The organism is Kerstersia gyiorum, from assembly GCF_048595715.1.
In the GTDB taxonomy this organism is placed as follows: Bacteria; Pseudomonadota; Gammaproteobacteria; order Burkholderiales; family Burkholderiaceae_B; genus Kerstersia; species Kerstersia gyiorum.
In genome coordinates this window covers 2,921,757-2,977,334 of record NZ_CP169556.1, presented here as the reverse complement: position 1 = coordinate 2,977,334, position 55,578 = coordinate 2,921,757, and the positions used below count along the sequence as shown (strand labels likewise).

Annotated in this window: 54 protein-coding genes (2 of these 54 running past the window's edge); 20 read left to right on the top strand and 34 right to left on the bottom strand. The window is 63.4% G+C overall.

Going from position 1 to position 55,578, the window contains the following annotated elements:
* Nucleotides 1–607 carry the 3' portion of an EamA family transporter gene (locus ACEW7X_RS12995; protein ID WP_420177286.1) on the top strand. It extends 230 nt beyond the left edge of the window, so 607 of the gene's 837 nt are visible here — the last part of the coding sequence; its start codon lies beyond the left edge, outside the window; its stop codon occupies nt 605–607.
* 25 nt (nt 608–632) lie between these two features.
* Here the strand turns inward: ACEW7X_RS12995 and ACEW7X_RS12990 are convergent, their stop codons facing one another.
* The 17 genes from ACEW7X_RS12990 to rmuC all read right to left on the bottom strand — a co-directional run bounded on the left by ACEW7X_RS12990 (nt 633) and on the right by rmuC (nt 21,065).
* Nucleotides 633–1,649, bottom strand: coding sequence for a hypothetical protein (locus ACEW7X_RS12990; protein WP_420177285.1), 1,017 nt, complete (start codon nt 1,647–1,649; stop codon nt 633–635).
* 355 nt (nt 1,650–2,004) lie between these two features.
* Complete coding sequence (locus tag ACEW7X_RS12985; RefSeq protein ID WP_068366608.1) at nt 2,005–2,943, bottom strand: Hsp33 family molecular chaperone HslO; 939 nt, start codon at nt 2,941–2,943, stop codon at nt 2,005–2,007.
* Between the two features lie 45 nt (nt 2,944–2,988).
* Nucleotides 2,989–3,510, bottom strand: a complete 522-nt coding sequence (locus tag ACEW7X_RS12980; protein WP_068366607.1) for a gamma carbonic anhydrase family protein — start codon at nt 3,508–3,510, stop codon at nt 2,989–2,991.
* A 60-nt stretch (nt 3,511–3,570) separates the two neighbouring features.
* Nucleotides 3,571–5,010, bottom strand: a complete 1,440-nt coding sequence (locus ACEW7X_RS12975; RefSeq protein ID WP_068366604.1) for an AMP-binding protein — start codon at nt 5,008–5,010, stop codon at nt 3,571–3,573.
* A gap of 150 nt (nt 5,011–5,160) precedes the next feature.
* Nucleotides 5,161–6,180, bottom strand: coding sequence for a UDP-2,3-diacylglucosamine diphosphatase (locus tag ACEW7X_RS12970; protein ID WP_372726434.1), 1,020 nt, complete (start codon nt 6,178–6,180; stop codon nt 5,161–5,163).
* 93 nt (nt 6,181–6,273) lie between these two features.
* Nucleotides 6,274–7,731, bottom strand: a complete 1,458-nt coding sequence (locus ACEW7X_RS12965; RefSeq protein WP_415358552.1) for a THUMP domain-containing protein — start codon at nt 7,729–7,731, stop codon at nt 6,274–6,276.
* 902 nt (nt 7,732–8,633) lie between these two features.
* A complete protein-coding gene (locus ACEW7X_RS12960; RefSeq protein ID WP_130486775.1) occupies nt 8,634–9,899 on the bottom strand; it encodes a glutamate-5-semialdehyde dehydrogenase in 1,266 nt (421 codons plus the stop codon).
* 34 nt (nt 9,900–9,933) lie between these two features.
* Nucleotides 9,934–10,977 (bottom strand): DNA polymerase III subunit delta, encoded by a 1,044-nt coding sequence (gene holA, locus ACEW7X_RS12955; RefSeq protein WP_068366598.1) that lies wholly within the window; start codon nt 10,975–10,977, stop codon nt 9,934–9,936.
* A 15-nt stretch (nt 10,978–10,992) separates the two neighbouring features.
* Nucleotides 10,993–11,580: an LPS assembly lipoprotein LptE gene (gene lptE, locus ACEW7X_RS12950; RefSeq protein WP_068366594.1), complete on the bottom strand. Its 588-nt coding sequence runs from the start codon at nt 11,578–11,580 to the stop codon at nt 10,993–10,995.
* Between the two features lie 19 nt (nt 11,581–11,599).
* Nucleotides 11,600–14,260 (bottom strand): leucine--tRNA ligase, encoded by a 2,661-nt coding sequence (leuS, locus tag ACEW7X_RS12945; RefSeq protein ID WP_130486776.1) that lies wholly within the window; start codon nt 14,258–14,260, stop codon nt 11,600–11,602.
* Nucleotides 14,261–14,347: 87 nt separating this feature from the next.
* Nucleotides 14,348–15,556 (bottom strand): MFS transporter, encoded by a 1,209-nt coding sequence (locus ACEW7X_RS12940; protein ID WP_083969337.1) that lies wholly within the window; start codon nt 15,554–15,556, stop codon nt 14,348–14,350.
* A gap of 76 nt (nt 15,557–15,632) precedes the next feature.
* The gene (locus ACEW7X_RS12935) at nt 15,633–16,172 is read right to left on the bottom strand and encodes a MarR family winged helix-turn-helix transcriptional regulator (protein WP_127774992.1); all 540 of its coding nucleotides are present in this window, start codon (nt 16,170–16,172) and stop codon (nt 15,633–15,635) included.
* A 218-nt stretch (nt 16,173–16,390) separates the two neighbouring features.
* On the bottom strand, nt 16,391–17,002 hold the full coding sequence (locus ACEW7X_RS12930; RefSeq protein WP_068366585.1) for a LysE family translocator: 612 nt from the start codon (nt 17,000–17,002) through the stop codon (nt 16,391–16,393).
* Nucleotides 16,999–17,670 (bottom strand): B3/4 domain-containing protein, encoded by a 672-nt coding sequence (locus ACEW7X_RS12925; RefSeq protein ID WP_130486617.1) that lies wholly within the window; start codon nt 17,668–17,670, stop codon nt 16,999–17,001. The genes ACEW7X_RS12930 and ACEW7X_RS12925 overlap by 4 nt, the downstream gene beginning before the upstream one ends.
* A gap of 138 nt (nt 17,671–17,808) precedes the next feature.
* The gene (locus ACEW7X_RS12920) at nt 17,809–18,657 is read right to left on the bottom strand and encodes an AraC family transcriptional regulator (RefSeq protein WP_420177284.1); all 849 of its coding nucleotides are present in this window, start codon (nt 18,655–18,657) and stop codon (nt 17,809–17,811) included.
* Between the two features lie 22 nt (nt 18,658–18,679).
* Nucleotides 18,680–19,375 (bottom strand): aspartate/glutamate racemase family protein, encoded by a 696-nt coding sequence (locus tag ACEW7X_RS12915; protein WP_130486619.1) that lies wholly within the window; start codon nt 19,373–19,375, stop codon nt 18,680–18,682.
* Between the two features lie 169 nt (nt 19,376–19,544).
* A complete protein-coding gene (rmuC, locus tag ACEW7X_RS12910) occupies nt 19,545–21,065 on the bottom strand; it encodes a DNA recombination protein RmuC (protein WP_130486620.1) in 1,521 nt (506 codons plus the stop codon).
* 298 nt (nt 21,066–21,363) lie between these two features.
* On the opposite strand from rmuC, the gene ACEW7X_RS12905 reads away from it, so the two are divergent.
* On the top strand, nt 21,364–21,699 hold the full coding sequence (locus ACEW7X_RS12905) for a thioredoxin family protein (RefSeq protein WP_068367689.1): 336 nt from the start codon (nt 21,364–21,366) through the stop codon (nt 21,697–21,699).
* Nucleotides 21,700–21,795: 96 nt separating this feature from the next.
* On the opposite strand, the gene ACEW7X_RS12900 is transcribed toward ACEW7X_RS12905, so the two are convergent.
* From ACEW7X_RS12900 to ACEW7X_RS12870, 7 genes are all read right to left on the bottom strand, one after another.
* On the bottom strand, nt 21,796–23,967 hold the full coding sequence (locus ACEW7X_RS12900) for a malate synthase G (RefSeq protein WP_127774989.1): 2,172 nt from the start codon (nt 23,965–23,967) through the stop codon (nt 21,796–21,798).
* Between the two features lie 427 nt (nt 23,968–24,394).
* The gene (locus tag ACEW7X_RS12895) at nt 24,395–25,195 is read right to left on the bottom strand and encodes an ABC transporter ATP-binding protein (protein ID WP_130486621.1); all 801 of its coding nucleotides are present in this window, start codon (nt 25,193–25,195) and stop codon (nt 24,395–24,397) included.
* Nucleotides 25,188–27,104 carry an ABC transporter permease gene (locus ACEW7X_RS12890; protein WP_068366567.1) on the bottom strand — a complete coding sequence of 639 codons (1,917 nt, stop codon included), beginning with the start codon at nt 27,102–27,104 and terminating at the stop codon, nt 25,188–25,190. Before ACEW7X_RS12890 ends, ACEW7X_RS12895 begins: the two co-directional genes overlap by 8 nt.
* Entirely contained in the window at nt 27,101–28,276 is a 1,176-nt protein-coding gene (locus tag ACEW7X_RS12885) for an ABC transporter substrate-binding protein (RefSeq protein ID WP_240733251.1), read from the bottom strand. Before ACEW7X_RS12885 ends, ACEW7X_RS12890 begins: the two co-directional genes overlap by 4 nt.
* Before the next feature lie 213 nt (nt 28,277–28,489).
* The gene (rpmG, locus tag ACEW7X_RS12880; RefSeq protein ID WP_068366564.1) at nt 28,490–28,657 is read right to left on the bottom strand and encodes a 50S ribosomal protein L33; all 168 of its coding nucleotides are present in this window, start codon (nt 28,655–28,657) and stop codon (nt 28,490–28,492) included.
* 32 nt (nt 28,658–28,689) lie between these two features.
* On the bottom strand, nt 28,690–28,926 hold the full coding sequence (gene rpmB, locus ACEW7X_RS12875; protein WP_068366561.1) for a 50S ribosomal protein L28: 237 nt from the start codon (nt 28,924–28,926) through the stop codon (nt 28,690–28,692).
* 325 nt (nt 28,927–29,251) lie between these two features.
* Nucleotides 29,252–30,337, bottom strand: coding sequence for a DUF4272 domain-containing protein (locus tag ACEW7X_RS12870; protein ID WP_420177283.1), 1,086 nt, complete (start codon nt 30,335–30,337; stop codon nt 29,252–29,254).
* Between the two features lie 322 nt (nt 30,338–30,659).
* On the opposite strand from ACEW7X_RS12870, the gene icd reads away from it, so the two are divergent.
* From icd to ACEW7X_RS12845, 5 genes are all read left to right on the top strand, one after another.
* Nucleotides 30,660–31,919 (top strand): NADP-dependent isocitrate dehydrogenase, encoded by a 1,260-nt coding sequence (icd, locus tag ACEW7X_RS12865; RefSeq protein ID WP_420177282.1) that lies wholly within the window; start codon nt 30,660–30,662, stop codon nt 31,917–31,919.
* 292 nt (nt 31,920–32,211) lie between these two features.
* Nucleotides 32,212–33,471: an RNA-guided endonuclease InsQ/TnpB family protein gene (locus ACEW7X_RS12860; protein WP_420177931.1), complete on the top strand. Its 1,260-nt coding sequence runs from the start codon at nt 32,212–32,214 to the stop codon at nt 33,469–33,471.
* 16 nt (nt 33,472–33,487) lie between these two features.
* Nucleotides 33,488–33,796, top strand: a complete 309-nt coding sequence (locus ACEW7X_RS12855; RefSeq protein ID WP_240733250.1) for a ClbS/DfsB family four-helix bundle protein — start codon at nt 33,488–33,490, stop codon at nt 33,794–33,796.
* Between the two features lie 235 nt (nt 33,797–34,031).
* Nucleotides 34,032–34,562 (top strand): ester cyclase, encoded by a 531-nt coding sequence (locus ACEW7X_RS12850; protein WP_415777414.1) that lies wholly within the window; start codon nt 34,032–34,034, stop codon nt 34,560–34,562.
* Between the two features lie 25 nt (nt 34,563–34,587).
* The gene (locus ACEW7X_RS12845; protein WP_068366549.1) at nt 34,588–35,232 is read left to right on the top strand and encodes a DsbA family protein; all 645 of its coding nucleotides are present in this window, start codon (nt 34,588–34,590) and stop codon (nt 35,230–35,232) included.
* A 26-nt stretch (nt 35,233–35,258) separates the two neighbouring features.
* Here ACEW7X_RS12845 and ppk2 read toward each other — a convergent pair whose 3' ends face one another.
* Together ppk2 and ACEW7X_RS12835 are read right to left on the bottom strand one after the other, a co-directional pair.
* On the bottom strand, nt 35,259–36,194 hold the full coding sequence (gene ppk2 / locus ACEW7X_RS12840) for a polyphosphate kinase 2 (protein ID WP_127774982.1): 936 nt from the start codon (nt 36,192–36,194) through the stop codon (nt 35,259–35,261).
* 546 nt (nt 36,195–36,740) lie between these two features.
* Nucleotides 36,741–37,043 (bottom strand): ArsR/SmtB family transcription factor, encoded by a 303-nt coding sequence (locus ACEW7X_RS12835; protein ID WP_202969498.1) that lies wholly within the window; start codon nt 37,041–37,043, stop codon nt 36,741–36,743.
* 228 nt (nt 37,044–37,271) lie between these two features.
* On the opposite strand from ACEW7X_RS12835, the gene ACEW7X_RS12830 reads away from it, so the two are divergent.
* Together ACEW7X_RS12830 and ACEW7X_RS12825 are read left to right on the top strand one after the other, a co-directional pair.
* The gene (locus ACEW7X_RS12830) at nt 37,272–37,796 is read left to right on the top strand and encodes a rhodanese-like domain-containing protein (protein ID WP_068366539.1); all 525 of its coding nucleotides are present in this window, start codon (nt 37,272–37,274) and stop codon (nt 37,794–37,796) included.
* Nucleotides 37,797–37,850: 54 nt separating this feature from the next.
* Nucleotides 37,851–38,057, top strand: a complete 207-nt coding sequence (locus tag ACEW7X_RS12825) for a YgaP family membrane protein (RefSeq protein WP_068366536.1) — start codon at nt 37,851–37,853, stop codon at nt 38,055–38,057.
* Between the two features lie 87 nt (nt 38,058–38,144).
* Here the strand turns inward: ACEW7X_RS12825 and ACEW7X_RS12820 are convergent, their stop codons facing one another.
* Both ACEW7X_RS12820 and trxB read right to left on the bottom strand, forming a co-directional pair.
* On the bottom strand, nt 38,145–38,996 hold the full coding sequence (locus tag ACEW7X_RS12820) for a Smr/MutS family protein (protein ID WP_253596447.1): 852 nt from the start codon (nt 38,994–38,996) through the stop codon (nt 38,145–38,147).
* Complete coding sequence (trxB, locus tag ACEW7X_RS12815; protein ID WP_068366534.1) at nt 38,993–39,955, bottom strand: thioredoxin-disulfide reductase; 963 nt, start codon at nt 39,953–39,955, stop codon at nt 38,993–38,995. The genes ACEW7X_RS12820 and trxB overlap by 4 nt, the downstream gene beginning before the upstream one ends.
* 50 nt (nt 39,956–40,005) lie before the next feature.
* Here trxB and ACEW7X_RS12810 point away from each other — a divergent pair, with 50 nt between their 5' ends.
* The 4 genes from ACEW7X_RS12810 (at nt 40,006) to serS (ending at nt 45,957) form a co-directional block, all read left to right on the top strand.
* Nucleotides 40,006–42,402 (top strand): DNA translocase FtsK, encoded by a 2,397-nt coding sequence (locus ACEW7X_RS12810; RefSeq protein WP_068366532.1) that lies wholly within the window; start codon nt 40,006–40,008, stop codon nt 42,400–42,402.
* Between the two features lie 76 nt (nt 42,403–42,478).
* On the top strand, nt 42,479–43,126 hold the full coding sequence (lolA, locus tag ACEW7X_RS12805; protein WP_240733249.1) for an outer membrane lipoprotein chaperone LolA: 648 nt from the start codon (nt 42,479–42,481) through the stop codon (nt 43,124–43,126).
* Entirely contained in the window at nt 43,126–44,469 is a 1,344-nt protein-coding gene (locus ACEW7X_RS12800; RefSeq protein ID WP_130486624.1) for a replication-associated recombination protein A, read from the top strand. Before lolA ends, ACEW7X_RS12800 begins: the two co-directional genes overlap by 1 nt.
* Before the next feature lie 168 nt (nt 44,470–44,637).
* Nucleotides 44,638–45,957: a serine--tRNA ligase gene (serS, locus tag ACEW7X_RS12795; protein ID WP_127774977.1), complete on the top strand. Its 1,320-nt coding sequence runs from the start codon at nt 44,638–44,640 to the stop codon at nt 45,955–45,957.
* A 225-nt stretch (nt 45,958–46,182) separates the two neighbouring features.
* On the opposite strand, the gene bfr is transcribed toward serS, so the two are convergent.
* Together bfr and ACEW7X_RS12785 are read right to left on the bottom strand one after the other, a co-directional pair.
* On the bottom strand, nt 46,183–46,647 hold the full coding sequence (bfr, locus tag ACEW7X_RS12790; protein WP_068366523.1) for a bacterioferritin: 465 nt from the start codon (nt 46,645–46,647) through the stop codon (nt 46,183–46,185).
* A 97-nt stretch (nt 46,648–46,744) separates the two neighbouring features.
* Nucleotides 46,745–47,650: a LysR substrate-binding domain-containing protein gene (locus ACEW7X_RS12785; protein ID WP_068366520.1), complete on the bottom strand. Its 906-nt coding sequence runs from the start codon at nt 47,648–47,650 to the stop codon at nt 46,745–46,747.
* A 332-nt stretch (nt 47,651–47,982) separates the two neighbouring features.
* On the opposite strand from ACEW7X_RS12785, the gene ACEW7X_RS12780 reads away from it, so the two are divergent.
* The 7 genes from ACEW7X_RS12780 to ACEW7X_RS12750 all read left to right on the top strand — a co-directional run bounded on the left by ACEW7X_RS12780 (nt 47,983) and on the right by ACEW7X_RS12750 (nt 54,112).
* The gene (locus tag ACEW7X_RS12780) at nt 47,983–49,008 is read left to right on the top strand and encodes an amidohydrolase family protein (protein ID WP_068366516.1); all 1,026 of its coding nucleotides are present in this window, start codon (nt 47,983–47,985) and stop codon (nt 49,006–49,008) included.
* Nucleotides 49,009–49,036: 28 nt separating this feature from the next.
* On the top strand, nt 49,037–49,720 hold the full coding sequence (gene ligK / locus ACEW7X_RS12775) for a 4-carboxy-4-hydroxy-2-oxoadipate aldolase/oxaloacetate decarboxylase (protein ID WP_068367678.1): 684 nt from the start codon (nt 49,037–49,039) through the stop codon (nt 49,718–49,720).
* A 13-nt stretch (nt 49,721–49,733) separates the two neighbouring features.
* Nucleotides 49,734–50,657 (top strand): amidohydrolase family protein, encoded by a 924-nt coding sequence (locus ACEW7X_RS12770; protein ID WP_068366514.1) that lies wholly within the window; start codon nt 49,734–49,736, stop codon nt 50,655–50,657.
* The gene (ligA, locus tag ACEW7X_RS12765; protein ID WP_068366511.1) at nt 50,647–51,036 is read left to right on the top strand and encodes a protocatechuate 4,5-dioxygenase subunit alpha; all 390 of its coding nucleotides are present in this window, start codon (nt 50,647–50,649) and stop codon (nt 51,034–51,036) included. The genes ACEW7X_RS12770 and ligA overlap by 11 nt, the downstream gene beginning before the upstream one ends.
* Nucleotides 51,036–51,890, top strand: coding sequence for a class III extradiol dioxygenase subunit beta (locus ACEW7X_RS12760; protein WP_068366508.1), 855 nt, complete (start codon nt 51,036–51,038; stop codon nt 51,888–51,890). The genes ligA and ACEW7X_RS12760 overlap by 1 nt, the downstream gene beginning before the upstream one ends.
* Entirely contained in the window at nt 51,890–52,849 is a 960-nt protein-coding gene (locus ACEW7X_RS12755) for a Gfo/Idh/MocA family oxidoreductase (protein WP_068366505.1), read from the top strand. Before ACEW7X_RS12760 ends, ACEW7X_RS12755 begins: the two co-directional genes overlap by 1 nt.
* A 276-nt stretch (nt 52,850–53,125) precedes the next feature.
* Nucleotides 53,126–54,112, top strand: a complete 987-nt coding sequence (locus ACEW7X_RS12750) for an aldo/keto reductase (protein WP_420177281.1) — start codon at nt 53,126–53,128, stop codon at nt 54,110–54,112.
* 78 nt (nt 54,113–54,190) lie between these two features.
* On the opposite strand, the gene ACEW7X_RS12745 is transcribed toward ACEW7X_RS12750, so the two are convergent.
* The 4 genes from ACEW7X_RS12745 to ACEW7X_RS12730 form a co-directional block, all read right to left on the bottom strand.
* On the bottom strand, nt 54,191–54,706 hold the full coding sequence (locus tag ACEW7X_RS12745; protein WP_068367676.1) for a GAF domain-containing protein: 516 nt from the start codon (nt 54,704–54,706) through the stop codon (nt 54,191–54,193).
* 74 nt (nt 54,707–54,780) lie between these two features.
* A complete protein-coding gene (locus ACEW7X_RS12740; protein ID WP_167731906.1) occupies nt 54,781–54,939 on the bottom strand; it encodes a hypothetical protein in 159 nt (52 codons plus the stop codon).
* A gap of 143 nt (nt 54,940–55,082) precedes the next feature.
* On the bottom strand, nt 55,083–55,544 hold the full coding sequence (gene dtd / locus ACEW7X_RS12735; protein WP_068366499.1) for a D-aminoacyl-tRNA deacylase: 462 nt from the start codon (nt 55,542–55,544) through the stop codon (nt 55,083–55,085).
* A 26-nt stretch (nt 55,545–55,570) separates the two neighbouring features.
* Nucleotides 55,571–55,578: the end of a hypothetical protein gene (locus ACEW7X_RS12730; protein WP_415358499.1), read on the bottom strand. 472 nt of this gene lie beyond the right edge of the window; only the last 8 of its 480 coding nucleotides appear in the window; its start codon lies beyond the right edge, outside the window; it ends in the stop codon at nt 55,571–55,573.

Genomic DNA, 55,578 nt, shown 5'->3' with positions numbered 1-55,578 from the left:
CAATACCTATCGTATTGCGGACATGAGCCAGACCTATCCAGTCATGCGCGGCACGGCACCACTGATCGTGGCCTGCGCGGGCGCCTTGTTCCTGCATGACGCCGTTGCGCCCGCTGGCTGGATCGGCATAGTCGTCATTTGCCTGGGGGTGCTGAGCATGGCCCTGGCGCGTCGCGCCGGGCAGGATAGCCGCGGGGTCAGGCTGGCCATGATCAACGCGGTATTCATTGCCAGCTATACGCTGGTCGATGGCGCAGGTGTCCGGCTGTCGGGCGCACCGGCGGCTTATACGCTGTGGATCTTTCTGCTGACCGGCGTGCCGTTGCTGGTATGGGCGCTGGCTACGCGCTACCGGGCGTTCATCCGTTATCTGCGCGGCAATTGGCCGATGGGCATGGTGGGAGGCGCGGGCACGCTGGTGTCCTATGGCGTAGCACTGTGGGCCATGACGCAGGCGCCGGTGGCCATGGTGTCGGCGTTGCGCGAAACGTCCATCCTGTTTGGCGTATTGATTTCCGGCCTGATCCTGAAAGAGCATATTGGCCGGCAGCGCTTGATCGCCGTGGCTGTGATTGCGCTGGGCGCCGGGGTGCTGCGGCTCGCCTGAGGCGGGTGCCGGCTTGGGGGGTGTGTCAGCCGCTGCAGCAGAACATCAACCCGCAAAGCGGTTCACCGGCTTCGGGCAAGCCGCTTCCGGCGGGGGCGCCGGGGGCTTCCGGTAGGCTGGGAGACGGGCCAAGTCCGTCGGGCAGAGAGACTGCAGGGGTAGTGGGCCAGGTGAGCCAAGGATCGCGATCTGGATCGTGATGGCTATTCTCTGGCGGCGTGGAAGGCGCGCCTGGGACGGGCAGCGGCCATGGCGTGCCGCTGTTTTCTGAACCAATGGACGTGGGCTCATGCGCGTTGCCCGAGGGGATGGGGCTGCCTGCGCCGGCCGGGCCGTCGGTGCTTTGCAGGCGGCGTTGCGGCCATGCCCAGGCTTCGGACGCCATGGGCAGCGCCGCGCGACGATAGATCGGCCAGAGGCCGGCCTGGGCGATGGCAGGGCCATCCGTGTCCCCGGCACTGGCAAATAGCGTGCTTCCCAGGCGCAGCAGCCAGCGGGCCGGCGGGCTGAGAGGACGATGCAGATAGCGCAACTGCAGGGTCAGCACATTGGCTTCGAAGACGTTCTGCCCGGAAGCGATGCCCTGGCCTTGTTGCCAGCCTCTGGCCAGGTTCTCGCGATGGCGCAGGTCCTGGTAGTAGAAGGCCAGCGCAGCGGCACCAGCGTCCGCAGGCTGTGCAGCGGCGATATTGCCGGTGATATCGCGTCCCGGCGCAGCATGGTCGGCCAGGCTGTCGGGGCCAGGGTTGAGGATATCCAGGCGCCAGACGGGCAGTCCGCCGCTGGCCTGCTGACGCCTCTGCCAGGCCTGGTATAGGCGGGAGCCTGGCGTCTGGCTGGGCGCATCAGGCAGGCTGGCCCGCATCGTGTGCTCGAAGGCCTGGCGCATGGCCTGCGGGCGTGCGTGATCACTGGCGCCGGCGCGCAGCGCATCCAGCAGCGCGACTTCGGCGATTTGCGCCATATTGCCGGCATGTTCCAGTTCCAGCGCCGCCAGCGAGATGCTGCCGAGCACGGCAAAGGCCAGGCATGCCTCGGCCATGCTGCTGCCAGCCTGGCGCCAGGGTGAACCGGCGCAGACGGAGGTGAGCGGCGCGGTCGTGCCGGGGCCGTGGCGAAGGCAGGGCGGAAGGCGGCGCATGGAGCAGGCTGGGAGGCAGGCAGAAGAGATATGCATCTGCCAGCAGTCTGCCCGCCCGGCTGGCGTCTGTCAGGTCGCAGAATTCCCCATTTCCCTGTAAGCGAGAGACGGGGGTGGGGCATGCCTAGGGCGCCGGGTGCCGAGCGGAATGCAGGTTTAGTATAGGCTGCGATGGCCGGCCGTATGGTTGCCCACCAGGTGGCCGGCGCTGGCCGGCTTTGTTCGGGCCTGGCACGGTGCGAGCGTGCCAGTCTGGTCAGTGTCGCGTTTCCGCCTGGTCTGCGCTGGGGGCAGGGCTGGGGGCCGTGAAAAGTGCGGCGGCATCGACCGGGTCGAAGACATACGGCTTGCCGCAGAAATCGCACTGCACTTCGATCTTGCCCTGTTCTGCGATGATGGCATCGGTTTCCTGCTGGCCCAGCATGCGCAGCATGCCGGCAACGCGCTCGCGCGTGCACGGACAGAAGTAGCGGATGCTGCGCGGCGGGAGTTCCAGCAGGCTTTCCTCCCAGAACAGACGATGGATCAGGATGTCCGTGTCGTGGGCCAGCAGTTCCTGGTAGCTCAGCGTGCTGGCCAGCGTGACGGCGCGTTCCCAGGAGTCGTCCATCTGGTCGGCCGGCAGTTCGCTGTCGGTGGCCAGCGTGCCGCCGTGATCGGGCAGGCGCTGAATCAGCAGACCGGCTGCCCGCTTGTCGTTGGCGGCAAGCCAAAGACGCGTATCGAGCTGTTCGGACGACTTCATGTAGTGTTCCAGCACTTCGGAAACATTGTTGCCGACGAGAGGGACGACAGCCTGGTAGGCCTGTTGGCCGGGCAGCTTGTTGCGCGGGTCGAGTACCGCGACGAAACGGCCCTGGCCGCCGGGGTTGAGCAGCGCCTGCAAACCCACGCCTTGCGGCCAGGACTGGCCGGAGCGCAGTTTGACGGTAGCGCGGATGGAGAGATCGCTGCGGCATTCCACGACCAGCAGCGCGATGGCGCCGTCGCCCTGGATCTGCAGCAGCAGCGAACCGTCCAGTTTCAGATTCGCCGTCAGCAGCGTTGCGGCGGCAACCAGCTCGCCGAGCAGGTCACGCACGCCTTCGGGATACTGGACGTGCTGCAGGGAATCCTGCCAGGACTGATCCAGCGAAGCCGTGACAACACGGACGCGACGATCGGTAAAAAGGTATTTTTTCAGGGTGTCGGTCATGATGGCTACATCTTAACTCAAGCCCATGGCCGGCTGGCGCCAGGCTCAGGCGAGTCGCCGCAGGCGGTTGCGGTAAAGCTGCGCGCGCGCCACATATCGCTGTGTGTTGGCATGCAGGCCGGCAATTTCTTCGTCGTCCAGCGTGCGCACAACCTTGCCCACGCCGATGACCAGCGAGCGATCGGGAATATGACGGCCTTCAGGGACCAGCGCGCCGGCGCCGATCAGACAATCACGGCCGATCACGGCGCCATTGAGGACGACGGCCTGGATACCGATCAGGCTGCCCGCCCCGATCGTACAGCCGTGCAGCATCGCCTGGTGGCCGACTGTCACGTTTTCAGCGACTGTCATGGGAAAGCCGGGGTCGGCATGCAACACGCAGCCATCCTGGATGTTGCTGTTGGCGCCAACCACGATGGGGGCGCTGTCGCCGCGCAGGATGGTGCCTGGCCAGAGGCTGGCACCGGCATGCAGGGTGACGTCGCCGATGACGGTGGTGTTCTCGAACAGGAAGGCATCCGGGTCGATGTTCGGGGTCAGGTCATCCAGTTGGTAAATGGGCATGGCAAGGCGCGGCTAGGGCAGGAACAGGGAGCAAGGACGTGGCGTGCGGCGCACAGGCGGTCAGGCGGTGGAGCCAGGCGCACGCCGGTTGCGTGGCAAGGGTGTCTTGGGTTTCGGGGCCGGGCGATGGTTGGCGCGGCTGGCTGACGGCCGACTGCTGCGGTGCGAGCCCTGGGCTTTTTCGGCAGCCGGGGGCGGCAGGGGCATGATGCGGCCTTCGCTGTCGAGTGCCGCCTGCAGCCCGGTGCGCATCCAGGTAGCAGGCGCGGGCTGGATTTCGCCTTGTTGCCAGATGCCGACCGGAAACAGTGGGTCGGCATGGCCGTGTCGGTCGTATTGGCGCAAGGCCAACTCGCCCTGTACGCCCGGCGGCAGTTCATTGTCGGCGGGGTCGAGTGCGGCCAGGTAATGGCCAGGATACGGCCGGCCGGGGCTATGGTCGGCAACCGGCCATTTTTCGCCGCTGTCGCCAGCCAGGCCATACATGCCATGCACGCCGTAGACCGCGTTGGGGCGGCGGCCCAGCAACTCCTGGCAGCGTTGCATGTCGGTTTCCCGATAGGCGTCGGTCACGATCGCGGCGATGGCGTTGAGGCTGGCCAGGGGCAGGGGCGGATGGCCTGGTGCGCAGAATTCACGCAGGGTGTCCTGGGTGGCGATCATGTCGCTGATGCGCAGGCGGTAGAGCCGCGACAGCAGCGAAGCGGCATCGGGTGGTTGTGTGATGGCAATGGCCGTGGCGCCGAAGTACAGGGCTGGCAGCACCGCACCCAGCAGGACATCTGCCTGCGACCAGTTGGCGGCCACCCACAGGCGGTCCTTGCCGCGCGGGAACCAGTCCAGCGAGGCGACAAAGGCGGGAAGGTTGCCGATCAGGGCGCTGTGCGGCAGCAGCACACCGCCATGATGCGGGCCGGCTTCCGGCGGAAAGTGCAGCATGGCCGGCGCATCCGGCGGCAGCGGTACGGGTTGCAGGCCGTTGGGCTGGCGGGCCAGCAGGCCTTTCCAGGCGATGCAGTGTTCGCTATCCATGCCCTGGCCCACCAGACGCGTGCCTGCCGGCAGGCGGGCGCGTTCAGCCAGGTAGGCCGCCAGGGCCAGATCATCAAGCACGACGACACGCGGGGCGGCCTGGCGCAGGCGCTGGGCCAGTTGCGTGGGCGACAGGCGTGCGGACAGCGGCATGACGATGGCGCCCAGGGTCCAGGCGGCCAGTGCGGCGATGACCAGGTAGGCCGGGTCGGAGAGCAGCAGTGCGACACGGTCGCCACGCTGTACGCCCATGCGCGCCATGCCGCCGGCCAGCCGGCTGGAGATATTCTGCAATTGGCCGTATTGCCAGGTTGTGGCATCGCCTTCGCTTTTTTCGACGACCAGGGCGACGCGGCGGGCGTCGGATGGGCTGATCGCCCATTGGACACAACAGGGCTGCGCCAGATTGAACTGGGCAGGCAACAACCACCGGAAGGATTCGTAAAGCTGCGAATATTGGTCGTTCATAGGCCCGTGGGTAGGGAGGGCGCAGGGGTGCGACAGGGCCGCACGCGTGCAGTAACAGGCGTGCGAGCGATGCGCGCATGCTTGCGCTGGTATGCTTTCACGCCATAAGCATGAACCAGGGCGAAGGATTGCGCAATATGCCCGACGGTTTTAGCGTGTTTTCCCCGACGTTCGCAGGCCGGCGCTTTTACTTTTCCGGCTCAGGGCGGAAGGCAGCGCGGGCAGGGAAACCGGTTGGTGCGAGGCTGTTGGGTGGCGTGCATGCAGGTTGGCATGCACAGACCAGTCCAGCAAGGCAAGCTTGCCGTCGTGATCCTCGGTCAGCGCCGACAGGCTTTCTACCCAATCCCCGTCGTTACAGTACAGGATGCCGTCGATGTCGCGCATTTCCGGCTTGTGGATATGGCCGCAGATGATGCCGTGCATGCCACGGCGCCGCGCTTCGCCAGCCAGGGCTTCCTCGAAGTCCGTGATGTAGGTGACGGCGTTCTTGACCTTGTGCTTCAGGTATTGCGACAGCGACCAGTAGTGCAGGCCGCGGCGGTGACGGAAACGGTTGTAATGGTTGTTGATCCAGATGGCGCAGGTATAGAGGCGGTCGCCCAGGTAGGCCAGCCATTTGCCGTGCTGGATGACGGCATCGAAGCGGTCGCCGTGCATGACCAGGAAACGGCGCTTGTCCGCCGTGAGATGCTCGATCTCGTCGTGGATCTCTATGTCGCCGAAGGCATAGCCCAGGAACTGACGGGCGAATTCATCATGGTTGCCGGGAATGAAATAGACGCGCGTGCCATTGCGCGACATGCGCAGGATTTTTTGCACGACGTCGTTGTGCGCACGCGGCCAGTGCCAGTGGCGCCGCAATTGCCAGCCGTCGATGATGTCGCCAACCAGGTACAGCGTCTGGGTTTCGTTGTATTCGAGGAAGTCCAGCAGGAAATTGGCCTTGCAGCCCGAAGAACCGAGATGCAGGTCGGATATCCAGAGCGTGCGCCAGCGCCTGACGGTCTTGCCGCCGGAAGCCGTGCTGTCGGCGGCCTGGCCGGCCTGGTCTTCTGGATGAGGCGAGGTGGTCATGGCGGCTCCCGTACGATGGCGTTGCACACATGGAAACACGGCAGGATGACGCGTTTGTGACCAGGGTGCGGCGCCTTGGCGCCTGATATCCATTGATACGGTTTTTCCGCAGCAGGCCCGGATCGTGTTCGATTTTTTCCGGTGCGAATGGCGCCGTTCCCGTTTGCGGAAACGGCGCTTTTTGCTTTAGCTGCGGTTCGAACCTTCGACCAGGTCAAAGGAGAACAGGCGGCATTCCAGCGAGCCGTTGAAAACGGGCTGGCGGCGTGAAGCCTTCAGGCGCAGCGCCTGGGGCAGAGACATGTCATTGGAAATGACGTTCAGGCGCCATCCGGCGTAGCTGTGCTTGAGATGGGTGGCCCATTCCTGCCAGAGCGCGTCTTCGTGTTCATCCAGGCGTTCGCCATAAGGGGGATTGGTCACGATCCAGCCGCTGTCGGCTGGCGGCGCGAAATGACGCGCGTCACCGACTTCGAACCGGATGGCGTCCGGGCTCAGGCGCGCACGTTCTGCGTTGCTGCGAGCCGCAGCGATGACGGCGGGGTCAAGATCTACGCCGACCAGCGGTGCATCCAGCGAGGGCAGGATGGCAGCCTGGGCTTCCTGGCGCAATTGACCCAGCTGGTAGGCGTCGTAATCGCGCAGGCGTTCGAAACCGAAGGGGCGGTTCATGCCGGGTGGCACGCCCAGTGCGATCCATGCCGCTTCGATCAGGATGGTGCCACTGCCGCAGAACGGATCGAGCAGTGCTGCGGCGGGGTCCCAGTCGGATAGCGCAAGCAGGCCGGCAGCGAGGTTTTCGCGCAAGGGGGCGGCACCCTTGTCGTAGCGCCAGCCGCGCTTGAACAGCGATTCGCCTGATGTGTCCAGGTAAAGCGTCGCGGTGTCTTCGGACAGGAACAGGTGCACACGGGCGTCAGGACGGACGGTGTCGATATCCGGACGCGCGCCTTCGCGTGCGCGCAGGCGGTCGCAAATGCCGTCCTTCACGCGCAGGTTGCAGTATTGCAGGCTTTGCATGGGGCTGCGGATGGCCGAGGTATCGACGCGCAGCCGGTGTTCCGGGCCGAACCATTGTTCCCATTCCGTATCTACGGCCAGTGCCAGGATGTCGTCCTCGGTCTGCACCGGCGCCTGGGCCAGCTGGATGAGGATGCGGGTCGCCAGGCGTGAGTACAGATTGGCACGCATGACGCCGCGCCAATCTGATTCAAAGTGGCAGCCGGCACGGCCCTGGCGCACTTCGACGAAGTCCAGGGCCTGCAATTCTGCTTCCAGCGCGGCTTCCAGGCCTTGCGGGCAGGAAGCGAAAATCTTGAACACGGCAGACTCGCGGGCGCTGGCGCCAGCGCCAATGGTGCTGTTGCGCGGCTGGAAACCATGGTCGCGCTGTTCACGGCCCTGGAAACCGCCTTCCCGGCGGTCGCGGGGTTGGGATTCGCCTTCGCGGCGCGGGCGGGACTGGAAGTCAACGTCACGACGCGGGCGCTGGGAGAAATCACCCTCGCGGCGTTCACGCGGCACGAAGCTGCCCTCGCGACGTTCGCGCGGCTGGAATTCGCCTTCGCGGCGCGGGCGGGACTGGAAGTCACCGTCACGACGCGGGCGCTGGGAGAAATCACCCTCGCGGCGTCCACGCGGCACGAAGCTGCCCTCGCGACGTTCGCGCGGCTGGAATTCGCCTTCACGGCGCGGGCGGGACTGGAAGTCACCGTCACGACGCGGGCGCTGGGAGAAATCACCCTCGCGGCGTTCACGCGGCACGAAGCTGCCCTCGCGACGTTCGCGTGGCTGGAATTCGCCTTCGCGGCGCGGGCGGGACTGGAAGTCACCGTCACGACGCGGGCGTTGGGAGAACTCACCCTCGCGGCGTTCACGCGGCACGAATCCGCCTTCGCGACGTTCGCGCGGTTGGAATTCGCCTTCGCGGCGCGGGCGGGACTGGAAGTCACCGTCACGACGCGGGCGTTGGGAGAACTCACCCTCGCGGCGTTCGCGTGGCACGAATCCGCCTTCGCGACGTTCGCGCGGTTGGAATTCGCCTTCGCGGCGCGGGCGGGACTGGAAGTCACCGTCACGGCGCGGGCGTTGGGAGAACTCACCATCCCGGCGTTCACGCGGTGCGCGCTCTCCGGCAGGGCGCTTGTCGCCGTCGTCCTGGGCGCGCAACCTTTCCTTGTGCACGCGCGCCCGGCTGCCGGATCGCATGCTGGGGGTGTCTTTTTTCTGCGCGGAAGGCGCTGCAGGACGGGCCGAGATGGACAGGGTCTTGCGGGGAGGTGCGGAATCGTTGGATGACATGGATGTGGCGGCAGGCCGCGCAATAAGAAGAAAAAAATCCGGCAGGTACCGGGGAACGTCAGTGCCGATCATTCATCGGCGGGATAAGGAGATATCCTTTTTTCCCGTGCAGCAGGCAGGACCAGATATCCTCGCGCCCGGCGTCATGGCATCCGGGCAGGGCAGTTTCATATGCAGTGCGCAGGCAGGTCGCCGCCCGAGCGGCAATGGCTGCCTGCGTTGTCCCTGGCCAGGGCCGCCAGCCTTCAGCCGCGTACCTGGCCTTCGCCGGTCAATACCCACTTTTCGGTGGTCAGGCCTTCGAGGCCGACGGGACCACGCGCATGCAGGCGGTTGGTGGAAATGCCGATCTCCGCACCCAGCCCGTACTCGAAACCGTCGGCAAAGACAGTGGGCAAGTTGACGTAGACCGAACTGGAATCGACTTCGCGCTGGAAGCGTTGGGCTTCGCGCAGCGCTTCCGTCACGATGCTTTCGGTATGGCCGGAGCTCCAGGTGGCGATATGCTCCATGGCATCGTCGATGGAATCAACAACGCGGATGGCAAGGATGGGCGCCAGGTATTCCGTGGCCCAGTCTTCATTGCTGGCTGCATGCGCTTGCGGAACCAGCGCGCGGGTGCGCTCGCAGCCACGCAGTTCTACGCCATGATCCAGCAAGGCACGCGCCAGGCCGGGCAGGAACTGATTGGCCACCGCCTGGTGCACCAGCAGGGTTTCCATCGTGCCACAGACGCCATAGCGGTAGGTCTTGGCATTGAAGGCGACGCGATGCGCAACGGCCAGATCGGCGTGCTGGTCGACGTAGACGTGGCAATTGCCGTCCAGGTGCTTGATCATCGGCACCCGTGCCTCGGCCGACAGGCGAGCCACCAGGCTCTTGCCGCCGCGCGGCACGATGACATCGACATATTCCGTCATGGTGACCAGATGGCCGACGGCGGCGCGATCCGTGGTTTCCACGACCTGCACGGCCTCGGCCGGCAAACCGGCGGCTGACAGACCCTGGCGCACGACGGCACCCAATGCGATATTCGAATGCAGGGCTTCCTTGCCACCGCGCAGGATCGCGGCATTGCCGGATTTCAGGCACAGGGCGGCCGCGTCGATGGTGACGTTGGGGCGGGATTCGTAGATGATGCCGATCACGCCCAGGGGCACACGCATCTTGGCAATCCGCATGCCATTGGGGCGTTGCGTCGTGGGCGACAGGCTGCCGACCGGGTCAGGCATGGCGGCGATCTGTTCCAGGCCGGTGGCCATCAGGCCCAGGGTTTTTTCCGAGATACGCAACCGATCCACCAGTGCCGGCGGCAACTGGTTGTCTACAGCGGCCTGGAGATCCAGGGCATTGGCGGCCAGGATGGCCTTGCGCTGCTCGTGCAGGGCCTGGGCCATACCGCGCAGGGCGTCGTTCTTGGCCTGGCTGCTGGCCCGCATCATGTGGCGCGATGCGGCACGGGCGCGCTGGCCCAGCTCCTGCATGGCGGTGAAAAGCGTATCGGTGGTCATGGGGGCGGAGAAAAAAATAGGGCTATGCGCCATTCTATCCGGCTCTGGACGGCAGTGACAGACGCAAGGCCAGTCGCAGCATTTCTTCCCAGGGATCCTGCATGCGTCCTTCCACCCGTAGCCCCTTGATGAGCCGGTCTATGTCGTGGGCATGCTGCACGGCGGCGGGCCAGATACGTGGTGGAATCCGGCCCAGGGCCTGGCGCGCCAGGCGTTCATGTTCGCCGAAGACACGCATTTTCCGCATCAGGGCATTGAGGTCCTGGCCGGCGGCGCGCGCCTGGGCGAGACGGGCCAGCAGGCGAACCTCTTCGCCGACGGCCCACAATACCAGGGGCAGTGCTTCGCCTTCGGCACGCAGGCCGTCCAGGATGCGTGTCACCCGGGCCGGGTCGCCGACCAGCATCGCGTCGCGCAGCCCGAAAATGTTGTAGCGCGCGACGTTCAGCACGGCAGACTGCACTTGTTCGGCCGACAGTTCGCCTTCGGGAAACAGCAGGCCGAGCTTGAGGATTTCCTGGTGGGCAGCAAGCAGGTTGCCTTCCACCTTCTCTGCCAGCCATTGGCGCGTATCCTTGTCTACGCTCTGGTTCTGCGCCGCCAGCCGCTCGCCTATCCAGGCGGGCAGGCGTGGCAGGTCGATATTGGGAATTTCGATCAGCGTACCGCTGCTGGCCAGCGCCTGCAGCCATTTGCTGTCGCGCAGGGTTTTGTCCAGCCGAGGCAGCGCAAGGATGATCAGGGCATCGGGCAGGGCCTGGCCGCCAGCCTGTTCGGCCATGCGTTGCAGGGCCTCGGCGCCCGGCTTGCCTGGCTTGCCGGTGGGCAGCTTGAGTTCCAGCAGCTGGCGGTCGCCAAACAGGGAAATGCTGCGGGTGGATGCTTCGATCTGCGACCAGTCGCTGCGCGCGTCGACGACCATGGAACTGCGGTCGGTGTAGCCTGCGGCACGGGCGGCCTGGCGTAGCAGATCGACGGTTTCCATGACCAGCAGGGTTTCGTCGCCTGCCACGATATAAATGGGCGACAGGCTGTCAGGCTGGCGGGCCAGTTGCTGGCGCAGGTGGGAAACATCCATGGGTAGGGTGTTGCCTCAGGGTTGCAGCGCGGGCGCCATGCGTCCGCCGCCTTCGGCCGGGGCCGGCGGCAGTTCGGCGTTTTCCTTCTGGTAGGCCTCGAAGGCCTCGGCAACATCCGGGGCCGTCAGGCGCCGCAGCAGGCGCTCGACCAGGCTTTGCTCCATGCTGTTGAAGAGGGTGTCCATTTCGCTTTGCTTGGCCTGGACCAGTTGTTCTTCATAGGGCATGTCGCGGCTGGCGGTGAGCGTGGTGTCCGGCAGCAGGATGTCGCCGCTGGCTGTCGTGAGCCGGAAGACATAGCTCAGGATGAGTTCGTACTCTTCCACGCGGCCCTGCGGCGTCAGGCTGACTTCGCGCTGGGTACGGGAATGGCTGACCTGGATCAGGCTGGCGGCGGCCTGGTCGGCGCTGTCCACCAGGCGGGTGCCGGGCGACGCCGCCTGCAGCGCGCGTCGCAGGCTGGACCCGAAGCGGGTGTTTTCCGGGATGCTGATGTACAGGCTGTCGAAGGGCAGCGGCGACACGCCGCGCAGCGTGAAGCCGCATGCGCCCAATGTGAGCATGAGTGCCAGGGTGGCCAGTATGCGCAGGGAACGGGACATGCTGCTTCTCCTCGGGCTATCAGCCGACGACGTTGACCAGTTTGCCCGGCACGACGATCACGCGCTTGGGCTGGCGGCCTTCCAGGTAGCGGACGACGGCTTCGTGGCTGGTAGCGGTTTGCTCGATGGATTCCTTGCTGGCGCCATTGGGCACGCTCAGGCTGCCGCGCAGCTTGCCGTTGACCTGCAGCATGAGTTCGATCTCGTCTGCGACCAGGGCCTGTTCGTCGACCAGGGGCCAGGGCGCGTCGAGCAGGTCGCCCAGCTTGGCGGCATAGCCCAGTTCGTTCCAGAGGTTCCAGGTAACGTGAGGGACCACCGGGTAGAGCACGCGCACCAGGATACCCAGCACTTCCGCCTGGGCGGCATGCGCTGCCGGGGTATCGGGCAACTCGGCGCTGTCGATGACGTTCAGCATCTTCATGCAGGCCGACACCACGGTGTTGTACTGGATGCGGCTGTAATCGTAGTCTGCCTGCTTGAGCAGGGCGTAGATTTCGCGGCGCAGTTCCTTGACGGGCTTGTCCGCGCCTTGCCAGTCCGGGGCAGCGACGGCCAGACCCTGGGCCACGGAGGCTTGCAGGCGATGGGCCACGGACCACAGGCGGCGCAGGAATCGGTTGGCGCCTTCAACGCCGGCTTCCGACCATTCGAGCGTCTGCTCGGGCGGGCTGGCGAACATCACGAACAGGCGGGCAGTGTCGGCGCCCTGGCTGTCGATCAGCGATTGCGGGTCGACGCCGTTGTTCTTGGACTTGGACATGGTGCCCACGCCGCCATAGTCGATGTGGCTGTCATCCGCCTTCAAGCGAGCGCCGGTGATGGAACCCTTGGCGTCGTAGACGTTTTCGACTTCTTCCGGCCAGAAGTATTCGATGCCGCCGCGTTCATTGCGGCGCGAATAGATGTGGTTCAGCACCATGCCCTGGCACAGCAGGCGGGTGAAGGGTTCGTCGAATTTGACGAGATCCATGTCGCGCATCACGCGGGTCCAGAAGCGCGCATACAGCAGGTGCAGCACAGCGTGCTCGATGCCGCCGATGTATTGATCCATCGGCATCCAGTAGTCATTGCGGGCATCCACCATCGCCTGATCGTTGCCGGGCGAGGTATAGCGCATGAAATACCAGGACGAATCCACGAAGGTGTCCATGGTGTCTGTTTCGCGGCGCGACGCCTTGCCGCATTTGGGGCAGCTGCACTTCAGGAAGGCTTCGTCGCTGGCCAGCGGGTTGCCGCTGCCGTCCGGGATCAGGTGTTCGGGCAGCACCACCGGCAGGTCCTGTTCGGGAACCGGCACCGGGCCGCAATCCGGGCAGTGGATGATGGGGATGGGGGTGCCCCAGTAACGCTGGCGCGAAATGCCCCAGTCGCGCAGGCGGTAGGTGATGCGCTTTTCGCCCAGGCCGAGGGCGGCGAGATCATTGGCGATGGCATCCACGGCAGCGGCAGAACTCAGGTTGTCGTACTTGCCGGAATTGACGGTCAGACCGCTTTGCTTGTCGCCATACCAGTCCTGCCAGGCCTGGTCGGAGAATTCCTTGCCTTCGAGCGCGATGACCTGGCGGATGGGCAACTGGTATTTCAGCGCAAAGGCAAAGTCGCGTTCGTCGTGCGCGGGCACGCCCATGACGGCGCCATCGCCATAGCTCATCAGCACGTAGTTGCCGACCCAGACCGGCACCTGCGCGCCAGTCAGCGGGTGGATGACGCTCAGGCCGGTGGGCAGGCCTTCTTTTTCGCGAGTGGCGATTTCGGCTTCGGTCGTGCCGCCCAGGCGGGTTTTTTCGATGAAGGCGGCCAGTTCCGGGTTGTTGCGGGCCGCATGTTGGGCCAGCGGATGCTCCGGCGCCACGGCGCAGAAGGTCACGCCCATGATGGTGTCGGCACGCGTGGTGAAGACATACATGCGGCCGTCCTGGATCAGTTGGCCGGCATCATCGCGGATGTCATGCGTGAAGGCGAAGCGCACGCCCTGGCTCTTGCCGATCCAGTTGTCCTGCATGATGCGCACGCGCTCGGGCCAGCCAGGCAGGCCGCTTTCCAGCGTTTCGTGCAGTTCTTCGGCGTAGTCGGTGATGCGCAGGTAATAGCCGGGGATTTCACGCTTTTCCACCGGGGCGCCGGAGCGCCAGCCGCGGCCATCGACCACTTGTTCGTTGGCCAGCACGGTCTGGTCCACCGGGTCCCAGTTGACGATCTGGGTCTTGCGGTAGGCGATGCCTTTTTCCAGCATCTTCAGGAACAGCCACTGGTTCCATTTGTAGTAGGACGGATCGCAGGCGCACATTTCGCGCGACCAGTCGATCGCCAGGCCCATCGCCTTCATCTGCTTCTTCATGTAGGCGATGTTGTCGTAGGTCCACTTTGCAGGCGGCACCTTGGACTTGATGGCGGCATTCTCGGCCGGCATGCCGAACGCATCCCAGCCCATCGGCATGAGCACGTTGTAGCCGCGCATGCGCAGCTGGCGCGTCATCATGTCATTGATGGTGTAGTTGCGCACGTGCCCCATGTGCAGCTTGCCGCTGGGGTACGGCAGCATGCTGCAAGCGTAGAATTTCGGCTTTTCCGTGCCGTCGGCGTTCGTGGCGTGTTCGGTGACACGATAGGCGTCGCGGCTCTGCCAGTTTTGCTGGGCCTGGGATTCGACGGCGAGGGGCTGGTAGCGATCCTGCATGATATTCACGTCATTCAGAAAATAATGAGCGCGGCCATCGGGCCGCGCGAGAAGGTATCCATTATAGGGGGATGCGCCGCCAGGCGGCTAACCCTGGCGGCAGCGCTGGTCGAATGCCTTGGCGCTGGCCGGCGATGCCTGCACCACCAGGACCAGGGACAGCAGCACCAAGCCTGCCATCAGGCTCCAGGCAGCCTCGAGACTGCCCAGGCTGTCGCGCAGCTGGCCGGCGGCAAAAGGCAGGACGCCCGCCACGAGATAGCCGATGCCCTGCACGAAGGCGGCGAGGACGCCGGCGTGGCGCGGCTGGCTGGCGTGATCCATGGCCAGGATGAGCGTCAGGGGGAAAAGCGCACCTATGCCCAGGCCCAGCATGGCGATGATGAGCCAGGGGGCGGCCAGCGGCATCCAGGCCAGCATGAGGTAGCCTGCCGTTGCCAGGACGGTGCAGCCGGCCAGCAGGTAGCGGCGGTCCGGGCTGCGCGGGGCCAGCCAGGCCACCAGGAAACCGGCGACGACTTCGAACAGCGTGAGTACGGCCAGCAGGATGCCTGCCCGCTGGGGCGAAGCACCCAGTTCGATGTAGTACGGCGCCAGCCAGGCCAGTGCGAGCGTATAGCAACTGCCCGAGGCGCAGAACAGGCCGGCCAGCAGCCAGGCGCGCCGATAGCGCCAGGGGCGGAAGACCGTGCCGGCGGGGGCCGGCGTTCCGGCAGCGGCTGGCGTGCGGGCCGGGTCACGGAAATTGCGGGTGGCGGACAGCCAGAGCACCAATGCCAGCAGCGCGGGCAGCGCCCACATTGCCAGCGCTGGCTGCCAGTCCATGCTGTGCAACAGGACAGGGGTGCCGGCGGCGGACATGGCGGCGCCGCCCATGATCATGCTCACATAGAGCGCCATCAGCGTGTCTATGCGGGTCGGGAAGTGCAGCTTGATGAAACCGGGGACCAGCGTTTGCGCGATGCCAATGCCGATGCCGGCCAGCAGGGCGCTGCCCAGCAGCCAGGCAGGGTTGGCCGCCATCAGGCGCAGTAGGCAGGCAATGAATACCAGCAGCACGCCGATGGCGATGCCGCGCCGCATGCCCAGCCGGTAGACGGTAGCGCCCGCCAGCGCCAGGATACCCATGGCCATGATGGGCAGCCCGGTTACCCAACCCATGGCCTGGTAGCTCAGGCCGGTCGCGCTGCGTATGGTTTCTATCAGCGGGCTGATGACGGCCAGCGCAGGCCGGAGATTGAGGCCGACGAGCAAAATGGCGGCGATGCAGAACAGTTGGCCAGGACGGAGTTTCATGAAGGGATGCCTGATTGTCTGGGGGAAGGGAAATATCTGAACAGGACGCCGGCCGGGCCGGCATGGCTTGCGTTGACTATGTCCGGTCGTAGGGCAGCAGGAGCTTGCGCAGCAGCGCTGCCAGCATGAGGCTTTCGGCCGTGTCCAGAGGATGCAGCACGCGCTTCATCTCTGCCATATAGGTGTCCAGCGACGCGAGCAAGGTGGCCTGCCCGCTGGCAGTCAGGCTGACGAAGATGCTGCGCCGGTCGTCGGGGTTGGGGGCGCGTACGATCAGTCCGCGTTTTTCCAGGGTGTCCAGGCGGTAGGTCATGGCGCCGGAAGTCAGCAGCAATTGTTGCGTGAGCTGCTGCGGGTGCAGGGAATAGGGCGGGCCGCTGCGGTACAGCGCCGCCAGCACGTCGAAATCGCCCATTTGCAGCGCATGCTCGCGGAAGCGGCGCTGCATGTCCCGGTCCAGCAGGGCCGCCAGGCGCCAGATGCGGCTGGTGACATGCATGGGCGAGGTGTCGGCGTCTGGCGCATGTTGTTGCCATTGGCCCAGGATGCCGTCGACGAAGTCCGTGCCGGTCGCCTCAGCGGGGGTGTCGGGGGCAAGGGAAAGGTCAGGCTGCATTATCTTTAAGTTAAATATCTTTAATTAAAGATATTTTATGGGGCAGATCGCAGCGAGTCAAAGAAGCTGTATCGCATTGCAACGCATGGTGCAGGCTACGGGTGGCGGCGTCGCGCTCGATCCTGCCGAGGCCAGGAGGGACGTGGCAGGCTGGCGCAGGTGCTTCCCGGCCCGCGCTGACGCCGGGAAGAGAGGCCGAGCCCGTACTGGCCGCGGGCTCAGCGCTGCATATAGGCCAGCCGGGCTGCCAGCAGAAGGAAGGCGGCCGCGAAAGTGCGGCGCATCCACAACAGTACCGGCGGACGTTCCAGCACATGGCGGCGCATGGCTGCCGCGAATACGCCATAGAACGCGAATACTGCGAAGGTCATGGCCATGAAGACCAGGCTGAGGGCCAGCATGTGCAGCGTGGCGTCAGGGTCGCCAGGCGCGACGAATTGCGGCAGGAAGGCCAGGAAGAAGATGGACAGCTTCGGGTTCAGCAGGTTGAGCAGAATGCCGGACAGCACCGTGGCGCCATGTGAACGTGGTGCCTGGCCGGGTGCTACCCTGAGCGCGCCCTGGCGCCTGAGGGTATGCCAGGCCATCCATAGCAGGTAGGCCACGCCCAGGTATTTCACGATCTCGAAGGCCAGGGCGCTGGCGTGCAGCAGTGCCGCCAGGCCGGTCATGGCGGCGGCTATGTGCGGCACGATCCCAAGCGTGCAGCCCAGCGCGGCGGCCAGGCTGGCGCGCCCACCCTGCGCCAGGCCGGCAGCTACGGTATAGACGGCACCCGTGCCAGGCGAGGCCACGACAATGAAAGAGGTCAGCAGGAATTCCGGGGTCATGCCGTTTCCACCTGCTGGAGGCGCGCCTGGGGCCATGTTTCGGCCAGCGCGAGTTGCAGGACTTCCGCCAGCCGCGCCAGGTCTGCCGTTGCCCGGGCGTGCAGCGCCTCGGCCACGATCAGGGCGCTGCGGGTCGTGGCGCACACGGCGGACGCCGCGCTCTGCCGGTTGCACCAGCGCCGGGCGTGGGCCAGCCCGGCGTCATCGGCAAAGATGACCTCGCCGGCATCCGGCTGCTCCTGGGTGCCGTCGAAGGTATGGTAGCTTTCCTGCCCGGTGGCAGGGCGCACCTGCAGCGAACCTTGGATGCAGGACAGGTCGAAGACGGCAATGGGAATGGCGTGGGCCAACGATACCGCGTTGCAAAGATCGACCAGCGGATGGATGGCAGGCAGCAGGCGTTCACGGCGAAAGCGGCGCAGCAGGGCTTCGGCGGCGCAACGGTATTGCGAGGGCTTCAGACCCATGCGCGAAAATGCCTGCCGCCATGCGGTAATTTCGGCGAAGCTGCCTTCCTGCCCGGTTTCCAGGCGGCGGGCCGCCTGGGTCCAAAGCAAGGCAATATGCCCCTCAGGCCGGGCCTGGGGGGTAATGCCGTCCAGCATGATGGCGTGAGTGGCCAGGTCGGGAAAATCCGAACGTATTTCGGGGGCGTAGCTGAATCGCACGACTGTTCTCCGGCTGAGGGACCAAGCATCAGTTTGCGGTTCGCGGGGGCTGGCGTCTTGAAGAAAATTGCAGCCATTCGTTGGCCGGGAGCCGCAAGGGTGCAAGAAAGGCTGTCGGCCCTTTGCCTGATGGCCGCTTCAGCCTGCTGCAGTCACGGCCCCGGCTGCTGAGCGCGACTGCAGGGCATAGCTGCCGGGTGAAAATCCGAAGTTGCGGACAAAGCAGCGTGTCATGTGGCTTTGGTCTGCAAAGCCGCAGGCCAATGCAGCATTGGCCAGGGACATGCCCTTGGCAATGAACTGCCGCGCCCTCAGTATGCGTCGCTGCACCAGATAGGCATGAGGCGTGAGCCCGGTCAGGCCGGCGAAGGCACGTACCAGCTGGAAGCGGCTCAAGCCGGCTTCGCGGGCCAGGTCCGCCAGCGAAAGCGGCGCCTGCGGCGCATCGTCTATCATGGCTTTCGCACGGTTGGCCCGGCCGACCAGGGTGTGGGCAGCCACGGGGGCGGGCAGGGGGCGATCCAGCAGGTGCGTCAGCAGCAGGGGCAAGGTTTCGTCTACTGCCAGCGGGTCGCCGCCAATGCTTGCCTCGACCGCCGCCTGGTAGAGCGCCAGGAACCGCCTGCGCGCTTGCGTGTGGCGCAGGACGGGATAGGCGAGCTCTTGCACGGGATTGCCTGTGCTGTCCACCATGTCTGCCAGGGCGGCGGCCATCCGTTCCTGGCTGAAGTAAAGCATGTGCCAACAGCGCGGGCCGTCACCGACAGGCATGCCATCATGCACTTCTCCGGGATTGACCGAAATGAGGTCACCCGCCATGGCTTCCACCTGTCCCCGGCCGCTGGCCGAGCGTTGCGCCCCGCCAAGGATCAGGCCGATGCCGAAATCATCGTGGATATGCCGGCCGAAGTGGCGGCTGGACTGGGCCTCAACCATTTCCATGCCCAACCCGGCCACCCGGCGTACGTTGAAAGCGTGGTCTGTCATGCTGGCTTCCACCTGGAACCGCTTATGGGCGCAGCGCCCATTGCGCTGCATGCAGTGCGTGCAGGCGCGTGGTATCGAATAGCGGCACGTCCACATGCTGAGCCTGCACCAGCAGCGAGATCTCGGTGCAGCCCAGGATGATGGCCTGCGCGCCGTTGCCGACCAGCCGCTGAATGATTTCCAGGTAGGCCGCGAGGGATTCATCACGGATGATGCCCTGGCAGAGCTCTTCGTAGATGATGCGGTGTACGGTGCCGCGGTCGGCATCGTCCGGGGTCAGCACTTGCAGCCGGTAGCGGTTTTCCAGCCTGGCGCGATAGAAGTCCTGTTCCATGGTGAAGCGCGTGCCCAGCAGGCCGACGCTGGTAAAACCCGCCGCCTGTATGGCTTGCGCAGTTGGATCGGCAATGTGCAGCAAGGGAATGTCCGTTGCCTGTTCGATCCGGTCGGCGACTTTATGCATGGTGTTGGTACACAGCACCAGCCCGTCGGCGCCTGCGGTTTGCAGCCGCCGGGCGGCATCGGCCAGCAGCGCGCCTGCCTCGTCCCACCGGCCCGCATGTTGCAGGCGTTCGATATCGTGGAAATCTACGCTGTAGAGCAGGATGCGCGCCGAGTGCAGGCCGCCCAGCTGCGCCTTGATGGTTTCGTTGATCTGGCGATAGTACGGAATGGTGGATTCCCAACTCATGCCGCCGAGCAGGCCCAGGGTTTTCATTGCAATCCTTGCGTAGGAAAAGTGCCTGTGACCACTGGAAAGCATGGCGCGGCAGGCGTGTTTGGGGCGATTCCGGTGTCCAGGCAGGCCTGGCGCCGGCAGACCAGTTTATATCCGTGCCAAAGCCGCGAGGCGGCGTGCGGCCGCCTGTTGCCAGGCACTATGGGGTTCAGGGCGTGGCCTCATCAGGTTCGGGGGCGGGGGCAGTGTCGTCCAGCTCCAGTTCCAGCGCGGCGCGCTGGACCAGGTGCGCGGGCAGGTTGCCCTGTACCGCCACCCCCAGACGCTGGAAGTCGTTGGCTTGCTGGATCAGATTGCCGCGTCCGGTGACCAGCCGGTTCATGGCGGTATTGTGTGCGTCGCGGGCGCGCTCCAGGGCCTTGCCGACTTCTTCCATGCTGCTCAGGAAACCGGCCAGCTTGCGGTACACGCTGGCGGCCCGTTCGGCCAGTTCCATGGTGTGCTTGTTCTGGGCCTCGAAGCGCCATAGCTGGCGCACGATGTTCAGGCTGGACAGCAGCGTGGTGGGAGTAGTCACCAGCACATTGCTTTCGATGGCGCGCTGGAACAGTTCGCTGTCGGCCCGCATGGCTTCAGCAAATGCGGATTCGATGGGAATGAACATGAAGACCATTTCCGGGGTATTGAGCCCCGGCAGCTGGAAGTACGATCGGTCCGAGAGTTCCTTGATGCGGCTGCCTATGGCCGCCACGTGCTCCTTCAGTGCCTGGGCGCGTTCGGCGGGGTCTTCTGCATTGACATAGCGGGTGTAGGCGTTGAGCGAGGCCTTGGCGTCGACGATCAGGTGCTTGCCCTGCGGCAGATAGATGATTGCATCCGGGCGGCGCCGGCCATCCTCGGTCTGGAAGCTGACTTCGCGGCGGTAGTCGCGGCCATCCTGCAGGCCGGAGCGATCCAGCACGTTTTCCAGCACCAGTTCCCCCCAATTGCCCTGTTTCTTGGCTTGCCCCTTGAGCGCAACGGCCAGCCCGTGGGCTTCTTCCGACATTTGCCGGTTCAGCTCCTTGAGCTGGGCCAGTTCGGCTTTCAGGCTGGCATGGCGGGCGATGTCCTGGCCGTGGATTTCTTCGATCTTGCCGCGGAATTCCTGCAGGCGTTCGCGCAGCGGCTGCAGAATCTGGTTCATGCTGTCCCGGTTGGATTGGGTGAAGCGCTGGCTTTTGTCTTCCAGTATGTCGTTGGCCAGGCTGCGGAACTGATCCGTCAGGGATTGGCGGGCATCCTGCAGCAGTGCCAGTTTTTCGGCGTGGCGTTCGCGTTCGGATTCAAGCTGGGCCTGCATGCTGACCAGGCGTTCGCGCAGCGCGGCCGCCAGCGCGTGACTCTGTTGCAGTTCAAGCTGCAGGTGGCTGATTTCTGCGCCCAGGCGGCCCTGCTGGTTCAGGCGTTCCTGCAGCGTGGCGTGTTCGCTGCGCAGCGCTTCCATGGCAGCACGCCAGTATTCCGTCTGTTCGGTCTGGTCTTCCAGGCGCTGGTGCAGGTTGATGATCTCTGCTTCGCGGGATTCCAGGCGGGCCTGCAGGGCAAGCACTTCCGTCTGCAAGCCTTGGCTGGCGCGTTCGACGGCGGTGCGTTGGCGGATGCGCAGCAGCAGCGCGGCAGCGGCAAATCCGGCCAGCGCGGCGAGCACAAGCCAAAGGGCGGGGAAATCATTCAGGGAGGATGGCATGGCGCAGGTGGCGGAAACGAAACAACGGAAACGAAACAACGGAAACGAAACAACGGAAGCAAACTCTAGCAAGCTGTCATTGTCCCATGGCGCCCCGGGACAGGCTACGATGTCGCCCATTGTTCCGGCTGCAACACGGCCGCTGGCTGCCGGGGCAATGCCTGGTAATCAACACTGGAGTGTGGCGCCCTCGCGGATGCGCCGGGAGAGGAAGACGATGGGATGGCGTAGCAGCGAGCGGGGTTCCGAGGAAGCCATGGAACCGGTGCGGGACGAAGACGCATGGGCGCAGGCCGACCTGCCGGAAACCGATTTGAACGACGGCACGGCAGACCGCTTCCTGCTGGATGCGAAAGGCACGACGCTGGTGGTATTCCACAGCAAGACCTGCGCCAATTGCGCGGTGGCGCGGCGCCAGTTGCCCGGCATGCGCCTGCCGGTGGCCAGGCTGGCCTGGGTCGATGCCGGTGACAATGGCGGCCTGGTGGAACGCTACGAGGTGTTTCACCTGCCGGCGCTGTTCGTGGTGCGTGATGGCGTTTTTTATGGCGCGATCCAGGCGCACCTGAGCGCCGTGGATATCGGCCGTCAGATCAGGCTGGCCCTGGACAGCTATCCGGCGGAATTGCCCTGACCGCCCAGGCGCTGTTGCCGTCCTGAGCACACCGCAGGCCAGGGCGTTGGTCGCGGCCCCTGCAGGCGCCGCAACCAGGCTGTCGTCTGCTAGGCGTCAGCCCTGCGCCTTCACTTTCAGTCGGTAGGCGTGCAGCAGGGGCTCGGTGTAGCCGTTGGGCTGGGCCCGGCCCTGGAACACCAGGGCGCGAGCCGCCTGGAAGGCCAGCGATTCATCAAAGCGGCCCGCCATGTTCTGGTAGGCCGGGTCGCCGGCGTTCTGCTGGTCGACGACGGCAGCCATGCGGCGCAGCGTGGCTTCGACCTGTTCCGCGCTGACAATGCCGTGGTGCAGCCAGTTGGCGATATGCTGGCTGGAAATTCGCAGGGTTGCGCGGTCTTCCATGAGGCCGACGTTATTGATGTCGGGCACCTTGGAGCACCCTACGCCCTGGTCCACCCAGCGCACCACGTATCCCAGGATGCCCTGGGCGTTATTGTCCAGTTCGCGCTGTATGTCTTCCGCACTCCAATCGGGTTGGGCGACAACTGGAATTTGCAGCAGGTCGTCCAGCAGGGCATCGCGCACCTGCAGATAGGCGGTCTTGGCCAGTTCGCGCTGCACTTCCTGCACGTTCACCTGGTGGTAGTGGATGGCGTGCAGCACGGCGGCCGTGGGCGAGGGAACCCAGGCGGTATTGGCGCCGGCCTTGGGGTGGGCGATTTTCTGTTCCAGCATGGCCGCCATCAGGTCGGGCATGGCCCACATGCCCTTGCCGATCTGCGCCCGGCCACCCAGGCCGGCATGCAGGCCGGCCAGCACGTTGTTGCGTTCATAGGCCTGGATCCATGCAGAGTGCTTCATGTCGCCCTTGCGCAGCACCGGGCCGGCATTCATGATGCTGTGGATTTCGTCGCCGGTGCGGTCCAGGAAGCCGGTGTTGATGAAGGCCACGCGTGCCGGCGCTGCCGCAATGCTGGCCAGCAGGTTGACGCTGGTGCGGCGCTCTTCGTCCATGATGCCCAGCTTCACGGTATTGCGGGGCAGCCCGAACAGGCTTTCGACACGGCTGAACAGATCATCTGCGTAGCGCACTTCGGCTGGGCCGTGCATCTTCGGCTTGACGATATAGATGGAGCGGCGCCGCGAGTTGCGGCCGCTATTCAGGTCGGGCAAGGCGGCCAGCGTCGTGACCACGGCGTCGAGAATGCCTTCGAAGATTTCAGCGCCCTGGGCGTCGAGTACGGCCGGGTTGCGCATGAGATGGCCGACGTTGCGTATGAACAGCAGGGAGCGGCCGTGCAAGGTGAGCTTGCCGCCCTCGGGGGTGGTGTATTCGCGGTCGGCGTTCAACCTGCGTGTGAAGGTCTGGCCATCCTTGCTGACAGCTTCGGTCAGTGTGCCCAGAATCAGACCCAGCCAGTTGCGGTAGATCTCGGTCTTGTCCGCCGCGTCGACGGCGGCGACGGAATCCTCGCAGTCGATGATGGTGCTGAGCGCAGCTTCGAGCACGATGTCCTTGATATGGGCCGGATCGCTGCGGCCAATGGCGTGCTGGGAGTCGAACTGGATTTCCAGGTGCAGGCCGTGATGCTGCAGCAGGATGGCCTGGGGGGCGTCGGCCTGGCCCTGGTAGCCGCGCAGCTGTCCGGCATCGCGCAGTGCAGTGACGGTATTGCCTAGGCTGACCTGCAATTGGCCGTTGACGATACGGTAGCCGGTGGCGTCAGCATGGGAACCCTGCTGCAGGGGGGCTGCCTCATCGAGCAGCGCCCGGCCGCGCGCGATGACTTGGGCACCGCGCACCGGGTCGTAGCCCTTGGGCTGGCTGCCGGCTTCGCGGGGAATGGCGTCCGTGCCATAAAGGGCGTCGTACAGGCTGCCCCAGCGCGCATTGGCGGCATTCAGGGCATAGCGTGCATTGCTGGCAGGCACGACCAGCTGGGGGCCGGCCTGGTGGGCGATTTCCTCGTCCACGTCGTCCGAGCCGGCGGATACGGCTTCCGGCAGGGCCTGCAGGTAGCCGATCTCCTGCAGAAACGCGCGGTAGGCTGCGGCGTCGCTGATGGGGCCCGGATGGCGGGCATGCCATTCGTCCAGTTGTTGCTGCAGGCGGTCGCGTTCTTCCAGCAGTTGTTGGTTGCGCGGCGTGAGATCGTTGACGATAGCAGCGAATCCGGCCCAGAACGCATCGCCCGGGATGCCTGCGGCCGGCAGGGCTTCATTATTCAGGAATTCGTCGAGCTCACGGGCGACGCGCAGACCGTGACGTGTAATGCGATCAGACATTGTGTTGACTCCACCTTGATTGAAACTTTTATCGCCGCTGGCAATGCTGCATTGCAGCGAACGTCTTTCAGGCTTTTTACCTGAAAAGCGTTCCTGCGTATATGGTAATTGCCATTTTCATGTATGAAATCAATGCCTTGCATGGGCTTTATTTCAGATGGTGAATTGCCGTTGCATGGCGTGGCATGGCAGTGCTGTTTTGCATGCGTTGGCGCCTGGCTTGGCGGCATCGTCATGTGTCTTGGCAAGCCGGACGAGTACCGAAGTGGGGCGGTCTTGTCATTGGATTGCTGCGTCGCGGGGCGGTGACGGCAGCAGGCAGGCGTCGGACAGGCACATGGATATCAGGCCAGGGCTGGGCAGGCCGCTTGAGCGGGTGACTGCAGCACCGGGCAGTATGGGTGATGGCTGCCGGACGGCGAAATGGCTAGCGCTGGAAGCTGTCGTTGCCCAGGTAGGCGCGCCTGACCTGAGGGTCTTCGGCGACGATGGCAGGCGAACCCAGCGCGATGAGCCGGCCCTGGGCCAGCACGGCGACGCGGCTGGCATGCCGGAACACCACGTCCAGGCTGTGTTCGGTAAACAGGACGGCCAGGCGGCGTTGCTCGACCAGCGAGCGCACGAGTTCCATGAGCGCATGCCGCTCGGCGCTGTTCATGCCGGCGGCCGGTTCGTCCATCAGCAGCAGTCTGGGGGCATGGGCCAAGGCCATGGCCAGTTCCAGCCGTTTGACGTCACCATAGGCCAGCACACCAGCGGGCCGCGCCGCCTGTTGTCGCAGTCCCACCTGTTCCAGCAGGGCCAGGGCTTCATGTGGCGCGTAGCTGGCGGCGCGGCGCCAGAAGTGCATCAGCCGGCGGTCGCGCGACAGCAGTGCGGCCTGCACGTTTTCCAGTACGCTCAGCATGGCGAAGGTGGCCGCAGTCTGGAAGGTGCGGCCTATGCCCAGCCGCCAGATGGCCTGCGGGCCCAGCCGGGTCAGTTCCTTGCCGTCGAAGCGCACCGAGCCCGCCGTGGGACGCGCCTGGCCGCCGAGAATATTGAAGCAGGTGGACTTGCCCGCGCCATTGGGGCCGATCAACGCCAGGATTTCACCGGCATGCAAATCGAAGGAGACATCATCCAGCGCCGTGACGCCGCCGAAAACCTGGCGCAGGCCACTGACTTGCAGCAGCGGTACGGCGGCGCTGGGCAGGGTGCCGCGGGCAAGCAATTGCTGTTCAGGCATGGGAGGCTCCCGGAGCCGGGGGCGGCGCAGGCCGGTTGCGGCCGCCCAGCAGTCCGCCTGGCAGCAGCACCACCAGCAACAGGATGACCAGACCCAGCACGGCATGCCAGTATTCCGTGGCGCGCGCGACGGTATCGTGCAGCCAGGTATAGGCGCTCGCGCCGGCGAGCGGCCCGGCCAGGGCGTTCAGGCCGCCCAGCATGACCATCACCAGGCCATCGACGGAGCGGCCCACGGCCAGCACGTCCGGGGCGATGCTGCCCTTGGAAAAGGCATAGAGCGAACCTGCCATGCCGGCAAACAGCGCGGCGGCGATGAATCCTGCCCATTGCAGGCGGCGCGTGTCCATGCCCAGCGCCTGCGCCCTGGCGCTGTGGTCGCGCGTGGCGCGCAAGCCCAGGCCCAGCGGCGAAAAAATCAGACGGCGCAGCAGCCAGACACATCCCGCGCAGCTTGCCAGGCTCAGGTAATAGTAGGTCTCGGGCGTATCCAGCCAGGGAGATGGCCACAGGCCGATCAGCCCGTTGCTGCCGCCGGTCAGGCTTTCGAACTGATAGGCCAGCGCCCAGATGATTTGCGCGCATGCCAGTGTGAGCATGGCCATATAGACGCCGGAAAGCCGCACGCAGAACCAACCGAACAGCAGGGCAGCCAGCACCGCCAGTAGCGGGCCGAGCAACAGCGCGGCTTCCATGGGCAAGCCTGCATGGATGGCGGCGAAGGCAGCGCCGTAGGCGCCCAGGCCGAACCAGGCGGCATGGCCGAAGGAATGCATGCCGGCCGGGCCGATGAGGAAATGCAGGCTGGCGGCAAACAGCGCGGCAATGAGGATGTCCGTACCCAGGATGGTGAGATACGGCCAGGTGTCTGCCAGCAGGGGCAGCGCGGCCAGTATCGCCAACAGGAACAGGTAGGCCAGCCGCACGCGCGGGCTGGCTGGCCGCAGTGTTGCCGCGCCGCGCTCGGGGGGCGGCGCCGGCTGGGGCTGGCCCAGCAAGCCCCAGGGGCGCCAGATCAGCACGATCGCCATGACGATGAATTCCGCCGCGAGGGTCAGGCGCGACAGGCTGAACACTTGCCCCGCGATAGTGATGTCACCGATGAAAATGCACAGCGCCTTGATTTCGCAGATCAGCAGCGCGGCCAGGAAGGCTCCAGGGATGGAACCCAGGCCGCCGACGACCACCACGACAAAAGCGCTGGCGATGACCTCGATATCCAGGCTCAGCGTGGCGGGTGTGCGGGGCGCGGCCAGAGCGCCACCCAGGCCGGCCAGGAACGCGCCCAGCATGAAGGCACTGGTGAACAGCAGCGCCTGGTTCACGCCCAGGGCCGACAGCATGCTGCGATTCTCGGCAGCAGCGCGCAGCAGCATGCCCCAGCGCGTGCGCTGTTGCAGCAGCCACAACAAGCCCAGCACGGCGGGGCCGGCAAGTATCAGGAACAGGTCATAGGCCGGGAAACGGCGTCCCAGCAGTACAACGGCGTAGCCCAGGCCGGGCGCGCGCGCGGCGAATTGGTCGGCCGGGCCCCACACAGCCAGCGCCAGGTCGCCCAACAGCAGGACGAAGGCAAAAGTGGCCAGCAGCTGGAACAGTTCGGGCGCTCGATAAATACGGCGCAACACCACGATCTCCAGCAGCCCGCCGAGCAGGCCGATGACCACGGCAGCCAGTGGTAGCGCGAGCCAGTAGGCAGCTGTCTCCCATGGCGTGCCAGCGCTCCAGCCGGTGGCTGTCCGGGTCAGGCTGACGGCCAGATACATGCCCAGCATGTAGAACGAGCCATGGGCGAAATTGACGATGCGCGTGACACCGAAGACCAGCGACAGTCCGGCGGCTACCAGGAACAGCGCACTGGCGTCGGCCAGGCCATTGAGCAGCTGCAGCAGCAGCCCGCTGAAGCTCATCGCGGCGCAGTCCTCAGCTTGCGTACTTCGTCGTCGCTGGGTTGCAGCGTGGCGCCATCCAGATAGCGGATGTTGCGCATCACGCCTTCGCCGTTCTCGACGTCGGTGGTGCCGATATAGACCCCCAGCGTCGATTGATGGTCGAGATCGCGGTATTCGATGGGACCGTACGGGCTGTCGAGCTGCAGGCCGCGGAAGGCCTGGATCAGCGCTTCCGTATCGGTGCTGCCGGCCTTCTCGATACCTGCCGCCAGCGACATCAGCGACGCATAGCCCACGACCGAACCGACCTTGGGATTCTGCTTGAAACGTTCCTGGTAAGCCTTGACGAAGGCCTGGTTCTCAGGTGTGTCGATGGCATACCAGGGGTAGCCGGTGACGATCCAGCCCTTGGGCGTTTCTGCGCCCAGCGCTTCCAGGTATTCAGGTTCGCCGGAGAGTACCGACACGACATCGCGGCCTTCGAACAGGCCACGGGTGTTGCCTTCGCGAACGAAGCGCGTCAGGTCAGCAGCGAACAGGACATTGAAGATCGCATCGGGCCGGGCATCGGCCAGCGCCTGCACGACCGGGCCGGCATCCAGCTTGTTGAGCGGTGCAGCGATCTCTGCGACGAATTCGACATCCGGCTGGGCTGCGCGCAGCATTTCCTTGAAGGTGGCAACGGCGGATTGGCCATATTCATAATCAGGATAGACGATGGCCCAGCGCTTTTTCTTGAGGGCGATGGCTTCGGGGGCAAGGGCCGCCACGTGCATCCAGGTGGAGGGGCGTAGGCGGAAGGTGTAGCGGTTGCCGTTGCCCCAGGTGATCTTGTCGGTCAGGGGTTCGGCCGCCAGGAAAAAGACTTTGCGCTGGCGGGCGAAGTCGGTCAGCGCCAGGCCGGTATGGGACAGAAAACCGCCAAACAGGACTTCCACGCGCTCGCGCGCCAGCAGTTCCTGGGCCGCACGCACGGATTCGCCCGGGTTCGCGTTGTCGTCGCGCCAGATGACTTCCACCGGCCGGCCGAGAATGCCGCCACGTGCGTTGATTTCCTCTCGCGCCAGTTCCCAGCCCAGCTTATAGGGTTCCAGGAAGGCGGGAATGGCCTTGTAGCTGTTGACTTCGCCGATGCGCAAAGGCTTTTCGGCATGAGCCTGCAAGGCGGCCAGGGCTAGGGTGGGGCCCATGATCAGGCCTAGTGCAAATCGGCGGAGGCAGGACATGATGGCGGCGTCCAAGAGTTATCATCAATGTAAGTATAAGTCGCTCGTTCGCCGCGACGATCAATTGATTGATAAGGGATAACCCTTGGTTTCTGTCTGGATGGTAGCGAAGAACGCGGGCAAAAGAAAAGGCCCCGCAGGAGCAGGGCCTTTTTCAGGCTGTGGCAGCACGAAGGCTTACTTCAGCTTGGTTTCCTTGTAGTCCACGTGCTTGCGAGCGACGGGATCGAACTTCTTGATCAGCATCTTCTCGGGCATGTTGCGCTTGTTTTTGCTGGTCGTGTAGAAGTGACCGGTGCCGGCAGTGGATTCCAGCTTGATCTTTTCGCGAATACCTTTGGCCATGGTGAGCTCCTAGTGATATGCAGCTTGGCTGCTTAGGCGGCTTGGCCGCGGGCGCGCAGGTCGGCCAGGACGGCGTCGATACCGTGCTTGTCGATGGTGCGCAGGGCGCTGGCGGAAACGCGCAGGCGAACCCAGCGGTTTTCGCTTTCAACCCAGAACCGGCGCGATTGCAGGTTGGGCAGGAAACGACGTTTGGTCTTGTTGTTCGCGTGCGAAACGTTGTTGCCCACAGTCGGGCCCTTGCCGGTCACTTGGCATACGCGTGCCATGGTTGCACCTCTAGTCAATAAATGTCGCTGCCAACCGTGTTTCAGGCTGGGCGCCCCGCCATCATGGCCAGGCTGCAGGCGTCTGTTGAATATAAAAACCCGTTGTGGCGCTGTTATTGCGCTACAGCACCGCATTCACGGGGGCGCCAGCAGGGCCGGTGAAGGCCAGGGACGAGGCGCCAACTCAAAAAATACGGCTCGGGACACAAATCGTGTCTCGTAAAGACGGCTATTCTACTATGCCGGGCCTGTACTTGACAAGTTGTGTTGTTCTCGCCACGCATTGAAGTCCGTGGGCCAAGCGCGGCGCGGCTTGCGGAGACATTCAGGTGGGGGTGTCGATTTCGTCCCAAGGCGTGCCCGCGTCATTCTGAAAGCCGGTCAGCCAGTTCAGGGCATGGTGGCGTTCCATTACGATGTCGCCATTGACGCCTTGCGGCGCAGTGTCCTGCTGCCCGGCCTGGCGGACGATCCAGTGCTGGCGCCAGACGATGTCCAGCGCATCCAGAATTTCATCGGCCGGCCGCAGGCGCGTGGCCTGGCGGAACGCGGCATCTTCCGCCAGGCGCAGCACGATGCGCGACAGCGCCTGCGGTTGCGCTGCCGAGACGGCGTCCGCCGGATCCATCTCGGCCAGGGAGAGCGCCCAGAGCAGGGCCCGCAGCGCTTCATAGCGCCACACCATGTTATTGGCGGTTTCAGTCTGGGCCGAGGCGGCTTCCGGATTGTCCGGGGTTGCCTCCAGGAACTCGTTTTCCTGGGGCGTGAGGGCTGCGACGCCGTCGGGGTTGCGCGCGCGCATGATGGCCGCGAAGCCGAAGTCGCCGTTGAGGATGGCTTCAGCATGCGCCGCGACGCAGAACAAGGCCATGGCACGCTGCACGACCTGTTCGGCAGCCGGCAGGGCAGCTTCGTCGACGCCCAGTGAGGGCGGCATGCCGGCGGGCGGCGCGGGGCGCGCCTGCTCCAGCAGGGCGAGGGTACGGACGCGCCGCTGCAGCGCGTCAGGCGGATAGGGCAGCCGTGCTTCGTCGTCGGCTGCGCCATCGGCTGCCATCAGGATACGCAGGGCCGGGTCACGCACCGAGCCGTCGGGCAGGAACAGGATGGCATTGGCGCGGTAGGCCCACTCCTGCATGCCGGCCAGTGCGTCGCTGTCCTTGCTGTCGATGGTGAAGCTGGCATGCTGGCCGACACGCTGGATATGACGCCACAGATGGTAGCGCCGTGCCGTCATGCTGCCATCACCCCGATTCATGATGTAGCCGACGAAACCTTGCAGGTGCGGTGCCAGTTCGGAGTCGTCCAGCCCGCGGCAACCCAGCATCTCATGGGGAAAATCCAGGGCAGGCAGGGTTCGCACGGTGGCATAGGCGTTGATGGACAGGCGTTCTGCCGGGGTGGCGTTCATATCTTTTTCCTTGCTCGGGTGACAGGCATGCAGTGATGGCTGCTCAGGGTGATCGCGGCCTGGGCCGACCTGAATTGTGCCAGTCCGATGGGTCAGTCCGGTTGCAGGGCCTGCTTTCTTCTGGTGAGGGAATGTGTCCTTTGCGCACCGGGTTCTCCATGGCACGGCGTCTGGCGGCGCAATCGGCGGATGCAGGATAAAATCAGTGATCATTCTGCCTGGCCACGCCGCTTGCGGCGCACAGGAGGGAAGGTTCGGCCTTTGGGGCCGTCCGGATGGCCGGCAGTGTCGCACAAGCATCGAACCAAGCATACGAGCGCCTATGTCTTTCCAGCACATCAAGGTTCCAGAGCAGGGCCAGAAAATTACAGTCAATAGCGATGGCTCGCTGAATGTTCCCGATCAGGTCATCATTCCCTTCATCGAGGGCGATGGCGTGGGCGTGGATATTACCCCTGTCATGCAGTCGGTCGTGGCCGCTGCTGTCGAAAAAGCCTATGGCGGCAAGCGCGCCATACACTGGATGGAGGTCTTCGCTGGTGCCAAGGCGACGCGGGTCTATGGCCCCGACGTCCTGCTGCCGGATGAAACCCTGGATGCGCTGCGCGAATACGTCGTGTCGATCAAGGGCCCGCTGGCAGCGCCTGTCGGTGGTGGCATCCGGTCCCTGAACGTCGCCATGCGCCAGCGCCTGGACTTGTATGTCTGCCTGCGCCCGGTGGCGTATTTCAAGGGCGTCCCGGCACCGGTACGTGAACCGGAAAAGACGGATGTGGTCATCTTCCGTGAGAATTCCGAGGATATTTATGCCGGGATTGAATTCCAGGCTGAGTCCGAGCAGGCCAAGGAACTGATCGAATTCCTGCGCAACCGTCTGGGCGTGGGCAATAAGATCCGCTTCCCGGATACGGCGTCGCTGGCGGTGAAGGTGGTGTCCCGCGAAGGTACCGAGCGCCTGGTGCGCAAGGCCGCGCAGTACGCCATCGACCACGACCGCAGTTCGATCACGCTGGTGCACAAGGGCAATATCATGAAGTTCACGGAAGGCAGCTTCCGTGATTGGGGCTATGAACTGCTGCGCCGCGAGTTCGATGCCAAGCCTATTGATGGCGGGCCGTGGTGCAAGTTCCGCAATCCCAAGACGGGCCGCGAGATCATCGTCAAGGATGTGGTGGCGGATGCCTTCCTGCAGCGCAGCCTGCGCCGCCCTGCGGAATACGATGTCATCGCCACGCTAAATCTGAACGGCGACTATATTTCCGATGCGTTGACCGCACAGGTCGGCGCTGTCGGGATTGCTCCCAGTGCCAACCTGTCCAATACCACCGCCTTGTTCGAGGTCACGCACGGCACGGCGCCGCGCTACGCTGGCAAGGATTACGTGAATCCCGGCTCGGAAATCCTGGCGGCGGCGATGATGCTGCGCCACCTGGGCTGGGTGGAAGCGGCGGCGTTGATCGTCTCCAGCATGGAAAAGGCCATTCTTTCCAAGCACGTGACCTACGATTTTGCGCGTCAGCTCGAAGGGGCTGCCCAGGTATCGTGCTCGGGCTTCGGCAAGGTCATGATCGACCAGATGTAAACAATAATGTGTGCAAGCGTCGGCCAGGCAGGGCTTGGTGCTTGCCGGGCATCTGGGCATCAAGCCCGGATGTAGGGCGGTCGTGCGGGAGGAATCCGGCGCGACCGTACCGGCAGAACGCGTGCGTGAAGCCAGCATGGTCGGCCATGCCCGGAACACGTGGATGAGCGTGTCCGATCTGGTGGCCTATTTGATCAGAAAGCGCGTCAAACCATGCCCTTCAGGGCGCGGAAGGATAGCGCGGGCCACGCAGTGGCCCTATACTATCGCTGTATATGTATACAGCATGGCCATGCAACGCCTTCAAGCCTTCAAATACGAATTGCGCCCCAACGGCCAGCAAGAGCGGCAAATGCGCCGTTTTTCTGGCTCGTGCCGCTTCGTGTTCAACAAGGCATTGGCGCTGCAAAAGGCCAACCACGAGGCAGGCGGCAAGTTTATCGGCTACGTCGCCATGGCCAGGCACCTGACCGCCTGGCGCAATGGCACTGAAACGCCGTGGCTCAAGGACGCGCCCGTGCATCCCTTGCAACACGCCCTCAAGGACTTGGAGCGGGCCTACAGGAACTTCTTCGCCAAACGTGCAAACTTCCCACGTTTCAAGAAGAAGGGGCAGCACGAAAGCTTTCGCTACCCCGACGCCAAACAGTTCAAGCTGGACACGGGCAATACCCGCATCTTTCTGCCCAAGCTGGGCTGGATGCAGCTGCGGTTGTCTCGTGCGTTGCTGGGCAAGCCCTGCAACGCCACCATCAGCCAATCGGGCGGCAAGTGGTTCGTCGCTATCCAGACCGAGCGCGAGGTGCGGCAGCCCGTGCCGCAGGCCACATCGGCCATCGGCATTGACATGGGTATTGCAAGGTTTGCCACGTTCTCGGACGGCAGTTTCCTTGCGCCGTTGTCCAGTTTCCAGAAGCACGAAATGCGCCTGCGCCGCTACCAGCGGGCGATGAGCCGCAAGCAGAAATTCAGCAACAACTGGCACAGAGCCAGAAGGAGAGTGCAAGCTACCCACACCTGCATCGGCAACGCCCGGCGCGATTACCTGCACAAGGCCACCAGTGCCATCAGCCAAAACCACGCGATGGTGAGTATCGAGGACTTGCAGGTGCGCAACATGAGCCACTCGGCCAGGGGCAATGCCGATCAGCATGGCAGGAACGTCAAGGCCAAGTCGGGTCTGAACAAGGCCATTCTGGATCAGGGCTGGTTCGAGTTCCGGCGGCAGTTGGAATACAAGCTGGCGTGGAACGGCGGCATTCTGGTTGCGGTGCCGCCACAGAACACCAGTAGAACCTGCCCGTGCTGCGGGCAGGTGGCCAAGGACAATCGGCGCACGCAGGCGTTGTTTCTGTGCGTGGCGTGTGGCTATGAGGAAAACGCCAATGTGGTCGGCGCGATGAATATATTAAGGGCGGGACACGCCCGGTTAGCCTGTGGAGAGGATGTCAGTCGCGCCCGGCCCGAAGCCGCAAGGACGAAGGCCAGACGTGCAGCCTCTGCGAAGCAGGAACCCGCCGAAGCGACTCACAGCAGCCCCTTGCCGCTGTGAGCGCCGTAGGAATCCCTTGCTTTCTGGCAGGGGAGGATGTCAATTTCCCGACACAGGCTACAAATGGAACGAGCTTGGCCGTCTGGCACAGCGTTTCTATGCGGATTTCGCCGAGCTCGGCTATCCCGCATTGTTGCAACGGCTGGATGCGGCGTATACGCGCATTGTGGCCAGGATAGAGGCGGAAAATGATGTCTCTCTTTATGGCGAGCCCTGGTATGAAAAATACACCATGGGCCGGATGATCCAGTTCAATACATCATCTCCCTATGCCAACGCCCGCAGCAGATTGCGCAAATGGAAGAAAGACCAGGGCATTGCCTAGGCCGGCAACGAGGTAGTCACGCCGGTGTGACTTCTTGTCGGCGTCAGGCAGTAAGGGGTAGTATGCGATTTATTGGTCTATTTTGTAGACCATTGATGTTCGCCGAGAGGCGCAAGACAGGCAGCAAACGGAGCGCCATGAGTGTGCCCGGATGCCAGTCAGCCATTGCACCTATCCCGCCACGCTGTTCGCGCATTGATGCTGCGGGCAGCGACAAGGACGATAAGGAGTTTCCATGTCCCTCAATTTCCGTCATGCCCTTCTGGGCGCGGTCCTGTTTTCCATGAGTGCGCTGGCCGCTGCAACGCAATCGGCAGCGGCAAGCGCACCGGCCGCTCCGGCCTCTGCAAACAAACCGGTGGTGCAGCACGCCGCCGCCAGGAATCTGGCCCAGGAGGAAGCCAACCGCCGCCTGGTCGTCGAGTTCTACGAACGTTTCTTCAATCAGCATGACACGGTTGCGGCGGCGGCTGTCGTGGCGGAAGACTACATCCAGCACAATCCGGCAGTGCCCGATGGCAAGGCGCCGTTTGTGGACTTCTTCACTGGTTATTTCCAGGAGAACCCGCAATCGCGTGCACGTATTGTCCGCAGCGCCACCGAGGGCGATCTGGTTTACCTGCACGTGCATTCGACCAATGGTGAGCTGGACCGAGGTCAGGCTGTCATTGATATCTTCCGGGTGCAGGATGGCCGCATTGTCGAACATTGGGATGTCATCCAGGAAGTACCGGCAGAAGCAGCCAACCGCAACACCATGTTCTGAACCCGCCTGGCCTGGAGCATAAAAAATGTCCATCAAAGAAAAAACACTGCATTACCTGTTCGATCCGCTCTGCGGATGGTGCTACGGTGCGTCGGCCTTCATGGGCAAGGCGCAGTCGGAACCGGGCTTGACGCTGTCGCTGTGGCCGACCGGCCTGTTTTCCGGGCCGGGGGCGCGCGCCATGGATACGGAATTTGCCGCATATGCGTGGTCGAATGACCAGCGTATCGAACAGTTGACCGGGCAGCGTTTTACCGAGGCTTATCGTCGGCAGGTGTTGGAAGCGGGCGGCATGTTCGACAGCGGTGCGGCGACGCTGGCCTTGCAGGCCGTCCACCAAAGCGCACCCGAGCGCGAACTGGAAGCCCTCAAGGCTATCCAGCTGGCCCGTTATGTCGATGGGCGTGATATCACGCGCACCGGCTCGCTGGTCAGTTTGCTGGGCGAGTTGGGATTGGAGCCGGCGGCCACTGCGCTGGCGGAACCGGATCTGACCCTGGTGCAAGCCTTGCAGGCGCGCACGCAGCATGCGCGCCGGCTGATGCAGGCAGCCCATGCGCGTGGCGTTCCGACGTTACTGCTGGAGGTGAACGAAACCATGCAGTTGCTGCCGTCCACGGCTGTCTATGGCAGCCCGGACGAGCTGCTGGCCCAGATACGGGCGCTTTGAACGCCGCGGCGCGCCGCGGCCATCGTTCAATAGATTTCCGGTACGTACATATCTTTGGGTACCGGGTGGCGGATGTAGTCGGGGTGATGGATGCGCGGGGGCAGCGCGATTTCTTCGTGCGGTACCGTCTGGTAGGGAATTTGTCCCAGCAGATGGTTGATGCAGTTGAGTCGCGCGCGCTTCTTGTCCACGCCTTCGACGATCCACCATGGTGCTTCCGGAATGTGCGAGCGTTCCAGCATGGTCTCCTTGGCCTTGGTGTAGTCTTCCCAGCGACGCCGGGATTCCAGGTCCATGGGCGACAGCTTCCACTGCTTGAGCGGATCATGGATGCGCATCAGGAAGCGGCGGTGCTGTTCGTCGTCGGTAATCGAGAACCAGTATTTGATGAGGACGATGCCGGAACGCACCAGCATCTTTTCGAACTCGCTGACGCTGTTGAAGAATTCCTCGTATTCATCGTCGGTGCAGAAGCCCATCACGCGTTCGACGCCTGCCCGGTTGTACCAGCTGCGGTCGAACAGCACGATTTCGCCGCCGGCGGGCAGGTGCTGCACATAGCGCTGGAAGTACCATTGCGAACGCTCACGTTCGCTGGGGGCGGGCAGGGCGGCCACGCGGCAGATACGCGGGTTGAGGCGCTGGGTGATGCGTTTGATGGTGCCGCCCTTGCCGGCGGCATCGCGCCCTTCGAAGAGCACGACGATCTTCAGCTTCTTGTGGACGACCCAGTCCTGCAGTTTGACGAGTTCGCCCTGCAAACGCAGCAGTTCTCGAAAGTAGCGCCTGCGATCCATTTCCTCGCCTTCGCAGTCCTCGCTGCGCGGCAGCAGGTCGGCGAAGTGCGCCAGGCGTTCGTCATCGAGCTCCATTTCCAGTTCTTCATCCAGACTGTCGATGAGATCCGCCCGCATGCGGCGGGCGGTATCGTCCAGGGAGGGAACGCGGGAAGAATCGCTCATGGAAAGACCTCAGTCAGAGATGGGCAGTAAGGGAGAAAGGCAGTGGAATGGCGGTCCGTACGGCGTCGGACGGGCTGCTCGGGCGCGACCGCAAGCATATTGAAATAGTATGACTGTTCAATGACCGGGCCTTCAAGCGCGGCGCAGACTGGCGCAGCCGATCTCCCGACCATGGGCCCCACCGTGGTGCACGGCGTCACGCCGGGCACAGCCCATGCGCCGGAAAGCCGCATGAATGCGGGTTTTGTGTCGCGATTGATATCTGTACGCGTCATGGTCAGGCTGAAAATTGGCGGTTTTCGCTGCTTCTTGGTAGTGACCCTATCTAGGGCATTCCCCTAGTGCATCGCGCACCGTCATCGTGCACAATTGCGTCCATGCAGGTGAGGAGACATGCCCTGCAAGGGGCAGCGAACCGGCGTGATCCGGCTGATAAAAACCATAAAACCAGCAGTACCCTATAAAAAGAAGAAAGCAGAAAGGCCAGCGCAAGCTGGCCTTTCTGCATTTCCGCTGCCATTTTTGCATCGCGGGCCTGCGGATGTTTCAGCGTGGGGCGCAGTAGATCTCCCATAGCGTGCGCATTACCTGCACGACATTCTCATTGGCCAGTTTGTAGTAAACGAATTTCCCTTCCTTTTCCGTTGCTACCAGGCCTTCCTGGCGCAGCACGCCCAGTTGTTGCGACAAGGTGGGTTGCCGAATGCCGGTAGCGTTTTCCAGTTCTCCAACATTGAGGCGCTGGCGCGAGGCGATCTGGCACAGCAGCATCAGCCGGTCTTCATTGGCCAGTGCCTTGAGCAGCGCGCATGCCTGGCCGGCGTGTTCGCGCAGCTGTTCCGGGGTCATGTCAAAAGCCTGGGCTGTTGTTTGCATGTCTGACGTCAAATTATTAAGAAAACTATATAATATGAATTAATATATTGATGGCCTGGCCAGGCAACAAACTTTTCTTGCCAAGGCGAGGGTCCGCAGCAAGGGCGGCTGGCGGGCATGGCATATCTTCGCACATGGCTGGGTATGCTGGCCCGAAGCGGAGGCTGCCTGCAATCTTAGGCTTTGCCAGGAGTATTGAATATGTCATTACCGTTGCTTTCTCCCCAGGCGGCGCGCGAGCAGATGGCTCAGGGTGCTTTGCTGGTCGATATTCGTAGCATGGATGAATATGCGCGTGAACATATCAGCGACGCACGTCCTATCCCGATGACGCAATTGCTGGCCGGTGCCGGGGTTTCCGGTGTGCCGGCGGTTATCTTCCATTGCCGCTCCGGCAATCGCACACGACTCAATGCTGGGGCCCTGGCGGCATGCACGGATTGCCAGGCCTATGTGCTGGAAGGTGGTCTGGACGCCTGGAAGAAGGCGGGCCTGCCGGTAGTCATGGATGCCTCCCAGCCCATGGAACTGCAACGCCAGGTGCAGATCGCGGCAGGGACGATGATCTTGCTGGGAACCATTCTGGGCGCAACGGTTTCCCCGTTGTTTTATCTCGTGCCCGGATTCATGGGCGGCGGGCTCGTGTTCGCCGGTGCTTCCGGGTTCTGCGGGCTGGCCAGGCTGCTCATGAAAATGCCCTGGAACCGCCGTGCACTCATCGGCTGAGGCTGCGGTGGGCGAGGCCAGGTTCATATCTCAAGTTGAATGAAGGAAAAGACCATGAAGAGCAATGTCGGTGGAATGGACCGGGTGCTGCGTGTTGTTATCGGCCTGGTATTGATCGTGCTGGCGGCAGCCGGCGTCATCGGCTGGTGGGGGTGGCTGGGGGTGCTACCGCTGCTGACGGGGCTGGCGCGCTACTGCCCTCTCTACCGGCTGCTGGGGTTGAGTACCTGCCCTTTGCAAGCGAGGAAAAAAACGCACTAAGAGGAAGCGCATTAAGAGGCCTCCCAAGGGGGGCCTGAGGAACCCGCCCGCGGCCAGGGCGGCGCGGGCGGAAGTTCCGTGGGGGCTTCAGTCGTCGTCGTGCGTGCCGTCCAGGCTGGACAACAGCACCAGGACGGCGCCAGCGCCGCCATCGGCCTCGCGGCCCTGGGCAAATGCCTGCACATCAGGATATTGCACCAGCCAGGTTTTCACCTTTTCGCGCAGTACGGGCTGTTGCTCGGGTGAGCCCAGGCCCTTGCCATGGATGACGCGCACGCCACGGTGGCCCTGGATGCGGCTTTGGGCCAGAAAGGGCAGCAAGGCCTGGCGGGCGTTGTCCACCGTCATGCCGTGCAGGTCGATTTCCGCGCGGAAGGGCCATTTGCCGCGCCGCAGGCGCTTGATGGTGTCGGGCGCCATGCCGGCGCGCAGGTAGGCCGTCCCATTCTCGATGAGGCGTGCGGCAATGTATTCATCCGACACGGCCGGGGCGGGAATGTGCGCTTCCTCCAGCGTGGCCACGCCGGCGGCTGCCTGGCGCTTGCGCAACTGTTCATCCGACGGCGCGGCACGGTAGACCCGGGTGTTGACGTCGCGGCCCTGGCGGATGGGCGTGACCCCGGCCATGCTGCGCAGCAGTAGCGTGAAATCATCTTCACCGGCTTGCGGGCGATAAGTTTCGGCAGCGGGTTCCGGTTTTGCGCCAGGGGCGGCAGGCTGGACGGCGGGGCGGGCCGCTTGCCTGGCGGCTGCCTGGGCAGCCGCCGTGGCACGGTCTGCCGCACGGCTGTCCGCCGCCCTGGACGGGGCGGCGGCCGCAGTCTGGCGTGCAGCCAGCCGCTGCCGCGCCAGCAATTGCTCGTCGCGTTCGCGCGCTTGCTGGTGCAGGCGTTTCAGGTCTTCCAGGTTGCCTTTCAGCGGTTTGTTGCGCGTACTCATTTCTGCGCTTCGTTGTCCAGCCAGCGCTGGGCGTCGAGCGCTGCCATGCAACCGGTACCGGCGCTGGTGATGGCCTGGCGGTAGACGTGATCCTGCACATCGCCGGCAGCGAAGACGCCAGGTACCGACGTCATGGTGGCAAAGCCGTTCTGACCGCTGCGCGTGATGATGTAGCCATCCTTCATCTGCAGCTGGCCAACGAAGAGGTCGGTGTTCGGATGGTGGCCGATGGCGATAAAGGCGCCCTTCACGTCCAGCTTGCTGGTCTGGCCGGTCTGTACGTCGCGCAACTGCACCCCGGTCACGCCGCTTTCGTCGCCCAGCACTTCGTCGAGCTCATGGAACAGCTTGAGGGAAATATTGCCCGAGCGGACTTTCTCCATCAGCTTGTCGACCAGAATGGGCTCGGCGCGGAAAGAATCACGGCGGTGCACCACCGTAACGTTGCGGCAGATGTTGGACAGATACAGGGCTTCTTCCACGGCGGTATTGCCGCCGCCCACGACGATGACGTCCTGGTTCTTGTAGAAAAAGCCGTCGCAGGTGGCGCAGCCCGACACGCCGCGGCCCATGAACGCGGTTTCCGAGGGCAGGCCCAGGTACTTGGCGGATGCGCCGGTGGCCAGGATGACGGCATCGGCGGTGTAATCGGTGCCGCTGTCGCCGTGCAGGCGGAACGGGCGGGCGCTGAAGTCGACCTTGTCGATCTGGTCAAATACGATTTCCGTATTGAACCGTTCGGCGTGCTTCTGGAAGCGTTCCATCAGTTCGGGGCCTTGCACGCCGAGCGGATCGGCCGGCCAGTTGTCGACTTCCGTCGTGGTCATCAGCTGGCCGCCCTGGGCCAGGCCGGTGACCAGCATGGGCTGCAGATTGGCACGGGCGGCGTAGACGGCGGCGGTGTAGCCGGCGGGGCCGGAACCCAGGATCAGTACTTTGGCGTGTTTGGTCGTGGACATGGCTGACAAGGTTTACATTCGTTGAACAGTGCAGCAATTATAATGACCCCATGCCGCGCATACCTGTTTCCAAATCCCGCGCGTCGCGGGTAACACGTTCCTCTCGTTCGTCCCGGAATACGCGCAACGGCCCATCGCCGCTGCAGAGCCGTCTTTCCTCGCTGTTCCGCGAAGCTCGCTGGATTCTGTTTGCATTCCTGGCCGTCTGGCTGGGCATCAGCCTGTATACCTGGAGCAGCCAGGATCCTGGCTGGATGCGTTCGTCCATGCCAGGCGTGGAAGTTACAAATATGGGAGGCGTTGCGGGTGCGCACGTAGCTGATGTCCTGTTGCTGGTGTTCGGTTTCTCGGCATGGTGGTGGGTCGTGCTGCTGGCGCAGCGCGTGCGGGCAGGCTATCGCCGGCTGGCGCGCATGTTTGGCCTGCAGGCCGAGGATGAAGCCGACAGCGAGCTGCCGCGTGTACGCTGGGAGCAGGGGCTGGGGTTCGGCCTGATACTGCTGGGCTCGGTCGGCCTGGAGGCCTTGCGTTTCTATTCCTGGGGCATGGACCTGCCTGCCGCCAGTTCGACCGCCAGCGGCGCAGGCGGCGTCATCGGGCAATTGCTCAAGGGCGGCTTGCAGGAAATCATAGGCTTCACCGGCAGCACGCTGGCATTGCTGGTGATCATGGCCATTGGCCTGAGCCTGTTCTTCGGCTTTTCCTGGGTCCGCCTGGCGGAGCGCATCGGTTTCCTGATCGAAACGGTCATCTGCCGCATACGCGATGCCTATGTGGCGCGCCAGGACAGGCGCGTGGGCGCGGTGGCGAAGGCCGAACGCGAGGAGCAGGTCGTGGCCAAGCAGGAAAAAATGGTGCACGAACCGGTGCGCATCGAGCCTGCCGTGCGCGAGGTGCAGAAGTCGCCCAGGGTGGAAAAAGAAAAGCAGCAGACCCTCTTTACCGATGCCGTGCAGGGCGACCTGCCAGCACTGAACCTGCTGGACCCGGCGCCTGAAGCGCAGGAAACCGTCTCGCAGGAAACCATCGAATACACCTCGCGCCTGATCGAAAAGAAGCTGGCGGATTTCGGCGTGCAGGTGACGGTCGTGGCGGCCCAGGCCGGGCCTGTCATCACTCGTTACGAAATCGAGCCCGCCACGGGGGTGAAGGGCAGCCAGATCGTCAACCTGGCCAAGGATCTGGCCCGTGCTCTGAGCATGGTCAATATCCGCGTCGTCGAAACTATTCCAGGCAAGAACCTGATGGGGCTGGAATTGCCCAATCCGCGCCGGCAAATGGTGAAGCTGTCGGAGATCTTGGGCTCCCGCACCTATCACGACAGTGCTTCGGTGCTGACCATGGCGCTGGGCAAGGACATCGCCGGCAACCCGGTCGTGGCCGACCTGGCCCGCATGCCGCACGTACTGGTCGCCGGCACCACCGGTTCGGGTAAGTCGGTGGGGATCAATGCCATGATCCTGTCGCTGCTGTACAAGGCGGATGCCAACCACACGCGCCTGATCCTGATCGACCCGAAGATGCTGGAAATGAGCGTCTACGAAGGTATTCCGCACCTGCTGGCGCCGGTCGTGACCGACATGCGCCAGGCAGCCAATGCGCTGAACTGGTGCGTCAATGAAATGGAAAAGCGCTACCGGCTGATGAGTAAGCTGGGCGTGCGCAACCTGGCCGGCTACAACGCCAAGATACGCGAGGCAGAGAAGCGCGAGGAAAATATCCCCAATCCTTTCTCGCTGACGCCGGATGCCCCCGAGCCCCTGGGCCATCTGCCGCATATCGTGGTGTTCATCGACGAGCTGGCCGACCTCATGATGGTGGTGGGCAAGAAGATCGAAGAATTGATCGCCCGCCTGGCGCAAAAGGCGCGGGCTGCCGGGATACACCTGGTGCTGGCGACGCAGCGGCCCAGCGTGGATGTCATTACCGGCCTGATCAAGGCGAACATCCCGACCCGCATTGCATTCCAGGTTTCGTCCAAGATCGACTCTCGTACCATTCTTGACCAGATGGGCGCGGAAACCCTGCTGGGGCAGGGTGACATGCTCTACATGCCGCCAGGCTCAGGTCTGCCCGAGCGTGTGCACGGTGCTTTTGTTTCTGATGACGAAGTGCACCGTGTCGTCGAATCCCTGAAGGAACAGGGCGAAGCCAACTATGTGGAAGGCCTGCTCGAAGGCGCCGTCGAGGGTGAAACCGGCGACGGCGTGAGCAGCGTGACTGGCTTTGCCGATGCCGAATCAGACCCGCTGTACGACCAGGCGGTGGAAATCGTGCTCAAGAACAAGCGCGCGTCGATTTCGCTGGTGCAGCGCCATTTGCGCATTGGATACAACCGCGCTGCACGCTTGCTGGAACAAATGGAAGTTGCCGGGGTCGTATCGCCCATGCAGTCCAATGGCAACCGTGAAATTCTCGCGCCCCGGCGTGACGACGACGCGGATTGATCTCGTGCCCTGGCGCCGGCCTTTGTGCCGGCGTCCCTCACCACAGGGAGGTGCGGCGCCTGGCGTCGCAGGAAAAATGAAGCACCGTAGCGTTTTTGGCTGGGAGGCCGGTATGCGCAAGTGGATGTTGTTTGCGGTCCTGATGTGTTCCGCTTCGCTGGCCCGCGCCGACGCGCTGGCGCAGTTGCAGGCCTTTATCAATGGCGTGCAGGCGGCGCAAGGCAGCTTTACCCAGGTGGTGCAGGCCGAGGATGGCAGCCTGGCGCCGCAGCAGCAGGGCGATTTTGCCTTTCAGCGCCCGGGCCGGTTCCGCTGGGAAGTGAAGCAACCTTATGAACAACTGGTGCTGTCCGATGGCAGCGTGCTGCTGCAATATGATCCTGACTTGGAACAGATGACACAACGCCGCGTGGACGAAGCCATAGGCGCTTCTCCGGCGGCGATCCTGTTCGGTTCCGGCAAGCTGGATGACAATTTCGTCCTGACGCCGCGTCCGGCGCGCGCCGGTATGGAGTGGCTGCGAGCCACGCCGCGCCAGGCAGACGCCGGTTTTGAAAGCCTGGATATCGGCTTGCGTGACAACCTGCCCGTGGTGCTGGAAGTGCGCGACGGCTTCGGCCAGATGACGCGCATCGAATTGGACAACCTGCGGACGGCCGGGCAATTGGATGACAGCCTGTTCTCCTTTGTGCCGCCGGCAGGGACGGACGTGGTGGTCATGTAATGACGGCAGGGGATCTGTTCTCTCAGGCATTACCGGGCAGCGTGCCGTTGGCCGAGCGCCTGCGGCCGCGCAGCCTGGATGAAGTGGTCGGGCAGGAGCACCTGCTCGGGCCGGGCAAGCCGCTGCGCGTGGCTTTCGAATCAGGCCGCCCGCATTCGATGATTTTCTGGGGCCCGCCGGGGGTTGGCAAGACGACGCTGGCACGGCTCATGGCTGATGGCTTCGATGCGCATTTCATCGCCATTTCCGCCGTGCTGGGCGGCGTCAAGGATATTCGCGATGCCGTAGTGTCGGCGCAGGCAGCGCAGGGCCAGGGGCGGCGGACCATCCTGTTTGTTGACGAGGTCCACCGTTTCAACAAGGCGCAGCAGGATGCATTCCTGCCCTATGTCGAAAGCGGCCTGTTCACTTTCATCGGCGCCACCACAGAGAACCCCTCGTTTGAAGTGAATTCGGCATTGTTGTCGCGGGCCCGCGTTTACGTGTTGCAGGCCCTCAATGGCGAGCAGCTGGCGAGCCTGGCGCGCCGGGCCGTCGAGGCATTCAATGCCGACCGCGCCGATGATACCGTGCCGGCGCTGAGCTTCGACGAGGACGCTATCGTGCAATTGGCCGGTTGGGCCGATGGCGATGCGCGCCGCCTGATCAATGCCGTGGAAGTGGTGGCGGAATCCGCGCTGGGGGCGGGCCGGGATACCGTCGACCCCGAATGGCTGGAAACCTCGCTATCGCAGAACCTGCGTCGTTTCGACAAAGGCGGCGATGCCTTCTACGATCAGATCAGCGCGTTGCACAAGTCGGTGCGCGGTTCCGACCCGGACGCATCGCTGTACTGGTTCGCCCGTATGCTCGATGGCGGGGCAGACCCGCGCTACCTGTCGCGGCGTATTGTGCGCATGGCTGTCGAAGATATCGGCCTGGCCGACCCGCGCGCGACAGAACTGGCTTTGAATGCCGCCGATATCTATGAACGCCTGGGCTCGCCCGAGGGGGAGCTGGCGTTGGCGCAGGCAGTGGTCTATATGGCCTGTGCGGCCAAGTCCAATGCGGTCTATAACGCTTATAAAGCGGCGCGCAAGTTTGCTGAAACCAACGGCAGCGCGCCTGTCCCCATCCATCTGCGCAATGCGCCGACCAAACTCATGAAAGCGCTGGGCCATGGCAAGGCCTATCGCTATGCTCACGACGAGCCGCACGGCTATGCCGCTGGCGAGAGCTATTTCCCGGACGGCATGAAGGCGCGCTTCTACCAGCCAACCGATCGCGGACTGGAAGCTAAAATTCAGCAGAAGCTGGCCTTTCTGCGTGAGCTGGATCGCGAATCGCGTCGCAAGCCCTCTTGATTCGGAGCGCTTGTCGCGCCTCTTGTTCGTGCCGCTGGTTTGTTGCATGGCGGCGGGCCGATTCACGTTATGCGCGCTTGCCCTTTCAGGGAGCGCGCCGGCGTGCAACAATCTCCGTTCCAGCCTCAGGGCTGGAGTCGATTCCTCATTACTCTGTTACTTTTCATCATGCTAGAGCCCACCCTGCTGCGTAAAGATTTGCCTGCCATCGTCGAACGCCTGTCGTCGCGTGGCTTCTCCTTCGATGTCGAGCGCTTCAATGCGCTGGAAGGCCGCCGCAAATCCCTGCAAATGGAAACCGAGAACCTGCAGGCGCGCCGCAATGCGCTGGCCAAGCAGATCGGCCAGCTCAAGGCCAAGGGCGAAGATGCCAGCACGGTGCTGGCCGAGTCACAGCAGATTCCGGCCCAGCTGAAGGCGCTGGAAGATGAACTGGGCAACCTGCAGCAGGATCTCAATGCGTTGTTGCTGGCCGTGCCCAACCTGCCGCATGAAAGCGTGCCGCAAGGCAGGGACAGCGACGAAAACGTCGAAGTGCGTCGTTGGCTGCCGGGAGCTGCCGCGGCTGATGGCCGTCCGGCGCCGCTGCCTTTCGCGCCGCGCGACCACGTTGAACTGGGCGCACCGCTGGGCCTGGATTTCGAAACGGCCGCCAAGCTGTCGGGTTCGCGCTTCGCCTTTATGCGCGGCCCTGTGGCACGCCTGCATCGTGCATTGTCGCAATTCATGCTGGACCTGCAGACGCAGCAGCATGGCTATACCGAATGCTATACGCCGTACATCGTGCAAAGCCCGACGCTGTTCGGCACAGGCCAGTTGCCCAAGTTCAAGGATGACATGTTCTGGGTGACCAAGGGCGGCCAGGAAGACGGAACGGCTGAAGACCTCTACCTGATCTCGACTTCGGAAATCACGCTGACCGGCTCGGTGCGCGATGAAATCCTGGCTGCAGACCAGCTGCCGCTGAAACTGACGGCCCATTCGCCCTGCTTCCGCTCTGAAGCGGGCAGCGGCGGCCGCGATACGCGCGGCATGATCCGCCAGCACCAGTTCGACAAGGTCGAAATGGTGCAGATTACCGACCCGGATGCTTCCTACCAGGCTTTGGAAGAAATGGTCGGCCATGCCGAGCATGTGTTGCAGGCCCTGGAGTTGCCATACCGCGTGGTGCTGCTGTGCACCGGCGACATGGGTTTCTCCGCTGCCAAGACCTATGACCTGGAGGTCTGGCTGCCGGCGCAGGATACCTGGCGTGAAATTTCGTCGGTGTCGAACTGCGAAGCCTTCCAGGCGCGCCGTTTGCAGGCGCGTGTGCGCCGCCAGGAGAAGGGCAAGCCCGAATACGTGCACACCCTCAATGGTTCCGGCTTGGCCGTGGGCCGTGCGCTGGTGGCCGTACTGGAAAACCACCAACAGGAAGATGGTTCCATCCGAGTGCCTGCCGCGCTGCGTCCGTACGTCGGCGGCCTGGAAGTTCTGCAAGCCTGATCGCCAGGCGCCGGCTTACCTGCGGGTTGCATGCAGGTCTTGGCCGAGGCTGCTGGGCCATCGCATTGATCACGATGGCAGGCCGGCGTGCCGCCTGGAAAGAGAAATGAAAATGGCCCTGGATTACAGGGCCATTCCATATTGCAAGCCGACCGGAGGCTACAGGCGGTTTGACCCGCCGGAAGGGTGGCCGTCAGCGGGTGTGCCGCCGGCGGCCGGTGGAAATCAGATCTGCGACTGCTGGTAGTTTTCCAGGCCGATCTTTTCGATCAGGTCGAGCTGGGTTTCCAGCCAGTAGGCGTGGTCTTCTTCCGTATCGCGCAGCTGGGCCAGGATGATGTCGCGGCTGACATAGTCGCCATGCTTTTCGCACAGCGCCATGCCGTCCTTGAGCGCCTGGCGGACGTGGTATTCCAGATCCAGGTCAGCGCGCAGCATCGACGGAACATCGGTGCCGGGCGTGAATGGATCGGGGCGCATGTCCGGCGTGCCTTCGAGCATGAGGATGCGGCGCAGCAGTGCGTCGGCGTGCTGGGTTTCCTCTTCCATCTCGTGGTTGATGCGCGTGTAGAGCTTGCTGAGGCCCAGGTCTTCGTACATGCGCGAATGCAGGAAGTACTGGTCGCGTGCGCTCAGTTCGCCGCGCAGCAGCTTCTTGAGATAGTCGAGGACTTCGGGATGGCCTTTCATGGTAACGATACTCCGGTTCGGTAATGTGGCGCGCCATGCGCGGCCATGGCGCCTTTGCAGGCGCAGGGCAGCGGGGCGGCGCGGCCGATGATCCGTTTTATAGCGCGTTTTCCGGGAAAACGCGCTTGACCATGTCGCGGATCAGGTCGAGCATGGCTTGCTGTGTCAGGGTGCCGGTGCGCCGCGACGAGGTTGCGATGCATAGCGTGCTGGTCAGCGTGGGTTCGTTGATCGGGCGGGCGTAGTAATCCTTGGGGCTGGCGGCCGAATTCAACGCGTAATGCGGCAGGATGGCCAGCCCGGCACCATCTGCCACCAGGTCAAGGATGGCAGGCACGCCGTCGATTTCCAGCGCGATGCGCGGCTTGCGGCCAATGCTGGCCATGCGTGTTTCGACCAGTGTGCGGATTGCATTGGGCCGCGCCGGCAGGATCAGCGGCAACTCGGAGACTTCCGCCAGCTTGATGGGCTGGCCGTCATGGCCGGGTTCGCCGTGACCGATCAAAAACAGGGTTTCTTCCATCAGCGGTTCGATTTCCACTTCCGCCGATGAGGTGGGATTGTAAAGCAGAGCAATGTCCAGCCGGCCGCCCTGCAGCCATTCCTGCATCGGAATGGACAAGCCTTCGCTGATGGACAGGGCGGCGTCCGGCAGGCGCTGGCGAAATTCCCGGGTGAGGGCCACCGTCAGCGCACGGGCGATGCTGGGCGGCATGCCCAGTGCCACACGGCCGGCGAGCGAGCCCCGAACGCGCCCGAGGTCTTCCTGGGCGCGGGCGACCTGGTGCAGAATGCCGCGGGCATGATCCAAAAGCAGGCGTCCCGCTTCGGTGACGGTCACGCCGCGCCCGTTGCGAGTCAGCAAGTGCTGGCGCAACTCGACTTCAAGCAGGCGGATCTGCCGGCTCAGCGCAGGCTGAGCCACGTCCAGCACGCTGGAAGCCCGGGTAAAACTGCCCAGTTCAGCGACGTGGACGAAGTATTCAAGTTGTTTCAGGTCCATAGGAAATAGATCAGCCGGACAGATGCCGGAAATGGCTGGCCGGAAATGGCTATTCAAAAGCTGGATGGAATCTCTTGAGTTATGTCCTAATGCTATATCTGTTAGCAGGACCTTGTTCTAGCCAAGGGGGTCCACGGCCACCATAATAGACCAAGACCCATATTGGGGCCGCCCGTACCCGTCAGGAATGCTTCGGATGGCGCTTCAGCGCGGGCGGAAAACGTTCGCCAGAGCGCTGGCACGGTTTTCCGCCATTCACTGCGCGCATTCGGCGGCCAGTGCGTACAGCAGACGCGCGCAGCAGAACAACTCATTGTCACAGGAGATAAGCCATGATCATCGACTGCCACGGTCACTATACTACCGCGCCCAAGGCGCTGGCTGATTGGCGCGAGCAGCAGATCGCCAATCTGAATACGCCGGAATTGGGCCCCAAGGCCAGCGACCTGCACATCAGCGATGACGAACTGCGCGAAAGCATTGAGAAGAACCAGCTGGCCAAGATGAAGGAGCGCGGCTCTGATCTGACGATCTTCTCGCCGCGTGCGAGCTTCATGGCGCATCACATCGGTGACTTCAATACCAGTTCTACCTGGGCGGCGATCTGCAATGAGCTTTGCTACCGCGTGTCGCAACTGTTCCCTGATAATTTCGTCGGCGCCGCCATGCTGCCGCAATCCCCGGGCGTCGATCCTGCCACCTGCATTCCCGAGCTGGAAAAGACGGTCAAGGAATACGGCTTTGTCGGCATCAACCTGAATCCTGATCCGTCTGGCGGCCACTGGACCTCGCCGCCGCTGTCCGACCGCCAGTGGTATCCCATCTATGAAAAGATGGTCGAGTATGACATCCCGGCGATGATCCACGTCAGCACCAGCTGCAACGCGTGTTTCCACACCACTGGCGCGCATTACCTGAACGCCGATACCACCGCGTTCATGCAGTGCCTGACGAGCGAACTGTTCAAGGATTTCCCGACGCTGAAGTTCCTGATCCCCCATGGCGGCGGCGCCGTGCCCTACCACTGGGGACGTTTCCGCGGCCTGGCGCAAGAGCTCAAGAAGCCCGACCTGCGCGAGCACCTGCTGAAAAACATCTTCTTCGATACCTGCGTGTATCACCAGCCTGGCATCGACCTGCTGACCAACGTCATCCCGGTGGATAACATCCTGTTTGCTTCGGAAATGATCGGCGCAGTACGCGGTGTGGACCCGCTGACCGGCCATTACTACGACGACACCAAGCGTTACATCGAAGCGGCCGAGCTGACTGCCGAAGAGCGCCACATGATCTACGAAGGCAATGCGCGTCGCGTGTTCTCACGTCTCGACCAGCAACTGAAGGCCAAGGGCCTGTAATCAGCCAGAAAGGATAATTGCAATGAGCCTGAACAATCTCGGAGTGGTTTACCGCAACATCCAGCGCGCCGACCGCGAAGCGGTGGAGCGCCTGTCGAAATTCGGTTCCGCCACCGTGCACGAAGCCATGGGCCGCGTCGGCCTGATGAAGCCCTATCTGCGCCCGATCTTCACCGGCGCCAAGGCGACCGGTACCGCCGTGACGGTGCTGCTGCAGCCGGGTGACAACTGGATGTTCCACGTGGCGGCAGAACAGATCCGCCCGGGCGACATCGTCGTGGCGGCGGTTACGGCGGAATCGACCGACGGTTTCTTCGGCGACCTGCTGGCGACGTCCTTCCGTGCCCAGGGCGCAGTCGGTTTGGTGATCGACGGCGGCGTGCGCGATGTGCGTGACCTGACGGAGATGAACTTCCCGGTGTTTTCCAAGGCCATCAGCGCCAAGGGCACGGTCAAGGCGACGCTGGGTTCGGTCAATATCCCGGTGGTGTGCGCCGGTGCGCTGGTCAACCCTGGCGACGTGGTCGTGGCCGACGATGACGGCGTGGTCGTGGTGCCGGCGGCGATTGCCGGCCAGGTGGCCGACGCCGCGCAAAAGCGCGAAGACAACGAAACCAGCAAGCGCGCCAAGCTGGCCAGCGGTGTGCTTGGCCTGGATATGTACAAAATGCGTGAAGACCTGGCTGCTGCCGGTCTGAAGTATATCGACTGAGGACGGCGACATCATGGCAGCATTTGAGAAAACCCCAGGCTGGCTGGACTGGTATGCCAATCCGAGCAAGCCGCGCTTTCAGGTGCCGGCAGGCGCCGTCGATGCGCATTGCCACGTCTTCGGCCCTGGCGACCAGTTCCCGTTTGCGCCGGAGCGCAAGTACACGCCGTGCGACGCATCCAAGGACCAGTTGTTCGCGCTGCGCGATCACCTCGGTTTCGACAAGAATGTCATCGTGCAGGCCACCTGCCATGGCGCCGACAACCGGGCGCTGGTCGATGCGCTGCAGGCTGCCGATGGCCGTGCCCGGGGCGTGGCGACTGTGCGCCGCAGCATTACCGACGAAGAACTGAAGGAATTGCACGAAGCCGGTGTGCGCGGTGTGCGTTTCAACTTCGTCAAGCGCCTGGTGGACTTCACGCCCAAGGACGAGCTGATGGAGATCGCCAGCCGCATCGCGCCGCTGGGCTGGCATGTCGTCATCTATTTCGAGGCGGTGGACCTGCCTGAACTGTGGGACTTCTTCACCAGCCTGCCAACCACGGTCGTGGTGGACCACATGGGCCGTCCGGATGTGACCAAGCCGGTCGACGGCCCCGAGTTCGAACTGTTCGTGAAGTTCATGCGCGAAAATCCGAATGTCTGGAGCAAGGTAAGCTGCCCCGAACGTCTGAGCCATACCGGCCCGCGCGCGCTGGACGGCGAGCAGAACGCTTATCGGGATGTTGTGCCGTTTGCGCGCCGTATCGTGGAAACCTTTCCCGACCGCGTGCTTTGGGGCACCGACTGGCCGCACCCGAACCTGAAGGATCACATGCCGGACGACGGTCTGCTGGTCGACTTCATTCCGCACATTGCTCCGACGGCCGATCTGCAGCGCAAGCTGCTGGTCGATAATCCCACCCGACTTTATTGGGGAGAATCGCATGTCGCTTGAAAAACCTTACTCCAACGTGCCTGGCACGACGATCTTTGACGCGGACCAGTCGCGCAAAGGCTACTGGCTGAACCAGTTCTGCATGTCGCTGATGAAGGCAGAGAACCGCGATCGCTTCAAGGCCGATGAGCGCGCCTACCTGGATGAATGGGACATGAGCGAGGAGCAGAAGCAGGCAGTGCTCGACCGCGACCTGAACCGCTGCATCGCCTTGGGCGGCAACATCTACTTTCTTGCCAAGATCGGTGCCACCGATGGCAAGTCGTTCCAGCAAATGGCGGGCAGCATGACCGGCATGAGCGAAGCCGAGTACCGTGACATGATGCTCAAGGGCGGTCGCTCCGTCGAGGGCAACCGCTACACCGGAGACCAGAAATAATGGCCAAGATCACTGCCAGTGTTTACACCTCGCACGTTCCCGCCATTGGCGCGGCGCTCGATCTGAACAAGCAGAACGAGGATTACTGGAAGCCGGTATTCGCCGGCTATGACTTCGGCAAGGAATGGATCAAGCAGAATAAGCCGGATGTCGTGTTCCTGGTCTATAACGACCACGCCACGGCCTTCAGTCTGGACCTGATTCCCACGTTTGCCATCGGTACCGGCCCGTTCTATCCGCCGGCTGACGAAGGCTGGGGCCCGCGTCCCGTGCCGCCGGTGATCGGCCATCCGGAGCTGGCGGCGCACATTGCGCAATCGGTGATTCAGGAAGACTTCGATCTGACCATCGTCAACAAGATGGACGTGGATCACGGCCTGACCGTGCCGCTTTCGTTGATGTTCGGCCAGCCCGAGGCATGGCCTTGCACGGTGATTCCGTTCGCGGTGAACGTGGTGCAGTACCCGGTGCCCTCGGGCCGCCGCTGCTTCGAGCTGGGCAAGGCTATCCGCCGCGCAGTGGAATCCTTCGACAAAGACCTGAACGTGCAGATCTGGGGCACGGGCGGCATGAGCCACCAGCTGCAAGGTCCGCGCGCAGGTCTCATCAACCGCGAGTGGGATAATAAGTTCCTGGACCGCCTGATCGCCAATCCGGACAGCCTGTCCCAAGTGCCGCATATCGAATATGTGCGCGAGGCTGGTTCGGAAGGCATCGAACTGGTCATGTGGCTGATCGCGCGCGGCGCGATGGCTGATGCGGTCGGTGGCGAAGCGCCTACCGTCGCGCAGCGTTTCTACCATGTGCCTGCGTCGAATACGGCGGTGGGCCACCTGATTCTGGAGGACAACTGATGAGCAAGACCATCAAGGTCGCCCTGGCGGGCGCCGGCGCATTCGGCGTCAAGCACCTGGACGGCATCAAGAATATCGACGGCGTGGAAGTGATCTCGCTGGTTGGCCGCGATCTGGAAAAGACCAAGGAAGTGGCTGGCAAGTATGGCGTGGGGCACGTCACCACCGAGTTGTCGGAAAGCCTGGCCTTGCCGGAACTGGATGCCGTCATCCTGTGCACGCCGACGCAAATGCACGCGGCCCAGGCGGTACAGGCCCTGAAGGCCGGCAAGCATGTGCAGGTCGAAATCCCGCTGGCCGATAGCCTGGAAGGCGCGCGCGAAGTTGCGCGCCTGCAGAAGGAAACCGGCCTGGTGGCGATGGTCGGCCATACGCGCCGCTTCAACCCCAGCCACCAGTATGTGCACAAGCAGATCGAAAAGGGTGATTTCCATGTCCAGCAAATGGACGTGCAAACCTATTTCTTCCGCCGCACCAATACCAATGCGCTGGGCCAGCCGCGCAGCTGGACCGACCACCTGCTGTGGCACCACGCCGCCCATACGGTGGACCTGTTCGCCTACCAGGCCGGCAAGATCGTGCAGGCCCATGCCATGCAGGGCCCGATTCATCCGGACCTGGGCATTGCAATGGACATGTCCATCCAGCTCAAGAGCGAAACCGGCGCGATCTGCACCTTGAGCCTGAGCTTCAATAACAACGGCCCGCTGGGAACCTTCTTCCGTTATATCGGTGACACGGAGACCTATATCGCCCGTTACGATGATCTGGTCAACGGCCGTGACGAAAAGATCGACGTGTCCAAGGTTGATGTGTCGATGAACGGTATCGAACTTCAGGATCGCGAATTCTTTGCCGCCATCCGCGAAGGCCGCGAGCCGAACTCCAGCGTTGCCCAGGTGCTGCCTTGCTATGAAGTGCTGCATCAGCTGGAACAGCAACTGGCGCGCGATAACTAAATGGCAGGACGGGCAGGCGACGGTGTCGCGGCCCGCGCCCGCAGCCGGCCTGTCTCTCACCCGACTGACTTGCCGGCATCCATGGCCTTGCCATCGGGCACTCCGTGTGCTGCAGATGGCAAGGCCATTTTCTCTGTACGATAGATAGTGTATTTGCCAGCGGGCGGCCCAGGCAGGGCTGTAGCGCAAATGGCAATCAGATCAAAGACGGCGGGCGGCCGGTGGCATGCAAAGCTGCCGCGGCAGGCCGGAACGCCATTACCGGAGCATCCCACCATGCAACAACGTAAGATTGGATTTTCATCGACCAGCGCCATCGGTCTGGGCTGCATGAATCTCAGTCATGCCTATGGCTCGCCGCCTGGGCGTGAGGTCGCCGAACAGGTCGTGCGTGCTTCCCTGGACGAGGGCGTGACATTCTTCGATACGGCCGCGCTCTATGGCTTTGGCGCCAACGAAGCCCTGATGGGCGAATTGCTGGCGCCGCATCGCAAGGATATTTTCCTGGCGAGCAAGTGCGGCATGACCGGTGTGGACGGCAAGCGCGTGATCGACGGTCGCCCGGAAACCCTGAAGGCAACCTGCGACGCCTCTCTGCAACGCTTGCGCACCGATGTCATCGACCTGTATTACCTGCACCGCTGGGACAAGAACGTACCCATCGAAGACAGTATCGGCGCCCTGGCCGACCTGGTGCAGGCGGGCAAGATCCGCGCCATTGGCTTGTCGGAAGTGTCGGCTGCGACTTTGCGCAAGGCTCATGCGGTACATCCCATCGCGGCGGTACAAACGGAATATTCGCTGTGGACGCGCAATGCAGAAATTGCCGTGCTCCAGGCCTGCCGTGAACTGGGCGCTGCATTCGTGGCGTTCAGCCCTGTGGCGCGTGGCTATCTGGGGGGAGAGCTACGCGATGTGACGGCGCTGGAGCCCAAGGATATCCGTCGCGGCATGCCGCGTTTCGCGCCGGAAAACTATGCCCGCAATCTGGAATTGCTGGAGCCATACCTGGAAATCGCCGACGAACTGGAAATTACGCCGGCGCAATTGGCATTGGCCTGGTTGCTGGCGCAGGATGACCATATCTTCGCCATTCCCGGCACGACCAATCCGCAGCACGCGCGCGACAACGCGCAGGCGGCCGATATCAAGCTGGACGCCACCGTGCTGGCCCAGCTTGATGAACTGATCAATCAGGAAACGGTCGTCGGGCCGCGCTATCCGGCTGCCACGCAGGTGGAGATTGATACCGAGGAGTTCTGAGTCTCTGTCCCTGGCCGCGTTCTCCGCCGGCCAGTGCCGCATGAAAGCCGGGGCATCCGCCCCAATGCGGCCGACTGATCAGTTCGCTGGCGCCAGGCTGTCGCGCCAGGCCAGGCACAAGGCCTGCATGCCGGCGGCGTCGATATCGTCGAAGCGGCCGGGCAGGGGGCTGTCCACATCCCATACGCCCAGCAATTCTCCTTGCGCATCGACCAGGGGTACGACGATCTCCGAACGCGAGGCCGGGTCGCAGGCGATATGTCCGGGAAAGGCATGGACATCCGGCACTATCTGGATATCGCGGGTGCGGGCTGCAGCACCGCAGACGCCGCGTTCCAGCTGAATGCGCACGCAGGCCGGCCGGCCCTGGAAGGGTCCCAGCACCAATTCTCCTTCTTTCAGGAAATAGAATCCCGCCCAATTCAGGCCAGGCAAGGCCTGATATACCAGCGCGCTGAGGTTGGCGGCATTGGCGATGGCATCGGTCTCGCCGGAAAACAGCGCTTGTGCCTGGCCGAGCAATTCCTTGTATTGCTCTTGGCGTTCGGTGGCGGTGGTGGCGGGCAGGCTGGAAAGGATGGGCAGGGCGTGCATGAAAAACGGGCTAAAAAAGGCAGGCTGAAATGCAAACGGCACCGCTGTCGCGATGCCGTTCTGGTTAAGGGCGCTTAGGCCCGATTGGCGCTGGAACTTTGCGGTACGCCGGATTTACCTTGTTCGCGTACGGGTTCCTGCAGTTCCGCCTTGGTATCCAGGTCATAAAGTTCCTGGGTGCGGCGGGTACGGATGCGGGCGTAGCCCATCAGTTGATTGGAGGTTCTGGTCATATGACTCTCCTTTTTTGTTATGCACGGCACATGCCGTGCGGGTTGCCATCGTTTATAGCCTCGTTTCGAATGATAAGGAACGATGAAAAATGGCTTTTCTTATCAAGATATTTAATATACGACCTGAGTATGGCACAGAAGTTTCAATCCTGGCCGTGCGTTGGCGCCGGAATATGCAACGGAATCGTTACAGGGCCGTCATTGATCAGTTCGACCGCCATGTCTGCGCCGAACGCCCCAGTAGCCACTTCCGGGTGCAGCCGGCGCGCGGCGCCGACAAAATAATCGTAGAGCTCTCGCCCCAGGGCGGGGGGCGCGGCTTGCGTGAAACTGGGACGGTTGCCGCGCCGGGTATCGGCAGCCAGTGTGAATTGGCTGACGATCAGCAGGCCGCCGCGAACATCCTGCACACTGAGATTCATTTTTCCTGCGTCGTCACTGAAAATTCTCAGTTTCAGAATTTTTCCAAGCAAGGCATCGGCCTGTTCCGCACCGTCTCCGATTTCGGCGCATAACAGTATCAGCAGGCCGGCGCCGATGGCACCATGGACCTGGCCGCCGATACGTACTTCGGCACGGGTGACGCGCTGAATCAATGCCTGCATTCCTTGTTCTCCCTGAAATGGCGGAATTATTGTT

Bases quoted from the DNA above. Each gene is read 5' to 3' on its own strand.
- ACEW7X_RS12830 (WP_068366539.1), top strand. From the start codon at position 37,272: ATGTCATTACCGTTGCTTTCTCCCCAGGCGGCGCGCGAGCAGATGGCT.
- ACEW7X_RS12740 (WP_167731906.1), bottom strand. From the start codon at position 54,939: ATGACCAGAACCTCCAATCAACTGATGGGCTACGCCCGCATCCGTACC.
- ACEW7X_RS12760 (WP_068366508.1), top strand. From the start codon at position 51,036: ATGGCCAAGATCACTGCCAGTGTTTACACCTCGCACGTTCCCGCCATT.
- ACEW7X_RS12745 (WP_068367676.1), bottom strand. From the start codon at position 54,706: ATGCACGCCCTGCCCATCCTTTCCAGCCTGCCCGCCACCACCGCCACC.
- trxB (WP_068366534.1), bottom strand. From the start codon at position 39,955: ATGTCCACGACCAAACACGCCAAAGTACTGATCCTGGGTTCCGGCCCC.
- ACEW7X_RS12930 (WP_068366585.1), bottom strand. From the start codon at position 17,002: ATGACCCCGGAATTCCTGCTGACCTCTTTCATTGTCGTGGCCTCGCCT.
- dtd (WP_068366499.1), bottom strand. From the start codon at position 55,544: ATGCAGGCATTGATTCAGCGCGTCACCCGTGCCGAAGTACGTATCGGC.
- ACEW7X_RS12970 (WP_372726434.1), bottom strand. From the start codon at position 6,180: ATGGATATCAGGCGCCAAGGCGCCGCACCCTGGTCACAAACGCGTCAT.
- ACEW7X_RS12960 (WP_130486775.1), bottom strand. From the start codon at position 9,899: ATGACCACCGATACGCTTTTCACCGCCATGCAGGAGCTGGGCCAGCGC.
- ACEW7X_RS12900 (WP_127774989.1), bottom strand. From the start codon at position 23,967: ATGTCTGATCGCATTACACGTCACGGTCTGCGCGTCGCCCGTGAGCTC.
- ACEW7X_RS12850 (WP_415777414.1), top strand. From the start codon at position 34,032: ATGTCCCTCAATTTCCGTCATGCCCTTCTGGGCGCGGTCCTGTTTTCC.
- lolA (WP_240733249.1), top strand. From the start codon at position 42,479: ATGAAGCACCGTAGCGTTTTTGGCTGGGAGGCCGGTATGCGCAAGTGG.
- ACEW7X_RS12755 (WP_068366505.1), top strand. From the start codon at position 51,890: ATGAGCAAGACCATCAAGGTCGCCCTGGCGGGCGCCGGCGCATTCGGC.
- ACEW7X_RS12935 (WP_127774992.1), bottom strand. From the start codon at position 16,172: ATGCAGCCTGACCTTTCCCTTGCCCCCGACACCCCCGCTGAGGCGACC.
- bfr (WP_068366523.1), bottom strand. From the start codon at position 46,647: ATGAAAGGCCATCCCGAAGTCCTCGACTATCTCAAGAAGCTGCTGCGC.
- ACEW7X_RS12985 (WP_068366608.1), bottom strand. From the start codon at position 2,943: ATGACCGACACCCTGAAAAAATACCTTTTTACCGATCGTCGCGTCCGT.
- ACEW7X_RS12860 (WP_420177931.1), top strand. From the start codon at position 32,212: ATGCAACGCCTTCAAGCCTTCAAATACGAATTGCGCCCCAACGGCCAG.
- ACEW7X_RS12980 (WP_068366607.1), bottom strand. From the start codon at position 3,510: ATGCCCATTTACCAACTGGATGACCTGACCCCGAACATCGACCCGGAT.
- ACEW7X_RS12975 (WP_068366604.1), bottom strand. From the start codon at position 5,010: ATGAACGACCAATATTCGCAGCTTTACGAATCCTTCCGGTGGTTGTTG.
- ACEW7X_RS12780 (WP_068366516.1), top strand. From the start codon at position 47,983: ATGATCATCGACTGCCACGGTCACTATACTACCGCGCCCAAGGCGCTG.
- ACEW7X_RS12825 (WP_068366536.1), top strand. From the start codon at position 37,851: ATGAAGAGCAATGTCGGTGGAATGGACCGGGTGCTGCGTGTTGTTATC.
- lptE (WP_068366594.1), bottom strand. From the start codon at position 11,580: ATGTCCCGTTCCCTGCGCATACTGGCCACCCTGGCACTCATGCTCACA.
- ACEW7X_RS12845 (WP_068366549.1), top strand. From the start codon at position 34,588: ATGTCCATCAAAGAAAAAACACTGCATTACCTGTTCGATCCGCTCTGC.
- ACEW7X_RS12750 (WP_420177281.1), top strand. From the start codon at position 53,126: ATGCAACAACGTAAGATTGGATTTTCATCGACCAGCGCCATCGGTCTG.
- serS (WP_127774977.1), top strand. From the start codon at position 44,638: ATGCTAGAGCCCACCCTGCTGCGTAAAGATTTGCCTGCCATCGTCGAA.
- ACEW7X_RS12940 (WP_083969337.1), bottom strand. From the start codon at position 15,556: ATGAAACTCCGTCCTGGCCAACTGTTCTGCATCGCCGCCATTTTGCTC.
- ACEW7X_RS12810 (WP_068366532.1), top strand. From the start codon at position 40,006: ATGCCGCGCATACCTGTTTCCAAATCCCGCGCGTCGCGGGTAACACGT.
- ACEW7X_RS12915 (WP_130486619.1), bottom strand. From the start codon at position 19,375: ATGAAAACCCTGGGCCTGCTCGGCGGCATGAGTTGGGAATCCACCATT.
- ACEW7X_RS12990 (WP_420177285.1), bottom strand. From the start codon at position 1,649: ATGGCCGAGGCATGCCTGGCCTTTGCCGTGCTCGGCAGCATCTCGCTG.
- ACEW7X_RS12890 (WP_068366567.1), bottom strand. From the start codon at position 27,104: ATGAGCTTCAGCGGGCTGCTGCTGCAGCTGCTCAATGGCCTGGCCGAC.
- rpmB (WP_068366561.1), bottom strand. From the start codon at position 28,926: ATGGCACGCGTATGCCAAGTGACCGGCAAGGGCCCGACTGTGGGCAAC.
- ACEW7X_RS12770 (WP_068366514.1), top strand. From the start codon at position 49,734: ATGGCAGCATTTGAGAAAACCCCAGGCTGGCTGGACTGGTATGCCAAT.
- ACEW7X_RS12920 (WP_420177284.1), bottom strand. From the start codon at position 18,657: ATGACAGACCACGCTTTCAACGTACGCCGGGTGGCCGGGTTGGGCATG.
- ACEW7X_RS12885 (WP_240733251.1), bottom strand. From the start codon at position 28,276: ATGGGCCCCACCCTAGCCCTGGCCGCCTTGCAGGCTCATGCCGAAAAG.
- ACEW7X_RS12800 (WP_130486624.1), top strand. From the start codon at position 43,126: ATGACGGCAGGGGATCTGTTCTCTCAGGCATTACCGGGCAGCGTGCCG.
- ligA (WP_068366511.1), top strand. From the start codon at position 50,647: ATGTCGCTTGAAAAACCTTACTCCAACGTGCCTGGCACGACGATCTTT.
- ACEW7X_RS12835 (WP_202969498.1), bottom strand. From the start codon at position 37,043: ATGACCCCGGAACAGCTGCGCGAACACGCCGGCCAGGCATGCGCGCTG.
- holA (WP_068366598.1), bottom strand. From the start codon at position 10,977: ATGGATGTTTCCCACCTGCGCCAGCAACTGGCCCGCCAGCCTGACAGC.
- rmuC (WP_130486620.1), bottom strand. From the start codon at position 21,065: ATGCCATCCTCCCTGAATGATTTCCCCGCCCTTTGGCTTGTGCTCGCC.
- ACEW7X_RS12870 (WP_420177283.1), bottom strand. From the start codon at position 30,337: ATGAACGCCACCCCGGCAGAACGCCTGTCCATCAACGCCTATGCCACC.
- ACEW7X_RS12820 (WP_253596447.1), bottom strand. From the start codon at position 38,996: ATGAGTACGCGCAACAAACCGCTGAAAGGCAACCTGGAAGACCTGAAA.
- leuS (WP_130486776.1), bottom strand. From the start codon at position 14,260: ATGCAGGATCGCTACCAGCCCCTCGCCGTCGAATCCCAGGCCCAGCAA.
- ppk2 (WP_127774982.1), bottom strand. From the start codon at position 36,194: ATGAGCGATTCTTCCCGCGTTCCCTCCCTGGACGATACCGCCCGCCGC.
- icd (WP_420177282.1), top strand. From the start codon at position 30,660: ATGTCTTTCCAGCACATCAAGGTTCCAGAGCAGGGCCAGAAAATTACA.
- ACEW7X_RS12785 (WP_068366520.1), bottom strand. From the start codon at position 47,650: ATGGACCTGAAACAACTTGAATACTTCGTCCACGTCGCTGAACTGGGC.
- rpmG (WP_068366564.1), bottom strand. From the start codon at position 28,657: ATGGCCAAAGGTATTCGCGAAAAGATCAAGCTGGAATCCACTGCCGGC.
- ACEW7X_RS12895 (WP_130486621.1), bottom strand. From the start codon at position 25,195: ATGCCTGAACAGCAATTGCTTGCCCGCGGCACCCTGCCCAGCGCCGCC.